The organism is Mesorhizobium sp. M1406 (assembly GCF_040317555.1).
GTDB lineage: Bacteria > Pseudomonadota > Alphaproteobacteria > Rhizobiales > Rhizobiaceae > Mesorhizobium.
The window spans coordinates 1-57,290 of the sequence record NZ_JAMYKW010000021.1; the positions used below are offsets into that span (position 1 = coordinate 1).

Annotated in this window: 49 protein-coding genes (1 of these 49 running past the window's edge); 28 read left to right on the forward strand and 21 right to left on the reverse strand. The window is 62.7% G+C overall.

Annotation, left to right across the window (positions count from 1 at the left end; translation table 11 throughout):
• Positions 1-1,077: S-(hydroxymethyl)glutathione dehydrogenase/class III alcohol dehydrogenase (locus NKH03_RS18600; RefSeq protein ID WP_352969711.1), on the reverse strand; the 1,077-nt coding region annotated here is incomplete at its 3' end.
• A 198-nt stretch (positions 1,078-1,275) separates the two neighbouring features.
• On the opposite strand from NKH03_RS18600, the gene NKH03_RS18605 reads away from it, so the two are divergent.
• Both NKH03_RS18605 and dnaE read left to right on the forward strand, forming a co-directional pair.
• Entirely contained in the window at positions 1,276-3,288 is a 2,013-nt protein-coding gene (locus NKH03_RS18605) for an acetyl-CoA carboxylase biotin carboxylase subunit (RefSeq protein ID WP_352969713.1), read from the forward strand.
• A gap of 128 nt (positions 3,289-3,416) precedes the next feature.
• Entirely contained in the window at positions 3,417-6,944 is a 3,528-nt protein-coding gene (gene dnaE, locus NKH03_RS18610; protein ID WP_352969715.1) for a DNA polymerase III subunit alpha, read from the forward strand.
• Between the two features lie 223 nt (positions 6,945-7,167).
• Here dnaE and NKH03_RS18615 read toward each other — a convergent pair whose 3' ends face one another.
• Positions 7,168-8,049 (reverse strand): DMT family transporter, encoded by an 882-nt coding sequence (locus NKH03_RS18615; RefSeq protein WP_352969717.1) that lies wholly within the window; start codon positions 8,047-8,049, stop codon positions 7,168-7,170.
• A gap of 202 nt (positions 8,050-8,251) precedes the next feature.
• Here NKH03_RS18615 and NKH03_RS18620 point away from each other — a divergent pair, with 202 nt between their 5' ends.
• On the forward strand, positions 8,252-8,758 hold the full coding sequence (locus tag NKH03_RS18620) for a hypothetical protein (protein ID WP_352969718.1): 507 nt from the start codon (positions 8,252-8,254) through the stop codon (positions 8,756-8,758).
• A 24-nt stretch (positions 8,759-8,782) separates the two neighbouring features.
• Here the strand turns inward: NKH03_RS18620 and NKH03_RS18625 are convergent, their stop codons facing one another.
• Positions 8,783-10,111 carry a DNA polymerase IV gene (locus NKH03_RS18625; protein WP_352969720.1) on the reverse strand — a complete coding sequence of 443 codons (1,329 nt, stop codon included), beginning with the start codon at positions 10,109-10,111 and terminating at the stop codon, positions 8,783-8,785.
• A gap of 65 nt (positions 10,112-10,176) precedes the next feature.
• Here NKH03_RS18625 and NKH03_RS18630 point away from each other — a divergent pair, with 65 nt between their 5' ends.
• Positions 10,177-10,752: a GNAT family N-acetyltransferase gene (locus NKH03_RS18630; protein ID WP_352969721.1), complete on the forward strand. Its 576-nt coding sequence runs from the start codon at positions 10,177-10,179 to the stop codon at positions 10,750-10,752.
• A gap of 179 nt (positions 10,753-10,931) precedes the next feature.
• Positions 10,932-12,467: a hypothetical protein gene (locus tag NKH03_RS18635; protein ID WP_352969722.1), complete on the forward strand. Its 1,536-nt coding sequence runs from the start codon at positions 10,932-10,934 to the stop codon at positions 12,465-12,467.
• Positions 12,468-12,478: 11 nt separating this feature from the next.
• Here the strand turns inward: NKH03_RS18635 and NKH03_RS18640 are convergent, their stop codons facing one another.
• Positions 12,479-13,132: a hypothetical protein gene (locus NKH03_RS18640; protein WP_352969724.1), complete on the reverse strand. Its 654-nt coding sequence runs from the start codon at positions 13,130-13,132 to the stop codon at positions 12,479-12,481.
• Positions 13,129-13,428 (reverse strand): DUF3572 domain-containing protein, encoded by a 300-nt coding sequence (locus tag NKH03_RS18645; RefSeq protein ID WP_352873444.1) that lies wholly within the window; start codon positions 13,426-13,428, stop codon positions 13,129-13,131. The genes NKH03_RS18640 and NKH03_RS18645 overlap by 4 nt, the downstream gene beginning before the upstream one ends.
• A 198-nt stretch (positions 13,429-13,626) precedes the next feature.
• Here NKH03_RS18645 and NKH03_RS18650 point away from each other — a divergent pair, with 198 nt between their 5' ends.
• The 8 genes from NKH03_RS18650 to NKH03_RS18685 all read left to right on the forward strand — a co-directional run bounded on the left by NKH03_RS18650 (position 13,627) and on the right by NKH03_RS18685 (position 22,287).
• Entirely contained in the window at positions 13,627-14,043 is a 417-nt protein-coding gene (locus NKH03_RS18650; protein ID WP_280948933.1) for a response regulator, read from the forward strand.
• A gap of 33 nt (positions 14,044-14,076) precedes the next feature.
• Positions 14,077-15,450 (forward strand): PleD family two-component system response regulator, encoded by a 1,374-nt coding sequence (locus NKH03_RS18655; protein ID WP_352873445.1) that lies wholly within the window; start codon positions 14,077-14,079, stop codon positions 15,448-15,450.
• A 588-nt stretch (positions 15,451-16,038) separates the two neighbouring features.
• The gene (locus tag NKH03_RS18660) at positions 16,039-16,773 is read left to right on the forward strand and encodes a FadR/GntR family transcriptional regulator (protein ID WP_352969725.1); all 735 of its coding nucleotides are present in this window, start codon (positions 16,039-16,041) and stop codon (positions 16,771-16,773) included.
• Positions 16,770-17,957, forward strand: coding sequence for a PLP-dependent transferase (locus NKH03_RS18665; RefSeq protein WP_352969727.1), 1,188 nt, complete (start codon positions 16,770-16,772; stop codon positions 17,955-17,957). Before NKH03_RS18660 ends, NKH03_RS18665 begins: the two co-directional genes overlap by 4 nt.
• 29 nt (positions 17,958-17,986) lie before the next feature.
• Positions 17,987-19,264, forward strand: a complete 1,278-nt coding sequence (locus tag NKH03_RS18670) for an ABC transporter substrate-binding protein (RefSeq protein ID WP_352969729.1) — start codon at positions 17,987-17,989, stop codon at positions 19,262-19,264.
• A 179-nt stretch (positions 19,265-19,443) separates the two neighbouring features.
• The gene (locus NKH03_RS18675) at positions 19,444-20,367 is read left to right on the forward strand and encodes a carbohydrate ABC transporter permease (protein ID WP_352873451.1); all 924 of its coding nucleotides are present in this window, start codon (positions 19,444-19,446) and stop codon (positions 20,365-20,367) included.
• Positions 20,367-21,215 carry a carbohydrate ABC transporter permease gene (locus NKH03_RS18680; protein WP_352969731.1) on the forward strand — a complete coding sequence of 283 codons (849 nt, stop codon included), beginning with the start codon at positions 20,367-20,369 and terminating at the stop codon, positions 21,213-21,215. Before NKH03_RS18675 ends, NKH03_RS18680 begins: the two co-directional genes overlap by 1 nt.
• 4 nt (positions 21,216-21,219) lie before the next feature.
• A complete protein-coding gene (locus NKH03_RS18685) occupies positions 21,220-22,287 on the forward strand; it encodes an ABC transporter ATP-binding protein (protein WP_352969733.1) in 1,068 nt (355 codons plus the stop codon).
• 392 nt (positions 22,288-22,679) lie between these two features.
• On the opposite strand, the gene NKH03_RS18690 is transcribed toward NKH03_RS18685, so the two are convergent.
• The 9 genes from NKH03_RS18690 to NKH03_RS18730 form a co-directional block, all read right to left on the reverse strand.
• The gene (locus tag NKH03_RS18690) at positions 22,680-22,889 is read right to left on the reverse strand and encodes a hypothetical protein (protein WP_352873454.1); all 210 of its coding nucleotides are present in this window, start codon (positions 22,887-22,889) and stop codon (positions 22,680-22,682) included.
• Positions 22,890-23,597: 708 nt separating this feature from the next.
• Entirely contained in the window at positions 23,598-23,765 is a 168-nt protein-coding gene (rpmG, locus tag NKH03_RS18695) for a 50S ribosomal protein L33 (protein ID WP_006201775.1), read from the reverse strand.
• A gap of 153 nt (positions 23,766-23,918) precedes the next feature.
• Positions 23,919-24,377, reverse strand: a complete 459-nt coding sequence (locus NKH03_RS18700; protein ID WP_352883246.1) for a YqfO family protein — start codon at positions 24,375-24,377, stop codon at positions 23,919-23,921.
• A gap of 111 nt (positions 24,378-24,488) precedes the next feature.
• Positions 24,489-25,667: an MFS transporter gene (locus NKH03_RS18705; protein WP_352969735.1), complete on the reverse strand. Its 1,179-nt coding sequence runs from the start codon at positions 25,665-25,667 to the stop codon at positions 24,489-24,491.
• Positions 25,668-25,683: 16 nt separating this feature from the next.
• Positions 25,684-26,424, reverse strand: a complete 741-nt coding sequence (locus NKH03_RS18710) for an NUDIX hydrolase (protein WP_352969736.1) — start codon at positions 26,422-26,424, stop codon at positions 25,684-25,686.
• 86 nt (positions 26,425-26,510) lie between these two features.
• Entirely contained in the window at positions 26,511-26,957 is a 447-nt protein-coding gene (locus NKH03_RS18715) for a DUF983 domain-containing protein (protein WP_352969780.1), read from the reverse strand.
• Positions 26,957-29,275, reverse strand: coding sequence for a ribonuclease R (gene rnr, locus NKH03_RS18720; RefSeq protein ID WP_352969737.1), 2,319 nt, complete (start codon positions 29,273-29,275; stop codon positions 26,957-26,959). Before rnr ends, NKH03_RS18715 begins: the two co-directional genes overlap by 1 nt.
• A gap of 6 nt (positions 29,276-29,281) precedes the next feature.
• The gene (topA, locus tag NKH03_RS18725) at positions 29,282-31,918 is read right to left on the reverse strand and encodes a type I DNA topoisomerase (RefSeq protein WP_352870844.1); all 2,637 of its coding nucleotides are present in this window, start codon (positions 31,916-31,918) and stop codon (positions 29,282-29,284) included.
• A 366-nt stretch (positions 31,919-32,284) separates the two neighbouring features.
• The gene (locus NKH03_RS18730) at positions 32,285-32,662 is read right to left on the reverse strand and encodes a COG4315 family predicted lipoprotein (protein WP_352969738.1); all 378 of its coding nucleotides are present in this window, start codon (positions 32,660-32,662) and stop codon (positions 32,285-32,287) included.
• Positions 32,663-32,847: 185 nt separating this feature from the next.
• Between NKH03_RS18730 and NKH03_RS18735 the strand changes: the two genes are divergently transcribed.
• From NKH03_RS18735 to NKH03_RS18760, 6 genes are all read left to right on the forward strand, one after another.
• Positions 32,848-33,594 carry a cytochrome c biogenesis CcdA family protein gene (locus tag NKH03_RS18735; protein ID WP_352969739.1) on the forward strand — a complete coding sequence of 249 codons (747 nt, stop codon included), beginning with the start codon at positions 32,848-32,850 and terminating at the stop codon, positions 33,592-33,594.
• A gap of 146 nt (positions 33,595-33,740) precedes the next feature.
• The gene (gene glmU, locus NKH03_RS18740; protein WP_352969740.1) at positions 33,741-35,099 is read left to right on the forward strand and encodes a bifunctional UDP-N-acetylglucosamine diphosphorylase/glucosamine-1-phosphate N-acetyltransferase GlmU; all 1,359 of its coding nucleotides are present in this window, start codon (positions 33,741-33,743) and stop codon (positions 35,097-35,099) included.
• A gap of 175 nt (positions 35,100-35,274) precedes the next feature.
• Positions 35,275-37,098 carry a glutamine--fructose-6-phosphate transaminase (isomerizing) gene (gene glmS / locus NKH03_RS18745; RefSeq protein ID WP_352969741.1) on the forward strand — a complete coding sequence of 608 codons (1,824 nt, stop codon included), beginning with the start codon at positions 35,275-35,277 and terminating at the stop codon, positions 37,096-37,098.
• A 93-nt stretch (positions 37,099-37,191) separates the two neighbouring features.
• Positions 37,192-37,488 (forward strand): type II toxin-antitoxin system RelE/ParE family toxin, encoded by a 297-nt coding sequence (locus tag NKH03_RS18750; protein WP_352969781.1) that lies wholly within the window; start codon positions 37,192-37,194, stop codon positions 37,486-37,488.
• 37 nt (positions 37,489-37,525) lie between these two features.
• Positions 37,526-37,825 (forward strand): HigA family addiction module antitoxin, encoded by a 300-nt coding sequence (locus tag NKH03_RS18755; RefSeq protein ID WP_352870851.1) that lies wholly within the window; start codon positions 37,526-37,528, stop codon positions 37,823-37,825.
• An 80-nt stretch (positions 37,826-37,905) separates the two neighbouring features.
• On the forward strand, positions 37,906-38,661 hold the full coding sequence (locus NKH03_RS18760; RefSeq protein WP_352969742.1) for a DUF502 domain-containing protein: 756 nt from the start codon (positions 37,906-37,908) through the stop codon (positions 38,659-38,661).
• Here NKH03_RS18760 and recG read toward each other — a convergent pair.
• Positions 38,613-40,721, reverse strand: coding sequence for an ATP-dependent DNA helicase RecG (recG, locus tag NKH03_RS18765; protein WP_352969743.1), 2,109 nt, complete (start codon positions 40,719-40,721; stop codon positions 38,613-38,615). The genes NKH03_RS18760 and recG overlap by 49 nt on opposite strands.
• Before the next feature lie 95 nt (positions 40,722-40,816).
• On the opposite strand from recG, the gene NKH03_RS18770 reads away from it, so the two are divergent.
• Together NKH03_RS18770 and mfd are read left to right on the forward strand one after the other, a co-directional pair.
• Complete coding sequence (locus NKH03_RS18770) at positions 40,817-41,104, forward strand: succinate dehydrogenase assembly factor 2 (RefSeq protein ID WP_352870856.1); 288 nt, start codon at positions 40,817-40,819, stop codon at positions 41,102-41,104.
• Between the two features lie 28 nt (positions 41,105-41,132).
• Positions 41,133-44,633, forward strand: a complete 3,501-nt coding sequence (gene mfd / locus NKH03_RS18775) for a transcription-repair coupling factor (protein WP_352969744.1) — start codon at positions 41,133-41,135, stop codon at positions 44,631-44,633.
• Positions 44,634-44,690: 57 nt separating this feature from the next.
• Here mfd and NKH03_RS18780 read toward each other — a convergent pair whose 3' ends face one another.
• The gene (locus tag NKH03_RS18780) at positions 44,691-44,891 is read right to left on the reverse strand and encodes a hypothetical protein (protein WP_352870913.1); all 201 of its coding nucleotides are present in this window, start codon (positions 44,889-44,891) and stop codon (positions 44,691-44,693) included.
• On the opposite strand from NKH03_RS18780, the gene NKH03_RS18785 reads away from it, so the two are divergent.
• A complete protein-coding gene (locus NKH03_RS18785) occupies positions 44,848-46,221 on the forward strand; it encodes a class II 3-deoxy-7-phosphoheptulonate synthase (protein WP_352877841.1) in 1,374 nt (457 codons plus the stop codon). The genes NKH03_RS18780 and NKH03_RS18785 overlap by 44 nt on opposite strands.
• Before the next feature lie 69 nt (positions 46,222-46,290).
• Here the strand turns inward: NKH03_RS18785 and NKH03_RS18790 are convergent, their stop codons facing one another.
• From NKH03_RS18790 to NKH03_RS18800, 3 genes are all read right to left on the reverse strand, one after another.
• A complete protein-coding gene (locus tag NKH03_RS18790; protein WP_352870860.1) occupies positions 46,291-47,058 on the reverse strand; it encodes an RES family NAD+ phosphorylase in 768 nt (255 codons plus the stop codon).
• The gene (locus NKH03_RS18795; protein ID WP_352969745.1) at positions 47,018-47,392 is read right to left on the reverse strand and encodes an MbcA/ParS/Xre antitoxin family protein; all 375 of its coding nucleotides are present in this window, start codon (positions 47,390-47,392) and stop codon (positions 47,018-47,020) included. Before NKH03_RS18795 ends, NKH03_RS18790 begins: the two co-directional genes overlap by 41 nt.
• Positions 47,393-47,490: 98 nt before the next feature.
• The gene (locus NKH03_RS18800; RefSeq protein ID WP_352877823.1) at positions 47,491-48,561 is read right to left on the reverse strand and encodes a diguanylate cyclase; all 1,071 of its coding nucleotides are present in this window, start codon (positions 48,559-48,561) and stop codon (positions 47,491-47,493) included.
• 410 nt (positions 48,562-48,971) lie between these two features.
• Here NKH03_RS18800 and NKH03_RS18805 point away from each other — a divergent pair, with 410 nt between their 5' ends.
• Positions 48,972-49,388, forward strand: a complete 417-nt coding sequence (locus NKH03_RS18805) for a GFA family protein (protein ID WP_352969746.1) — start codon at positions 48,972-48,974, stop codon at positions 49,386-49,388.
• A gap of 80 nt (positions 49,389-49,468) precedes the next feature.
• Entirely contained in the window at positions 49,469-49,828 is a 360-nt protein-coding gene (locus tag NKH03_RS18810) for a diacylglycerol kinase (protein WP_352969747.1), read from the forward strand.
• Between the two features lie 58 nt (positions 49,829-49,886).
• Here the strand turns inward: NKH03_RS18810 and NKH03_RS18815 are convergent, their stop codons facing one another.
• Together NKH03_RS18815 and NKH03_RS18820 are read right to left on the reverse strand one after the other, a co-directional pair.
• Positions 49,887-50,474, reverse strand: coding sequence for a DedA family protein (locus NKH03_RS18815; protein WP_352969748.1), 588 nt, complete (start codon positions 50,472-50,474; stop codon positions 49,887-49,889).
• Complete coding sequence (locus NKH03_RS18820) at positions 50,471-51,034, reverse strand: DUF1003 domain-containing protein (RefSeq protein ID WP_352969749.1); 564 nt, start codon at positions 51,032-51,034, stop codon at positions 50,471-50,473. The genes NKH03_RS18815 and NKH03_RS18820 overlap by 4 nt, the downstream gene beginning before the upstream one ends.
• A gap of 93 nt (positions 51,035-51,127) precedes the next feature.
• Here NKH03_RS18820 and NKH03_RS18825 point away from each other — a divergent pair, with 93 nt between their 5' ends.
• From NKH03_RS18825 to gltX, 4 genes are all read left to right on the forward strand, one after another.
• Positions 51,128-51,844, forward strand: a complete 717-nt coding sequence (locus tag NKH03_RS18825; RefSeq protein ID WP_352969750.1) for a DNA-3-methyladenine glycosylase I — start codon at positions 51,128-51,130, stop codon at positions 51,842-51,844.
• Positions 51,845-51,930: 86 nt separating this feature from the next.
• Positions 51,931-53,607, forward strand: coding sequence for an NAD+ synthase (locus tag NKH03_RS18830; protein WP_352969751.1), 1,677 nt, complete (start codon positions 51,931-51,933; stop codon positions 53,605-53,607).
• A 449-nt stretch (positions 53,608-54,056) separates the two neighbouring features.
• Positions 54,057-55,862 carry an ABC transporter ATP-binding protein gene (locus NKH03_RS18835; RefSeq protein ID WP_352969753.1) on the forward strand — a complete coding sequence of 602 codons (1,806 nt, stop codon included), beginning with the start codon at positions 54,057-54,059 and terminating at the stop codon, positions 55,860-55,862.
• 180 nt (positions 55,863-56,042) lie between these two features.
• A protein-coding gene (gene gltX, locus NKH03_RS18840; RefSeq protein WP_352969754.1) for a glutamate--tRNA ligase crosses the window boundary here: on the forward strand, positions 56,043-57,290 show its 5' portion. It continues 126 nt past the right edge of the window; the window shows 1,248 of its 1,374 coding nt (coding positions 1-1,248); its start codon is at positions 56,043-56,045; its stop codon lies off the right edge, out of view.

The window sequence follows — 57,290 nt, forward strand, 5'->3', positions numbered from 1 at the left end:
ACCCTTGTTGATGTCCTCGAGCTTCAACGTGTGGGTGATCATCGGGTCGATCTGGATCTTGCCGTCCATGTACCAGTCGACGATCCTCGGCACGTCGGTGCGGCCGCGCGCGCCGCCGAAGGCAGTGCCCATCCAGGTGCGGCCGGTGACCAGCTGGAACGGCCGCGTCGAGATTTCCTGGCCGGCACCGGCAACGCCGATGACGACGGACTTGCCCCAGCCGCGATGCGAGGCTTCGAGCGCCTGGCGCATCACCTTGGTGTTGCCGGTGCAGTCGAACGTGTAGTCGGCGCCGCCGATCTGGTCGGCGCCGCGCTTGGTCATGTTGACGAGATGAGGCACGACATCGCCGTCGATCTCCTTCGGGTTGACGAAATGCGTCATGCCGAATCTCTCGCCCCAGGCCTTCTTGTCGTTGTTCAAATCGACGCCGATGATCATGTCGGCGCCTGCGAGCTTCAGGCCCTGGATGACATTCAAGCCAATGCCTCCGAGACCGAAGACTATCGCCGTCGCGCCGATCTCGACCTTGGCGGTGTTGATGACAGCACCGATGCCGGTGGTGACGCCGCAGCCGATGTAGCAGATCTTGTCGAAGGGCGCGTCCGGGTTGACCTTGGCCAGCGCGATCTCGGGCAGCACGGTGAAGTTGGAGAAGGTCGAACAGCCCATGTAATGAAAGATCTTGTCCTTGCCGATCGAGAAGCGCGACGAGCCGTCGGGCATCAGCCCCTGACCCTGCGTGGCGCGGATCGCCGTGCACAGGTTGGTTTTTCGCGACAGGCAGGACGGGCACTGGCGGCATTCCGGTGTGTAGAGCGGGATGACGTGATCGCCCTTCTTGACCGAGGTGACGCCCTTGCCGACATCGACGACGATGCCGGCACCCTCATGGCCGAGGATCGCCGGAAACAGGCCTTCGGGATCGGCGCCAGACAGCGTGAATTCGTCGGTATGGCAGATGCCGGTCGCCTTGATCTCGACCAGCACCTCGCCCTCGCGCGGACCGTCGAGGTCGACCTCCATGATTTCCAGCGGCTTTCCGGCGGCGACGGCGACTGCGGCGCGGGTTTTCATCAGGCTTCCTCCAATGCGAATTTTTTTCCAAGGTTTCAGGTTTCATCGACACGATCAACTGGAAGCTGGTGCCTGGGCTGGGCCACAGCGATGAATTGGAATCGCAAATCGATTGAAAGGCAGTGATTTGCATGGTCGGCTTGACCCTGCAAGCACAGGCCATAAAAGGAACGGCCGACCCGAGGGATGACATTCCGCATGTTCACCAAGATTCTGATCGCCAATCGTGGCGAGATTGCCTGCCGTGTCATCAGAACGGCGCGCAAGATGGGCATTGCCACGGTCGCCGTCTATTCCGACGCCGATCGCGATGCCGTGCATGTGGAGATGGCCGACGAGGCGGTGCATATCGGGCCTTCGCCCGCGGCTCAGAGCTACTTGGTGCCTGAAAAGATCATCGCCGCCTGCAAGGAGACGGGCGCTCAGGCCGTGCATCCCGGCTACGGGTTCCTGTCCGAGCGGGCGGCCTTCTGTGAGGCGCTGGAAGCTGAAGGCATCGTTTTCATCGGCCCGAAGCCCAAGGCGATCAAGGCGATGGGCGACAAGATCGAATCGAAGAAGTTCGCCAACGCCGCCAAGGTTTCCACCGTGCCGGGCTGGCTCGGCGTCATCGAGAATGCCGACCATGCCGAAAAGATCGCCGGCGAGATCGGCTATCCCGTGATGATCAAGGCTTCGGCCGGCGGCGGCGGCAAGGGCATGCGCATCGCCTGGGACCATTCGGAAGTGCGCAACGGCTTCGACCGGGCGCGCTCGGAAGCCAAGAGTTCGTTCGGTGATGATCGCGTCTTCATCGAGAAATTCGTTGTCGATCCGCGCCATATCGAAATCCAGGTGCTGGCCGACGCGCATGGCAACGCGCTCTATCTCGGCGAGCGCGAATGCTCGATCCAGCGCCGCAACCAGAAGGTCGCCGAAGAGGCGCCGTCGCCGTTCCTCGACGCCAAGACGCGCAAGGCCATGGGTGAGCAGTCCGTGGCGCTGGCCAGGGCCGTCGACTATCAGAGCGCCGGCACGGTCGAGTTCATCGTCGACAAGGACAAGAACTTCTATTTCCTTGAAATGAATACACGATTGCAGGTCGAGCACCCGGTGACGGAGCTCGTCACCGGCATCGATCTGGTCGAGCAGATGATCCGCATAGCGGCCGGCGAAAAGCTCGCCATCAAGCAAGGCGACGTCAAGCTGAATGGCTGGGCGGTGGAAAGCCGGCTCTATGCCGAAGACCCGTACCGCAATTTCCTGCCCTCGATCGGCCGGCTGACGCGCTATCGGCCGCCGGAGGAAGGACAATTCGGCGATGTCGTCATCCGCAACGACACCGGCGTCACCGAAGGCTCGGAAATCTCGATGTTCTACGATCCAATGCTCGCCAAGCTGTGCACATGGGCGCCGACACGTCTGGAAGCCATCGATGCCATGTCGGAAGCGCTCGACAGCTTCGTCGTCGACGGCATCGAACACAACATCCCGTTCCTGGCGGCGCTGATGCAGCATCCGCGCTGGCGGGAAGGGCAGATATCGACCGCTTTCATATCAGAGGAATATCCCGACGGCTTCGCGCCTGTCGTGCCTGATAACGATGAGAAAGCCGTGCTGGCGTCGATCGCGACCGCGGTGGAACTGCTGCGCCGCGACCGGCTCGACCGGCTGGGCGGGCGGTTGGCGCCGCATTCGGGAGCGCTGAAGCGCGACTGGGTGGTGAAGATCGGCGATGACTATCTGTCGGCGTCGATCGTCGAGGGCATGATTTCCATCCCGATGGAAGTCGATCTGTCGATCGAGGGCGGCAAGGCGCTAACCGTCGCATCCGACTGGCGGCCGGGCGACCTGATTTGGCGCGGCACGGTCGGTAAGCGCAAGGTTGCCGCTCAGATCAGGCCGGTTGCCAATGGCTTTCGCATCGCCTGGAAGGGCATGTCGGTGACCGCGCGCGCCATGCTGCCGCGCACCGCCGAGCTTGAAAGGCTGATGCCGGAGCAGGTGGCGCCGGACACGTCGAAACTGCTGCTTTGCCCGATGCCTGGCCTTGTCGTGTCGATTGCCGTTGCCGTAGGCCAGGAAGTGAAGACCGGCGAGACGCTGGCGGTGGTCGAGGCGATGAAGATGGAAAACGTGCTGCGCGCCGAACGCGACCTTGTCGTCTCCAAACTCAACGCCAAGCCGGGCGACAGCCTGGCCGTGGACGCGGTGATCATGGAATTCGCCTGAATCTCAACAGACCTTTTGGCAGGGGGCGGCAAGCCTGTTGTCAGCGGTGGTTTGTGCTGGACTGGTATCGTCGGGTCCCGGACAATACATCTCCACCGACTCAAGTCCTTCGGGCAGCGCGAAAAACCATGGCAGATGACAGACTTCCCCGCGATCCCCTGAAGCGCGAAGCCGCGATAGCGGCAGCGCGGCCGGAGGCGCCGGCACGGCCCTTCGTCCATCTGCGTGTGCATTCGGCCTATTCGCTGCTGGAAGGCGCCTTGCAGATCGGCACGGTGGTCGCCCACGCGGTCAAGGACGGAGCTCCCGCCATTGCCGTCACCGACACCAACAATCTGTTCGGCGCGCTGGAATTCGCACAGAAGGCGGTGAAGGAGGGCATCCAGCCGATCATCGGCTGCCAGACCGCGCTCGCATTTTCCGGCGAAAACAGCGATGGCCAGCGCGACCGCAGGCGGCAAGGCCCTGACATGCGGCCGGTGGTCCTGCTTGCCGCGACCGAGGCCGGCTATTCCAATCTGGTCAGGCTGGTCAGCCGCGTCTACCTCGAAACGCCGCCACGCGAGGCCGTGCACCTGACCACCGAAATGATGCAAGGCTATTGTGACGGGTTGATCTGCCTCAGCGGCGGGCCGCGCGGACCGATCGGCATCGCGCTCAAGGAAGATCGCCGCGATCTGGCCGAGGCACGGCTTTTGACCCTCAAGTCGATGTTCGGCGACCGGCTTTATGTCGAGCTGGACCGGGTTTCGGGTTATGATCGGGTGATCGAGAAATCCTCGATCGATCTTGCCTATGCCCATGAATTGCCGCTGGTCGCCACCAACGAGGCGTTCTTCTCGGCGCGCGACGATTATGACGCGCATGACGCGCTGATCGCCATCGCCGAGGGCTCTGTCGTTGCCGCCGACAATCGCCGCCGGCTGTCGCCGGACAATTTCCTGCGCAGCCAGGCCGATATGGCGCGGCTGTTCGCCGATCTGCCGGAAGCGATCGACAACACCGTCGAGATCGCACTTCGCTGTTCCTACTATCCGAAGAACCGCAATCCGATCCTGCCGCGCTTCACCGGCGGCGATGTCGCCGACAATGACGCCGCCGTGCAGGCGGAAGCCGACGAGCTGGCCCGTCAGGCGCATGAGGGGCTCGATGCGCGGCTGGCCGCGCATGGCCCGACTGCGGGCTACACGGTCGAGCAATATCGCGAGCGGTTGAATTTCGAGCTCGACATCATCACCAAGATGAAGTTTCCCGGCTATTTCCTGATCGTTGCCGACTTCATCAAATGGGCAAAGGCACAGGGCATTCCGGTCGGACCCGGCCGTGGTTCGGGCGCAGGCTCTCTGGTTGCCTATTCGACGACCATCACCGACATCGATCCGTTGCGCTTCTCCCTTCTGTTCGAGCGCTTCCTCAATCCCGACCGCGTGTCGATGCCCGACTTCGACATCGACTTCTGCCAGGATCGCCGCGAGGAAGTCATCCGCTACGTCCAGCAGAAATACGGTCGCGACCAGGTCGGCCAGATCATCACCTTCGGTACCTTGCAGGCTCGCGCCGTGCTGCGCGACGTCGGCCGTGTGCTGCAGATGCCCTATGGCCAAGTCGACAAGCTCTCCAAGATGGTGCCGCAGAACCCGGCCAATCCGGTCAAGCTCGCCGACGCCATCGCCAACGAGCCGCGCTTCGCCGAAGAGGCCGAGAGGGAGCCGATCGTCCAGACGCTGCTCGACATGGCGCAGAAGCTGGAAGGCCTCTACCGGCATGCCTCCACGCACGCCGCCGGCATCGTCATCGGCGACCGGCCGTTGTCGGAGCTGGTGCCGATGTACCGCGATCCGCGCTCGGACATGCCGGTCACCCAGTTCAACATGAAATATGTCGAGCAGGCCGGGCTGGTGAAATTCGACTTTCTCGGCCTGAAGACGCTGACCGTGCTGGAGACGGCGGTGAAGCTGATCCGTCGGCGCGGCATCGAGATCGACCTGGCGACCATTCCGCTCGACGACCCCGAGACCTATGCCATGCTGTCGCGCGGCGAAGTGGTCGGCGTGTTCCAGGTGGAAAGTGCCGGTATGCGCAAGGCGCTGATCGGCATGCGGCCCGACTGCATCGAGGACATCATCGCCCTGGTCGCACTCTACCGGCCGGGGCCGATGGAGAACATACCGACCTACAACGCCCGCAAGCATGGCGAGGAGGAGATGGCGTCGATCCATCCCAAGATCGATCATCTGGTGAAGGAGACGCAAGGCGTCATCGTCTACCAGGAACAGGTGATGCAGATCGCGCAGGAACTTGCCGGCTACTCGCTCGGCGAAGCCGACCTGCTGCGCCGCGCCATGGGCAAGAAGATCCGCGCCGAGATGGACAAGCAGCGCGAGCGCTTCGTCTCGGGCGCGGTCGAGCGCGGCGTCGGCAAGCCGCAAGCCGACTTCATTTTCGACCTGCTGGCGAAGTTCGCCGACTATGGTTTCAACAAGTCGCACGCCGCCGCCTACGCGGTCGTCTCGTATCAGACCGCCTATCTCAAGGCGCATTATCCGGTCGAGTTCCTGGCGGCGTCGATGACGCTCGACATGGGCAACACCGACAAGCTTGCCGATTTCCGTCAGGATGCGCTGCGCCTCGGCATCGAGGTTCTGGCGCCGTCGGTGATATCGAGTTTTCGTCCGTTCGAGGTCGGTGAGAACCGCATCTACTATTCGCTGGCCGCGCTCAAGGGCGTCGGCGACGCGGCGGTGGAGCACATCGTTGCCCAGCGTGGCGAAAAGCCGTTCAAGAACCTCGCCGATTTCTGCGAGCGGGTCGATCCGAAAATCGTCGGCAAGCGCGTCTTCGAAAGCCTGATCATGGCCGGCGCGCTCGACTGCTTCGGTCACGACCGCGCGTCGATGATGGCGGGCGTGGAACGCATGATGGGGCTGGCGTCGCTGGCGCAGCAGAACGCGGTTTCCGGACAGCATGACATTTTCGGAGCCTCACTCGGCGCCCAGTCGCAGGCACTTAATCTGCCGGCGACGGAGCCATGGCTCGCCGCCGACCGGCTGCACCGTGAATTCCAGGTGGTCGGCTTCTATCTCTCGGCGCACCCGCTCGACGAGTACAAGGCGGCCCTGCAGAAGATGCGGGTGCAGACGTGGGCCGAGTTTTCGGCGGCGGTCAAGCGCGGTGCCGCCGCCGGCCGTCTGGCCGGCACGGTAACATCCAAGCAGGAGCGCAAGACGCGTACCGGCAACAAGATGGGCGTTATCGCCTTTTCCGATACGTCCGGCCAATACGAAGCCGTGCTGTTTTCGGAAGGACTGGCGCAGTATCGCGACCTGCTCGAGGCCGGCCGCTCCGTCGTTATCACCGTTGCGGCCGAGGACAGGCCGGAAGGCGTCAATTTGCGCATCAACTCGGTACAATCGCTGGAGGACGAGGCAAGCCGCGTCCAGAAGGCGCTGCGCATTTTCGTGCGCAACGCCTCGCCGATCAACACGCTGGCTGGACAGCTTGCAGTCAGGGGCGAAGGCCAGGTGAGCTTCGTTTTGATCAAGGAAGAAGGCGAGGGGGAGATCGAGATCGAGCTGCCGAACCGCTACCGGATCTCCCCACAGATCGCCTCGGCGATGCGAGCGGTGCCGGGCGTGGTCGAAGTGGAACTGGTGTGACCACCGCACTTTCGGGCTGGCAGTCCGCCGGTCGGTTCCCGCCGCGGACGCCATCACAATCGTCATGAAAGCGGCGGACAAGAAGGGTTGCAAGAGAGTCCGGCAATGACGCGCCTGCGCGACAGGCTGCGCAAGCTCTATCATGGGCGCACGCCGGCCGCTTTGCGGTTCCAAGCGGCCATCTTCTCAAACATACCCGACGAGGAAACTGACCAGCGGGGTGTTACGACGCCGCCACGTCGGCCGGCCTTATCGTCCTTCGCTGTAGGTTGAGCAGGTTGCCGGCCAGGATCAGCAGCGCGCCTCCAGCGGTGAAGGCGTCGATCTGCTCCTGATAGAGCAGCCAGCCGATCAGCGCCGATAGCGGCACGCGCAGGAAATCCATCGGCGAAATGACGGTCGCGTCGGCATAGCCAAGCGCGCGGGCCATGCAGAAATGCGACGACATGCCGGTGAAGGCGATCAGCACGATCCAGGGCCACAGCTCCAGCGGCGGATTGCGCCACGTATAGAGCGCCGGAACGAGGCCGACCACCGACTGGATGATCAGCATCCAGAAGATGATGCGCACGACGCTGTCCGTCCGCGTCAGCGACTTGACCATGACCACGGAGATACCGAAGCAGACCGCGGCACCGAGCACGACGAGGTGTCCCGGATCGACCGAGGAGACACCAGGACGCACGATGATCACCACGCCGATCAGTCCCAGCACGATCGCCGCAAGCTTTGGTCGCGAGAGCCTTTCGCCGAGAAAAGCCACCGCCAGAATAGCCGTCCAGATCGGTGTGGTGAATTCGATCGAGATCAGCACGGCCAGCGGGATCAGCGTCAGCGCGTAGAGCCAGGCCGCCTGGCCGGTATAGTGGATGACGTTGCGGCCGATATGAGCGACGGGGCGCCGCGTGCGCATGGCTGGAAAGCCGCCGCTCATCATCACTAGCGGCAGGAGGATCAAAAAACCGATCACCGAGCGCAGCTCCAGCACCTGGAAGACGTTGAGCTCGGCCGTCGTGGCGCGGCCGGCGACCGACATCGCCAGGAACGAGGCGATCGACAGCGCCATCCAGAACGCGGCCTTTGGAATCGAGGGGGTAGGTACCATGCCGGCTGTGTCGCAGGCCAAGGCTTCTGCCGCAATCGCTAGCCGCTGCATTCTTCTGGGCCAGTCGCAACAGGCTGGATGTTGCAAAACAGTCATGTTGCGGGCGGAACCTCAAACGGCAAGGGGCGTTGAGCCCGGGTAGCCAGCCGTGCCTGCGTTGTGAACTGTCCCACCTTTTTCGAGATCGACAAGGAGAGTTTCGATGAGATTATTCGCGCAATTCGGCCTTGCTGGATGTCTGTTGGTTGCGGCAGGCGCCGCGCATGCCGACGAGGCCAAATTTCTCCAGTCGTTCAGGGGCGATTTCGCCGGCAAGGGTATCGTCAAGGTGACCACGGACGCGCCAACGGTGAATGTGTCTTGTAACTTCAAGTCGAACGCGACGTCGACCTCATTGTCGCTCGACGGCAAGTGCCGCGGACTGATTGTGGTGACGCGCGCCATCAGCGCGGATCTGAAAGCCAGCGGTGCCAAATATAGCGGCACCTATGTCGGTTCTCGTACCGGGCCGGCGCAACTCAACGGCAGCCGCTCCGGCAACGCGATCAATCTCGGCATCCGCTGGGCCAAGGAGGTCAATGGTGACCGAAGGGCACAGATGAGGGTCGAGAAACGCGGCGAGAACGGCATGCGGCTGACTGTCATCGACACCGATCCGAAAACCGGCAAGAGCGTGGTGACGAGCAGGATAGACCTGCAGCGCAGTTGAAACTCAACACAGCGATATGCGGCGTCACTCCTCAAGGGGCTCCGGCGGGTGGGCATCACGGCCCTTGCCGAATGTGTAGCCGGTTTCCACCGCCTTGCGGCCGAACTTGTCGCGCAGGGCATCGATGGCGCCTTCGGCCATGGCGCGCTTGCGCGACTGGACGTCGACCAGATCGGGCGGATCGGCCTTGTCGTCGTCCGAGAGATCGCTGACGCCGATGCCGAGCAGCCGATATTTCGTGCCATCGGTTTCCTTGCGCAGAAGCTCCACTCCGGTCTGAAAGATGCGGTCGGCGAGCCGGGTCGGGTCGCCGAGCTGGCGGTTACGGGTGCGCAGCTTGAAATCCTGGGTCTTCAGCTTCAGCACCACGGTGCGCCCGGCAATGCCGGATTTCTTCAGCCGCGCCGAGACCTTTTCCGAAAGGCCCCTCAGCACCGCGACCAGCTCTTCCAGCGAAGCGATGTCGGTGTCGAAGGTGGTTTCGGCCGATACGCTCTTGGCGTCCTGGTCGGGGTCGACGCGACGGACGTCCTCGCCACGCGAAAGCCGGTAGAGCCGGTCGCCCATCGTGCCGTAGCGGCGCATCAGGTCGCCACGATCCATTTTCTGAAGCTGGCCGATGGTGCGGATGCCGTCGCGCTCCAGCGTGGCGTTGAACGCCTTGCCGACGCCCCAGATCATGGTCACCGGCTGCACCGCCAGGAAGCCGACCGCCTCGGCCTCGCCGATAACCGAGAAGCCGCGCGGCTTGCGGAAGTCGGAGGCTATCTTGGCGAGGAACTTGCAATAGGACAGGCCGGCCGAAACGGTGATGCCGATCTCCTTCTCGACCGCCAACGCAAAGCGTGCCAGCACCACCGCCGGCGGCAGGCCGTGCAGCCGTTCGGTGCCGGCGAGGTCGAGAAATGCCTCGTCGATCGACAGCGGCTCGACCAGCGGCGTCAGGGCCTGCATCATGGCGCGCACCTCGCGGCCGACACGCACGTATTTTTCCATGTTGGGGCTGATGACGACCGCCTCGGGGCAGGCTTCGAGCGCCTTGAACATCGGCATGGCCGAGCGCACGCCCTGGATGCGGGCAATGTAGCAAGCGGTGGAGACAACGCCGCGCTTGCCGCCGCCGATGATCAACGGCTTGTCCTTGAGCGCCGGATTGTCGCGCTTCTCGATCGCCGCGTAGAAGGCATCGCAATCGATATGGGCCAGATGCAGCCGGTAAAGCTCGGGATGACGCGCAAGCCGGGGGCTGCCGCAGCGCTCGCAGCGGCGCGTCTCACTGCGCTGAAATATCAGGCAGTCGCGGCAAAAACCGTGATCGGGATTGTTGACAGGGGCCGCCATCGCTGCGAACATAAAGAGAACAGAAGCAATGGTACGACAGTGCAAGGCCAGCGACAAGGCTGGCCTGGGGAGAACGCATGAGGACGACCATAGCGCCGCTTGCGCCCGAGCTTTGGGCTGAATTCGAGGACCTCTTCGGCAAGCAGGGCGCCTGCTACGGCTGTTGGTGCACGCATTTCCGGCTGGCCTCGGCGGTGCGCCGCGAAAGCAGCCGGGAACGCAACAAAGATCACATCAAGGCGCGCATCGAAGCCGGCCCGCCGCCGGGTCTGCTGGCATTCGAGGACGGTCAGGCGGTCGGCTGGATGCAGATCGGGCCACGCGCCGACGTACCCGAATGGAACAATCAGGGCAGGGGGTCGGCGCCGGTCGATCCCGCCGACGCCGCGGATCCGGTCGTCTGGGCGATCTCCTGCTTCTTCATTCGCAGCAAGGCGCGCGGCAGGGGTATAACGCACCGCCTGGTCGAAGGCGGCATCGATTTCGCCCGCCAGAACGGCGCCCGGCTGGTCGAGGCCTGCCCGATAGACCTGTCTCGCGATTCGCGTTCGATCGGCCTGTTCGTCGGCTCGTCGCGAGTCTTCGAGAAGGCCGGTTTCGAGAGGCTTGTGGAACGCAAGGCGGGTCGGCCACTAATGCGACTGGTGCTTTGATGAGGCGTTCCGCGGGGTGGCTTGGTCGATCTCACCTTGCGGTTGCAGCGGTAATTTCATACCAGACGGACGTTCCTTCTAAAGCGCATGCGCTTTAGGTTGTTTGTTTATGCATGTCATTCTCCCAAAACCGGGGCCCACTTTTGGGTACATGCATTACGCCAAAACGGAGAATTCGCGTGAACCGTGCCCTGCCATTCGTTTTCCTCCTTGCGTTGAGTGCACCTGCTTTCGGTCAGACCGTCGACAGCCAGGGTGCGAAGCAATTGTCCGACGACTTGTCCCGCTATGTCGGCAAGCAGGCGATCGACAAAGGCATTGTGAAGGTTTCGCTCGAAGGCGATGCCTACAAGATCCTGTTTGATTTCAAGGCACTTGCCGGATCGTTTCCGGACCAGAAGCTGGTGAAATTCGACTTCGCGCCCTATGCGCTGATGGTCAAACCGCGCAGCGATGGGTCCTGGGATGTCTCGATGGACTTTTCGCAAAGCGCTTCCTTCGAGTTCAACGGGCCCGAGGGGCTGCAAAGCACGCGGTTTTCGATCAAGGACGGCAAGGGTTCGGGCGTCTACGATCCCAATCTGGCGGCTTTTACCAGCGGCACCAGCTCCTTCGCCGGCATGACGATGGCATCGAAGGATACCAAGCAGCATATGGAAGCCAGCACTGGGGCCGGCACCGCGACTATTGCCGCGAGCAAGTCCGCGACCGGCGGCGTCGATTTCACAAGCTCGCAAAAGGTGTCGAGTTTTGTCGAGGCGATCAATTTCGACGATCCCGAGAGCGGGCTGAAATTCCCGGTCACCATCAGGTCGCCGGAACTGTCGGTTGAAGCCAGCGGCAAGGGCGTGCGGACAAAGCCGTTGCTTGATCTCCTGGCCTTTGCGGTGGCCAATGAGAACGAGGCAACGCTGAAGGCCAACCAGGCGCAACTCAAATCGCTTCTGCGCGCCGCATTGCCGCTTTGGGACCGTGTGGAGGGAACCTACGGCTTCAAGGATTTCGCGGTGGAAAGCCCGGTCGGCAATTTCGGCGCCACCCAGCTCTCCACCGTGTTCGGCACCGACGGTGTCGCCCAGAGCGGTAAAATCACCTATGGCATCAAGGCATCGGGGCTGACCGTGCCGCCGCAGCTTCTGCCGAGTTGGAGCGTCGCGCTGATGCCCACCGATATCGACCTGACCTTCGGCGGCGCCAATATCGATCTCGACAGCATGGCGAAGAAGGCAATCGAAGCCTTTGATCTTAATCAGGATCCGCCGCTGTCGCCTGAATTCGGCGAGCAGCTCAAAGCCGACTTCATGGCCAAGACGCCGAAGGTCGTGCTCGGCCACAGCACCGTGAAGAACAAGGACACGGAGATCGCGCTGGAGGGCGAGATGACGTTCCCCGGCGAAAAGCCCGAAGGAAACGTGACGGTCGATGTCACCGGCTTCGACAAGATGATCGAAGGCCTGCAGGAGGCGGCAAAGTCGGAACCGGAGGTGGCGCAATATGTGCCCGTTGCGCTCATGGCGAAAGGTTTTGGCAAGGCACTGCCCGATGGCCGGCTGGAATGGGTCGTCAACGCCAAGGCCGATGGTTCGGTTACCGTCAACGGCGTCATGCTGAAGCCCGCCGATCCGGCCGTCGACGACAGTGTGGATGATGGTGACGGCGGGGACGATGACAGCGGAGACGACAGCGGCGGGGCAGGCGCGAAACTGAAGCCATGAGGGCCGGGGCTTTAGAGCCCAAGCGCGTTCGTGATCTTCGGGGCGGCTTCACGCCAATCCTGGACGACGATGACGTCGTCCGGTACGGGCGGCAGGAATGCGCGCAGCGAATTGTCGGCCATCAAGTGGAACAGCTCGGCATCGGCGACCGCATCGTGTACCGACGCCAGATTGCGCGGCTGATCGTCGACGAAGACCACCGGCCGGCCGGTCTTGCCGCGAAGCTTGGCCACCGCCGGCCCCTTGGCCATTTCAGTGGTCAGAAGCGGGTAGCTCACTCCGAGGGCATCGAGATGGGCGCGGCGTACGGCTCGGTGTCTATGCGGCATAGCCGTAAGCAAGATGATTTCCGCGCGGTCGCCAAGCCCTGCCAAGGCTTCCGCAGCACCTTCCGTGATGCTCTGCCAGTCGGCCTGCGCGTCGAAGAAGTCACCCAGAAGTGCGGTGACTTCAGGCTGTTCGATCAGGCGGCCGCTCGCCGTTTCGGCGATGTTGCCGGTCAGCTGAAAGGAAGCCAGCGTGAGGTCATAGCCGCGCGCCCTGAGAAAATTCGGAAACGGGCGGATGAATTCGAGCAAGACGTCGTCGACGTCAAGCACCAGCAGCGGACGGTCGTCAGCCACCAGTTGCTCGATCTGGCGCGCGGTTTCAGGATCATCGCTCATATGGAATGCTCGTGGTTGTCGCCACCTAGCGGCAGCGCCCGCAAGGCCTTGCCGACGGCAGCCGGCGGCGTGCCGGTTTCCTCGGCAAAGCGCATCAGCGTCGGCTCGTGGGCGAGAATGAACTGCAGGACACCGGCCAGGAAACCCGGCTCGCTGGCGGCTTTGCGGATCGAATGCGCCTCTATGCCGGTGATTGCCAGAAAGCGGGGCAACAACTCCGGATCGGAGGCGACGAAGCCCAGGGCCTTCACGGCAATGGTTTCCGCCTCTTCGCGCATTGACGCTGCGTTTGCCATCACTACCTTCGGTGTGGAATGAGTCTCTCCCGCAGTAATGGCAAGAGTTGGTTGCGGCAAGCCATTAGAGCGTGGCGCGCCGTTTGGACGCGCGGGGGACGGAGTGGAATTCGCGCTGTTTTCCAGCCGCGGATTTCCGTTTCGTCAATGATATTGCCGTAAAGTGAAGCAGGGTTTGGTGCGTCTGGACTTGGGTGCATGACGGTCGCCTTCGAGCGGAAGGACGACCGGGACGGGATATCGATGCCGAAGAAGGTCATGATCGTCGAGGACAATGAGCTCAACATGAAGCTCTTTCGGGACCTCATCGAGGCAAGCGGTTACGAGACCGTGCGCACCCGCAATGGTCTGGAAGCGCTCGATCTGGCGCGCCAGCACCGGCCGGATCTCATCCTGATGGATATCCAGCTGCCTGAAGTGTCGGGGCTGGAGGTGACCAAATGGCTGAAGGAGGACGACGAGTTGCACGTCATCCCGGTCATCGCGGTGACCGCCTTCGCGATGAAGGGCGACGAGGAGCGCATCCGCCAGGGTGGCTGCGAGGCCTATATTTCGAAGCCGATCTCGGTGCCGCGTTTTATCGAGACCATCAAATCCTATCTGGGTGATGCGTGATGTACCCTTCCAGCCGAGCCGGAGCCTTGTGAAATGACTGCGCGGATCCTCGTCGTCGACGACATCCCTGCCAATGTGCGGCTGCTGGAAGTCCGGCTGCTGGCCGAATATTTCGAGGTGCTGACCGCCACCAACGGGCCGGATGCGATCGAGACCTGCGAGAACGGCAAGGTCGATGTCGTGCTGCTCGACGTGATGATGCCCGACATGGACGGGTTCGAGGTCTGCCGGCGGCTTAAGAGCGATCCGGCGACATCGCACATTCCGGTGGTGATGATCACCGCGCTCGACCAGGTCTCCGACCGCGTGCGCGGGCTCGAGGCCGGTGCCGACGACTTCCTGACCAAGCCGGCCAACGATCTGCAGCTGATGACGCGCGTCAAGAGCCTGGTCCGCCTGAAGTCGTTGACCGACGAGTTGCGGCTGCGCGCCTCGACGACACGCAATATCGGCATCGAAGAGTTGCTCAGCCGCAATTTCGCGTCCGAGGACACGATGCCGAAAGTGCTTTTGATCGACGAGCGCAAATCATCCGTCGAGCGCATCCAAAAGATGCTGCGCGACCGCGCCGATCTCGATATCTCCAGCGATCCGCACGCCGGCTTCTTCCAAGCCGCCGAGACGTCCTATGAATGCGTGATGATCTCGACGGCGTTCGCCGATTTCGATCCGCTCAGGCTCTGTTCGCAATTGCGCTCGCTGGATCGCACCCGCTTCGTGCCGATCATTCTTTTGGCGGAGGAGGGCGAGGAGGAACGCATCATCCGCGGCCTCGAACTCGGCATCAACGACTATCTGATGCGGCCGATCGACCAGCAGGAGCTGACGGCGCGGCTGCGTACCCAGGTGCGCCGCAAACGCTACAACGACCAGCTGCGTGCCAGCGTCACCCAGACCATCGAAATGGCGGTGACCGACGGCCTCACCGGGCTGCACAACCGCCGCTATCTCGACAGTCATCTGCAGACGCTGTTCGATCGCGCCGTGGCACGGCGCCGGCCGCTGTCGGTGATGATCACCGACCTCGACCGTTTCAAGGCGATCAATGACGCGCACGGCCATGATGGTGGCGACGAGGTGTTGCGGGAATTTGCGCGACGGCTGCGCAAGAATGTCAGGGGTATCGACCTTGCCTGCCGTTTTGGCGGCGAGGAGTTCGTCGTGGTGATGCCGGACACCGAGGGTGCGGTGGCCGAGAAGGTGGCCGAACGCATTCGCGCCGAAATTGCCCAGGCGCCTTTTGCCGTCGGTCAGGACGGCAAGACGATCGAAGTCACCGTCAGCGTCGGCGTGTCGTCGGTGCTGAAGGGCGTGGACACGGTGGCGGCGCTGATGAAGCGTGCCGACCTCGCGCTCTACGAAGCCAAGAGCGGCGGCCGCAACCGCGTCGTTGCCAAGGCGGCGTAACCGGTTCAGCCCCAATTATCCAGTCAAGCCGACAGGGTTACCCGTTTACCTTAATCCAAGCGATTCGCGAACCTTGGTTAAGAAACTGTTGATTTTCATAAGCTCTTGAGCAAGTGTGAAGGCCAGGACGAAGCCGGCACGAGGATAGACAACCGGCTCCGATCTCCAGAATACCCCATGATGCTCAGGTCCGCCGCATCTCCTGGGTCCGTGGGGTCGGCCGGCCGGCGCTGGCACATAGTGGCCTCCTCGTACCGCTGCCAAACGCCGACCGGCCCCCTTCTTTCCAAAAGAACAGCAGAGCTCCGTGCCAAAGCACGGAGCTCCGCGTTTTTGCGTGTGAAAATCCGGATATTGTTTCGAGACCGCGACGGTGACAGCCGTTCCGCACGCGCTGCTGGACGCGCTGACCGCTTGGTTCGGACCGCCTGCTGCTGTGGGTTGGAAGGCCGGAGTTGGCTGACTCCTGAAACGGATTGTCGCAACCCGTCAACAGCCTGAAAAAGGAATGGGTCTCCTGACAAGCAATTGACAGGGTCTTTCATCTGTGCAGAAATTGGTTGGACCATTGGACCACTTGGAGTTGATGTGGACCAGAACAGCCTGCCACCCATTCAGACCACGGCGCGCGATGACGCCGTGCTGAAGGCGTTGGTGGGCTTTGTTCGCGCCGAAGCCTTGCAGCCCGGCGAGCGGCTTCCAACCGAGCGTATTCTGGCCGAGCGGCTGAAGGTCAGCCGCAACACTGTGCGCGAGGCGCTGACACGCTGGGAAGGGCTCGGTCTCGTCGAGCGTCGGCAAGGCAGCGGCACCTATCTCAAGGCGGCCGTCTCGCCCGACATGCTGCACATGCCGCTGACGCTGGCGGGCGGCAATGATTTCAGCAGCCTGATGCAGACGCTGGAGATCCGCCGCGCGCTGGAAGCGGAGGCCGCGGCCCTTTGCGCCGAACGCGCCAGCCAGACCGATATCGCCGAGATCGCGCGCAAGCTCGACATCATGGAGCAGGCGTTCCGTACGCGCGAAGGCATGTCGTCGGAAGAGGATTGGGAGTTCCACCAGGCGATCTACCGGGTCTCGGGCAATCCGCTGTTCGAGCAGATCATCGCCGCCATGCACGAATTGTTTCACCGCTTCTGGGAGCATCCGCTCGGCGTGCGCGATTTCGGCCATGCCAGCTTTCCCTATCACCGCACCATCTACGAACGCATCGCCGCCCGCGACCCGCGGGGCGCCCGCGCCGAGGCGCTCAAGCTGATCGCCACCGTCGAGGACGATTTGAAGCGCGGTGCCGCCAAACTCAAACTTTCGAGCCAGACATGAACGAGCATCCATCGGGCTTCGATCACGACTATCTTGCCGAGGCGGCGACAATGCTGGCGCATGACGAGCCGTTCCCCGGGGGTGCCGTGGTGCCGCCGATCTACCAGACCTCGCTGTTCACCTTCGCCAGCTATGCCGAAATGGCCGACACCTTTGCCGGCAAACGAAAGCAGCCGATCTACTCGCGCGGCGACAATCCGACGGTGATGGAGTTCGAGGCGCGTGTGGCCGCGCTCGAGGGTGCCGAGGCAGCGCGCGGCTTTTCCAGCGGCATGGCGGCGATCAGTGCCACGGTGCTTGCCTTTGTCGGTGCGGGTGAGCGCATCGTGGCGGTGCGCAACTGCTATGGCGACGCCTACCGGCTGTTCGAGCGGCTGTTGCCGCGGCTCAACATCAAGGTCGACTATGTCGATGGCTCCGACCCGGATGCGGTGGCGGCGGCACTTCCCGGTGCCAAGCTGCTTTATCTGGAGAGTCCGACCTCGATGATGTTCGAGCTGCAGGACATCGCGCATCTGACGCGGCTGGCCAAGGAGCAGGGCATCGTCACCACCATCGACAATTCCTGGTCGACGCCGGTGTTCCAGAAGCCGATCACGCATGGCGTCGACCTGGTGCTGCACTCGGCGTCGAAATATCTCGGCGGCCACAGCGATACCGTAGCTGGCGTCGTGGCGGGCTCGGCCGCCCATATCAAGCACATCAACGAGCAGACCTACTCCTATCTCGGCGGGAAGCTGTCGCCGTTCGAGGCCTGGCTGCTGCTGCGCGGCCTGCGCACGCTGCCGCTGCGCCTGCCACACCACATGAAGAGCGGCCTGACCATCGCCGAACGGCTGAAGGCGCATGGCAACGTCGAGCGGGTCAACCACCCCTTCTATTCGAACCATCCGGGCAAGGCGACGCTGGCGGGCTATGCCGGATTGTTCTCCTTCGAGGTGACGGACGACATCGACATCCCGGTCTTCGTCGACGCGCTGAAATATTTCCGCATCGGCGTCAGCTGGGGCGGGCATGAAAGCCTGGTCGTACCGGCCAAGGCGTCGCTCGAGCAGACGCCGGGCCTGAATTCGATGGCGCGCTTCGGCGTCAGCCCCCGAACCATCCGCTTCAATGTCGGATTGGAGAGTGTCGAGGACCTATGGGCGGATGTCGCCCAAGCCTTCGAAAAAGCCAGAAAATAACAAGCGGGTTCAAAATGGGAGTCTTGAACATGAAAAAACTGACCGTCACGCTTGCCACCGTTGCGGGGCTGGCGATTTCCGCCGGAGGCGCGCTGGCCGATTCGACCCTGAAAATGGTCGAAGTCATCACCAGCCCGCCGCGCACCGAATTCCTGAAAAAGCAGATCGCCGAGTTCGAAACGGCCAATCCGGGCGTCAAGGTCGAGCTGATCTCGCTGCCCTGGGGCCAGGCCTTCGAGAAATTCCTGACCATGGTGCAGGCCGGCGATACGCCCGACATCGTCGAGATGCCGGAACGCTGGATGGGCCTCTATGCCAACAACGCACAGCTCGAGGATCTCGGCCCCTATATGGCCAAATGGGACGACGCCAAGACGCTCGGCGACCGCGCCAAGCAGTTCGGCTCAACCGTCAACAACACCCAGTTCATGATCCCCTACGGTTACTATGTGAACGCGCTGTTCTGGAACAAGAAATTGTTCAAGGAGGCCGGTCTCGATGGCCCGCCGGCGACGCTCGATGATTTCGTTGCCGATGCCAAGAAGATTTCCGCGATCCCGGGCAAATACGGCTACTGCCTGCGCGGTGGGCCGGGCGCCTTCAACGGCATGCACATGTTCATGAACATCGCCGCCGGCAAGGGTGGCTACTTCAACGAGGACGGCACCTCGACCATCAACGAGGAAGGCTCGGTCAAGGGCCTGCAGATGCTGGCCGACATGTACAAGGACGGCCTGGCGCCGAAGGATGCGGTGAGCTGGGGTTTCAACGAAACGGTCACGGGCTTCTATTCCGGCACCTGCGCCATGCTCAACCAGGATCCGGACGCGCTGCTCGGCATCGCCGACAAGATGAGCGCCGACGACTTCGCTGTGGCGCCGTTGCCGGTCGGGCCGAGCGGCAAGTCCTATCCAACGCTCGGCTATGCCGGCTGGGCGATGTTTGCCAACTCGCAGCACAAGGACGATGCTTGGAAGCTGATGGCGACGCTGCTCTCGCCGAAGGACAATCTGGAATGGGCCAAGGAAGTCGGCGTCGTCCCGATCCACAACGGTGCCGACCAGGATCCCCATTTCAAGACCGAGCAGTTCAAGGGCTGGTTCACGGAACTGAGCGACAGCTCCAAATATGAAATGGTGACCCCGCCGACGCATCTGGAGAACCTCGGCAATTTCGTCGACCAGGTGGCGATCAAGAACTTCCAGGAAGTGCTTCTTGGCCAAAAGACGGCCAAGGAAGTCGCCGATCAATGGGCTGCCTTCCTGACCAAGGAACAGCAGGACTGGCTGGCGAAGAACAAGAAGTAAGCGCCTTTTCTTGCTTCTCCCCGTTCACGGGGAGAAGGTGGCCCGATAGGGCCGGATGAGGGGCGGCGCTATGCCTCACAGGTTCGCGCTGCCCCTCATCTGCCTGCCGGCATCTTCTCCCCGTGAAACGGGGAGAAGGACGCTGTCCCGACGCCGCTCCAGGAGACGATCCGCAGCCAATGACCTATGCCGTGTCCGAAATACGATCCGCCGGCAAGCCGCGTCGCAAGCGGCTATCCCACGCCGCAATCGAGCCGTGGCTCTATCTCAGCCCGGCGATCATCCTGCTGGTCGTGGTGCTTCTGGTGCCGCTGGTCATCGGCATCAGCTACTCCTTCCGCAAATTCTCGGCTTTCAAGTCCGAATATGTCGGGCTTGGGCAGTATCAGGCGATGCTGTCGGATCAGGTGCTGGGGCAGGCGCTGGTCAACACCTTGTGGTGGACCGTCGCCAGCCTGTTCTTCCAGTTCTTCCTCGGGCTCGGCCTGGCGCTGCTGCTCGACAAGCCGTTTCGCGGCCGCAAGGTGGTACAGGCCCTGGTGTTCTTGCCCTGGGCGGTGCCGTCCTTCCTGTCGGGTCTGACCTGGGCCTGGCTGTTCAATCCGATCATTGGGCCGTTGCCGCACTGGCTGTTTGCATTGGGGCTGAAGGCCGAGCCGACCAACGTGCTGTCCGATCCTTCGACGGCCATGTGGGGGCCGATCATCGCCAATGTCTGGTTCGGCATTCCGTTCTTCGCCATCACGCTCCTGGCGGCGCTGAAGTCGATCCCGTCGGAACTGCATGAGGCGGCGGCCATCGACGGCGCTTCGCCCTGGCAGCGCTTCACCAAGGTGACGCTGCCGTTCCTGGCGCCGACCATCGCCATCACTGTCATGTTGCGCACCATCTGGATCGCCACCTTCGCCGACCTGATCTTCGTCATGACCGAGGGCGGACCAGCCGGCTCGACCAACACGGTGCCTGTCTACATCTATGTCAGCGCCTTCAAGTCGCTGGACAAGGGCTATGCCTCGGCGGTGGCCGTGCTGCTGCTCGTCCTGCTCATCGCCTATGCGATCGCGCTGATCGGCATCCGTCGCACGCTGGTGAGGCACGTCTGATGATCGCAGGACGTTCAACCTCGCAGCGCATCTTCGGCAGCATCGGCCTCTACGCGGCAATCGCGGCATACGTAATCTTTGCCCTGTTTCCGATCTACTGGACGCTGAAGATCTCGGTCACGCCGGAGCGGCTTCTCTATTCCGAGGGCATCACCTTCTGGCCGTCGCACATGACGTTGCAGAATTTCGTCACCGTGCTCGAGGCCACTGATTTTCCGCGCTATTTCCTCAACAGCGTCATCGTCTCGGTCTCAACGGCGGCACTGGTGACAATCATCGCCGCGCTTGCCGGTTATGCCATGTCGCGCTTCACCTTTCGCGGCAAGGCAGCACTTGCGCTGATGTTGCTTTTGACCCAGACTTTTCCGCTGGTGATGGTCATTCCACCGATCTACCGCGTGATGGGACAAATCGGGCTGATCAACAGCCTGACCGGGTTGATCATCATCTACACCGCCTTCAACACGGCCTTTGCCACCTTCCTAATGCAGTCCTTCTTCGACGGCATTCCAAAGGACCTGGAAGAGGCAGCGATGATCGATGGCTGCACCCGCGCGCAGGCGATGCGCAAGGTGATCGTGCCGCTGACGCTGCCGGGCATGGGCGCGACGCTCGGCTTCGTCTTCACGGCCGCGTGGAGCGAGCTTCTGTTCGCGCTGATGCTGATTTCCAGTGATGACCAGAAGACCTTCGCGGTCGGCCTGCTCACCTTCATCGGCAAGTTCGCCGTCGACTGGGGACAGATGATGGCGGCATCCATCCTGGCGCTGATCCCGGTCTGCATCTTCTTCGCCTTCCTGCAACGCTATCTCGTCACCGGCCTGACCGCCGGCGCCGTCAAAGGGTAGATCGATGGCCTCTGTTACGCTCGAAAAGGTCCGCAAGGATTATGGCGCCGTCCGTGTCCTGCACGCGGTCGACCTTGAAATCGCCGATGGCGAATTCGTCGTCCTGGTCGGGCCGTCAGGCTGCGGCAAGTCCACGCTTTTGCGCATGATCGCCGGGCTGGAGGAGGCTTCCGGCGGCGAGATCCGCATCGGCGAGCGGCTGGTCAATGACGTCGCGCCGAAAGACCGCGACATCGCCATGGTGTTCCAGTCCTATGCGCTCTATCCGCATATGGACGTGTCGAAGAACATGGGTTTCAGCCTGCTCTTGAAGAAGGCGGAGAAGGCGACGATCGACGCGAGGGTGGACGGCGCGGCCAAGCGGCTCGGGCTCGACACTTTCCTGCAACGCCTGCCGCGGCAGCTCTCCGGCGGCCAGCGCCAGCGCGTCGCCATGGGCCGCGCCATCGTGCGCGATCCCAAGGTCTTCCTGTTCGACGAGCCATTGTCGAACCTCGACGCCAAGCTGCGCGTCCATATGCGCGCCGAGATCAAGGCGCTGCACCAGCAGTTGAAGACCACCTCCGTCTACGTCACGCACGACCAGATCGAGGCGATGACCATGGCCGACCGGATCGTCGTCATGCATGACGGGCTGATCCAGCAGGTCGGCGCGCCGCTCGATCTCTATGACCGGCCGGCCAACATGTTCGTCGCCGGTTTCATCGGTTCACCCGGCATGAATTTTCTGCCGGCGACGGTTCGTAAGGGCGGTGCCTCGGAGGCCGTGCTGGCCGACGGGCAGGCACTGCGCCTGCCCGAAGGCCTGCCGCTGAAGGACGGTGACGCCGTCACCGTCGGCCTGCGGCCCGAGCATATCCGGCTGGCGGATGACGGTGCGCTGAAGGGCGAGGTGGGGGTGGTGGAGCCGCTTGGGCTTTCGACCCAGTTTTACGTCAAGCTGGCCAGCCAGCAGCTTTGCGTCTTTGCCATGGGTCGTGCCGGCGTGAAGCCCGGCGACCTGGTACGGCTGGCGGCCGATCCGGCGTCGCTGCATCTGTTCGATCCGAAAAGCGGTGATCGCATCGGCTGAGGGACCTCAGCCCGGGCTGAGGGCACCTGGGAAGCGATCGACCGGTTGCACAGCGATCTATACAGGCATGAGCCTGCTGAACGGCAAGCCCGCGGATTATGAACGGCCGCGGCCAGGCACAGATGCCGGTTGGGAAATATAAGGGAGCACTACATCTCAATTACCTAAAGTAACGGAACGTCCAACGGACATTTCCGGAACCTAACAGGACCCCTCAGACCTTTGCGCGTAGAGCGCAAGACTTTAGTCCTGCCGTCTTCTAAAAAGAACGGAAGCCATTTCGTCACGAATTAGAGCCGCCGCGCGAGAGGTCAATACCGCCGGCTGCGTCTGCAAGTGGGCGAGTCGATGATGTGTGGTTATGGTGCGATCGCGGAGGGCGGCAGTGGCGTCTAACCGCGAGGGCTTCTTTTGGGCAGCGGCGAACTGTCCATTGGATTCTCGGCAGACTTGGCTGATCGCCGCTCTTTTAGCCACAGGGACTTCTTTCTTCTTGCCAGAATCTCGGCTCGAACGCTGTCTTCGGCGGTCACTCCGCCATGCGTCGCGGCAATCGCGTAGTCGGCTCTGTTGGTTCGATAGTCACCTTTTTGAATGGACATCGTTTCTCTCCCAGTTCGAGGCATTTCCCCCCTTTTAGCATGACGCTGAAACTAACTGCCTATCCATCGTGCGAGTCTACCAATTTGCGATTGTGTTAAAACGATACAGTCCGCAGGCTTGGTGATGGTGCGAGGTGTATGGCGCGCGGCACGTGGAAACGTGCGCGGTGCGCAACCCATGATTTTAGGCGAAGCGCTCCTTCCAGCCTGACCACTTCATCGCACGCACGCACGACAGAAGCCCGCCTTGCGCGGCCCGCCTTGCGCGGCTTTTTCATTGACCCTGTTGAGACCCTTGCCGCAGTCCCGCGGCAGGCGGACTCGAAGCTGGCGCAGGTCCCGTGGAAGGTGCCGAGGGACTATCCGGTTCAGGTTGAGGAGCAGGCTGGGCTGCCTCCTCAGTCAAAGCGTCGTCAGTCCTGGCCTTGATCTCATCGGCCGTCTGCTGGCTTATCAGCCCGTTGCTGGCGGCAATGCCCGCAACCAGGGCAACAAGGGCTGCAATGATTGCAGCTTTCAACTTCTTCGACATCCGTAGGGGCCTTGTTCATGACACCCCTGCCAGCCCACGACCAAGGGTGCCGCAACCATGGTGAACGGTCAATCCTTTTGGCTGGACTCTGTGTGCGGATTTAATGAAATCAATTGGTTACAAACAAAAACGCCGCCCATTGGGCGGCGTTTCGGCATTGCAGAAGGAAACCCAGATTACTTGATCTTGGTTTCCTTGAATTCGACGTGCTTCTTGGCGACCGGGTCGTACTTGCGGAACGACAGCTTGTCCGTCTTGGTGCGGCTGTTCTTGCTGGTCACATAGAAGAAACCGGTATCGGCGGTCGACAGAAGCTTGATCTTGATGTTTGCGGCTTTGGCCATGATATCAGTCCGTTTGTTCGTGGAGTTTTGGCCGCTGGAGCACGGGGAAACACCCGGACGCGGGAAACTTGGCGCGACACATAAAGAACGCGCCTGGAAAGTCAAGCCCGGCAGGCCCTGTGCGATCCGCCTGGGCCTGCTGGTGGGTGGAAATCATGCGGTTTCCGTCGCCGATACCGCAACCTTCTTCCAGTCTCCGGTCGTGTTCCACCAGCGATTCGGATTGGCGCGATCGTCCAGCCCCTTGGAACGGCTGGCCAGGATCGGCTGAATGCGGATCACCGGTTCCTGGTAGCTGTGCGCCTGGAAAATCGCCTCGACGACGCGGGCGGCCATTGCCTGGTCGTCGGGCAGTTCGAAGGAAACCTCGACCGTGCCTGGGCGGCGCCGCAATTCGGTTTCGGCGCCGGCGGCCGCACCTTCAAGCGGCCTGTAGCGTTCGATGCCGTGCGCCGACTGATAGGCATTGCGGTCATATTTGCCCATGGCCAGCGGCGCTATCGCCACCACCGCGTCCATGATGCGGTCGACATCGGCGGCCGGGGCCTGGAAGGTCACAAGCAGAAGCAGTGTCATTCGTAGCGATGTGGTTTCAAAGCCGCTGTCGATCATGGAAATGTCCTCAAGTGTTTTGGCACACCCTTTTAGCCCTGTACTGCTGACACGGTTCTGTCAGCAGCCTGTCACCGCGCCATGCCAAATGCAGGGCTAGCGGCAGTCGCGCTACAGGAGGATCTTGCGGACCAGCCTGACGGCGACCAAGGCAATATAGGCGGCGAAGAACAGGCCGAGCGACCAGCCGAAGCCGGACGGGCCGAATGCATCCATGCCGATGCCGATCGCTTGCGGACCGAGAACCATGCCGACGCCGTAGCACAGCACGAAGGCGGCGTTGGCCGACGCCAGTTCGTGGCCGGAAAGCTGCGAGCCGAGATGGGCAAGGCCGATCGTGTACATGGCAGCGACGACGCCGCCCCAGACGAACAGAAGTGCCGCCATCAGGTGCCAATTCTGCGCGAAGAAGGGCATGAAGACCGTGCCGACAAGGCCAACCATGGCGCAGGCAATCAGCAGATAGCGGCGGTCCGTGACGCGGTCGCTGATCATGCCGATGGGGATCTGCAGCAGCACGTTGCCGAGGCCGATCATGGTCAGGAGCAGGGCCGCGTCGGCTTCGGAATGGCCGATGCGGCTGCCGTAGATCGGGAACAGCGCAAAGCCGCCGGTTTCCACCGCGCCGAACACAAGCACGGCGGCGGTCGCCGACGGCACCAGCCAGATATAGCGCAGGAAATTGCTGGTCTCGCCGTCGGAGGCGATCGACGGGCTCTCGTTGCGCGCCGCCATCACCGGTATGGCGGCCAGCGTCACCAGACAGATGATGACGCCGAACGGTCTGAAGCCGGAACTGCCGAGATGGGCGAACAGCCACGGCCCGGCGGCAAAGCCGAGCGACAGAACCGTGGCGTAGATACCGAGGACAAGGCCGCGCCGATGCGGCGGCGCCGAGGTGCTGATCCAGAATTCAGACAGGATGAACAGCACCGTCAGCGCGATGTGCAGCACGATGCGCAGCGGAAACCACATCCAGAAATCGGGCGCGAAATGGAAGCCGACAAAGGCCAGCGCGCCGGCGGCGATCATGGCAATCATGGTCCAGGCGACGCCAAAGCGCATGGCGAGCGGTGTGGCGAGCGGCGCTCCGGCGATCGAGGCGAGGCCGGCGACGGCCGTGTTGAGGCCAATCATCGAGGCTGAATGGCCGCGTGTTTCGAGGATGACGCTGAGCAGCGGCATGCCGAGGCCGATGGCTATGCCGACGACACTGATCGACGAGATCGCCGCCACCATCGGCAGCCAGTGTACGCGTTCGTCGCCCTGTTGTTGGGTATCGACCGTCATGGGGATGCTGAATACTCTAGAGAAGTTCGCGGGTGAAACGGTTGCGGACAAGCCGGTAGAAGGGCACGGGACCGCCCGGACGCAACAGCGGATCATGGGCGAGGCGCTTTTGCATCTCGTCCAGGATCATTCGGGTGATGTCGGGGATGTCGGCTTCCCTTGCCTTGGCAAGTGGCAGCCAGACCAGCTCTTCGAGTTCGTTGGTCGGGCCGCCACCGGGCAGTTCTACCGCGACATCGTCGCGCCAGGCGCTGAAGAAGCGCGTGTCGAAGCGGCGTACCCGGTTGGGCGGCGTGATGGCGCGCGCGATGAAGCGCAGCATGTCCAGAGAGGGCTGCACGCCGTGTTCGGCAAAACCTTGCCAATCGGCCCTGGCCGTGGCGAAAGCGCCTTTGCGGCCGATCAGCAATCCGGCTTCCTCATAGGTCTCGCGGATGGCCGACAAGGCGATAGCGCGGGCTCGTGCGGCGCTTGTGCGGCCCGGCCCGGCGATCAGCCTGGCTACCTGCTCAGGGTGCAGTGCGGCGGCGACCGGGATGCGGCTGTCGGCCGGGTCGGTGCGGCCGCCGGGAAAGACGAACTTGCCCGGCATGAAGGCGTGGCCGGCATGGCGGCGGCCCATCAGAACCAGCACGTCATCGCCCTTGCGGTCGAGCAGGATCAGGGTTGCCGCGTCGCGCGGGCGAATTGGCTGGTCGCTATGAGCGATCATGCTCCGCTCGATCTTGGCGACTTCCGCCTTGGTCATACCGTCCATGCGCAGGACCTAGCGGAAACTTCTGGCAAGCGAAAGTGGCCTTTCACGGTCGGTATGTTGCGCCAGGCCGCAATCTTGGCCGCGCCTCAGGGTCCGGGATGCGGCTCGATCACGTCGTGCTCGCCGCCGAAGCCGTGCATATAGAAGGCCCATTGCAGTCCGATGACGGCCCCCTTGACCGGTTGCAGCAGCGCGACCGACAGAAGGATGGTCAGCGGCACCCAGATGGCGATGTGCTGCCACGTCGACAAGGTGGACGTCGCCTCCACGCCCATGAAGGCGCCGAGCACGATGTGGCCGACGATGACGATGACGAGATAGGCGGGCAGGTCGTCGGCGCGGTGGTGATGCAGTTCCTCGCCGCAGACACCGCATGTGTCGACGGTCTTGGTGAAAGCGCGAAACAGCTTGCCTTCGCCGCAATGCGGGCAGCGGCCGAGCAGGCCGCGCTTCATCGCCGTCCACAGCGGGCGGGCAGCCCGGCCCGAGTGATGTTCTCCGCCGAAAACCTGTTCTTCCGTGGCTGTTGTCATCATCGTCTCCTGCCGCGCGAACCCGGTCGCGATTGCGACGCGCGGGCGCGGCCCTTGGCCTTGTGAAACGACCGCTTGGAGCCCGGCAAAGGCTTCGGGTCGGTCAACATCTCGAAGCGCATCGCGCCGGCCATCGGCGCCACTTCGACGAGTCGGACCTCGACGCGGTCCGCGAGCTGGTAGCCTTTGCCCGAGCGTTCTCCGAACAGGGAACGGGCGGTTTCGTCGTATATGTAGTAATCGCCGTTCAATGTTGACACCGGGATGAAACCATCCGCGCCGTACTGCGGCAATTGGACAAATAGTCCTGATTTGGTGACGCCGGAGATGCGGGCATCGAAACGGTCGTCGATGCGCTCGGCGAGATAGGCGGCGACCAGACGGTCGACCGTGTCCCGCTCGGCCGCCATTGCGCGGCGTTCCGTGGCTGAGATCAGCACCGCGACATCTTCGAGCCGTGCCGCTTCGTCCTGCGTCAGCGCGCCCGGACCAAGGCCGAGTGCGGCAATAAGTCCGCGATGCACGATCAAATCGGCATAGCGGCGGATCGGCGAGGTGAAATGGGCGTAGCGCCTGAGGTTGAGACCGAAATGACCGATGTTCTTGGGCGAGTATTCGGCCTGGCTCTGCGAGCGCAGCACGACTTCGTTGACCAGGCCTTCATTGTCGGCGCCGCGCACACGCTCGAGGATGCCGTTGAACTGGCTCGGCTGCATCTGCGCGCCGCGGGCCAGCGACAGGCCAAGCGTCTGCAGGAACTCGCGCAGCGATTCCTGTTTGGCGAGCGATGGCGCGTCATGGACGCGGTAGACCAGTTCCTGCTTCTTCGCCTCCGGCGTCTCGGCTGCCGCGACATTGGCCTGGATCATAAATTCTTCGATGAGCTTGTGGGCATCGAGCCGGTCCGGCACGATGACGCGATCGACCGTGCCGTCTGGCTTGAGCAGGATCTTGCGCTCCGGCAGGTCGAGCTCGAGCGGCTGGCGGCCTTCGCGGCCACGCTTGAGGATCGCATAGGCCTCCCACAACGGCTTCAGCACCGTATCGAGGATCGGACCGGTCTTCTCGTCCGGAGCGCCGTCGATCGCCGCCTGAGCCTGGCTGTAGGCGAGCTTTGCCGCCGACTTCATCATGACGCGATGGAAGGAGTGCCTGAGCTTGCGGCCCTCGGCCGAAAAGATCATGCGCACCGCCAGCGCCGGGCGATCCTGGCCCTCGCGCAGCGAGCAGAGATCGTTGGAGATGCGCTCGGGCAGCATCGGCACCACGCGATCCGGGAAATAGACCGAATTGCCGCGCTTCAGCGCCTCGCGGTCGAGCGCCGTGCCATAGCGCACATAGGCCGCGACATCGGCGATCGCGACGGTGGCGACCACGCCGCCGGGGTTCTTCTCGTCGAGATCCGGCGTGGCGAAGACGGCGTCGTCATGGTCCTTGGCGTCGGCCGGATCGATGGTGACCAGCGGCAGGTCGCGCCAGTCCTCGCGGTGAGCAAGCGTCGCCGGCTTGACGGCTTCGGATTCGGCGATGACGTCGGCCGGAAAAATATGCGGAATGTCGTGGGCGTGGATGGCGATCATCGAGACCGCCTTTTCGCTGGTCAGCGAGCCCAGCACGTTGAGCACCTTGGCTCTCGGCAACCCATAGCGGGAGGCCCGCGCGGGCTCGACCTCGACCAGGTCGCCGCCTTTGGCGCCGTTCTGGAATTCCTTGTCGACGATCAGTTCGGGCTGGCGCCGTTCCACCGGTTCGATGCGGAAGGTGCCATCCTGCAGGATGCGAAAGACACCGAGCACGGCATCGGTGCGCTTTTCGAAGATCTTCACCACCCGTCCGGTGTATGCCGGGCCACCCAGGGCGACATTCGTCTCGTCGGCGGGGAAGGTCTTGGCCAGCACGCGGTCGCCAATGCCGGGCGCCGGTCCACCACCACTGCGCGACAGGCGGATGGAAACAATGGGTGGCGGTCCATTGGCTGTGTGTTCGGTGGGACGCGCCAACAGAACGCCATCGGCGTCACGGTCAAAAATATCGAGGACCGTGACGTGGGGCAGGGCACCGACGCGGGCCAACCCTTTGCGCTCCTTGGTCAGGAAACCTTCGTCCTGCAGGTCGCGCAGCAGATCCTTCAGCCAGATGCGGTCGTCGCCGCGCAGCGCGAACGCCTTGGCGATGTCGCGTTTTCCGGCGCGATCGGGATTTTCGGCGATGTAGCGCAGGATTTCGTCACGCGATGGCCGATAGTCGTCCTTGACCTTGGCCCTCGCGTCGGCGGTGCGCGGATCGCCGTGAGTTCTACCGGTGATCTTGCGCGCCACGCCGTCCTACCCTTTTTTCTTCGCTGCCGGCTTTTTGGCCGCCGTTTTCTTGGCCGCCACTTTCTTGGTTGCCGGGGCCTTGGCCGCGGCCGCCTTGCGGAACGGCTTCTTGCCGCCGCCGCCCTTGGCTTCCTTCTCGGCAATCAATGCCAGCGCGTCCTCGATGGTCACCGACTGCGGATCCCTGCCCTTCGGCAGGGTGGCGTTGATCTTGCCGAAATTCACATACGGCCCGTATTTACCGTCGCGTACGACGATCTTGCCGCCGCCATCGGGATGGTCGCCAAGCTCCTTGAGCGCCGCGGCGGTGCCGCCATTGCGGCCGCCCTTGCCCTTCAACTGCTTCTCGGCGATCACCGACACGGCGCGGTTGAGGCCAATCGAGAACACGTCCTCGATGCTGTCGAGATTGGCGTAGGTGCCGTCATGCAGAACGAACGGGCCGTAGCGGCCGAGCCCGGCCGAGATCATCTTGGCCGTTTCCGGATGCTGGCCGACATCGCGCGGCAGCGACAGCAGCGCCAGCGCCTTCTCGTGGTCGATCGATTCTGCCGTCCAGCCCTTGGGCAGGCTGGAGCGTTTGGCTTCCTTGCCGTCGCCGCGCTGCAGATAGGGGCCGAAGCGGCCGCTGCGCAGCGTGATTTCCTCTGACGTGTAGGGATCCTTGCCGATGACCTTGGTGCCGTCTTCGCCGCCGCCATTCTCGCCATTGGGATTGGCGGCGTCGCCGAGCTGGCGGGTGAAGGAGCATTCGGGATAGTTCGAGCAGCCGACGAAGGCGCCGAACTTGCCGAGCTTCAGCGACAGATTGCCGGTGCCGCATTTCGGGCAGATGCGGGGGTTCGAGCCGTCTTCGCGCGCGGGAAACACCAGCGGCGCCAGTTCCTCGTTAAGCGCATCGAGCACGTCGGTGACGCGCAGCTCCTTGATGTCGGTGACGGCGCCCGAAAAATCCTTCCAGAAATCGCGCAGCACATCCTTCCAGGCGAGCTTGCCGTCGGAAATCTCGTCGAGCTTTTCCTCGAGGGACGCGGTGAAGTCGTACTCGACATAGCGCTTGAAGAAGCTTTCGAGGAAGGCCGACAGCAACCGGCCCTTGGCCTGCGGCACCAGCCGTCGCTTGTCGATGGTGACGTAGTCGCGGTCCTCGAGCGTCTTCAGGATCGCCGTATAGGTGGAAGGCCGGCCGATGCCGAGCTCTTCCAGTTTCTTGATCAGCGAAGCCTCGGAATAACGCGGCGGCGGCTCGGTGGTGTGCTGCGTGGCGTTGATCGCCTGGCGGACCAACTGCTCGCCGGCGCGGATCTCGGGCAGGCGGCGGTTTTCCTCGTCTTCCGCGTCGTCTTCCTTCTGGTCGGTGTAGGCGGCAATGAAACCGTCGAAGCGAACGACCGAGCCGATGGCGCGAAGCTCGGCGGTGCGCGATCCGTTGACTGCCTCGATCTCGGCGGTGGTGCGCTCGATCTCGGCCGGCTGCATCTGGCTGGCGATGGCGCGCTTCCAGATCAACTCATAAAGCCGCATCTGGTCGGAATCGAGATATTGCCTGACCGATGCCGGGGTGCGCATGAAATCCGTCGGGCGGATCGCTTCGTGCGCTTCCTGGGCATTCTTGGCCTTGGTCGTGTAAAGGCGCGGCTTTTCCGGCAGGTATTTCGGGCCGAATTCCTTGGCGATGGCATCGCGTGCGGCGTCGATCGCCTCGGGCGCCATCTGCACGCCGTCGGTTCGCATATAGGTGATCAGGCCGGTGGTCTCGCCGCCGATCTCCATGCCTTCATAGAGGCGCTGTGCCACCTGCATGGTGCGGCTGGCCGAGAAGCCGAGGCCCGATGAGGCGGCCTGCTGCAGCGTCGAGGTGGTGAAGGGCGGGCCGGGATTGCGCTTGGTCGGCTTGGCTTCCACCGACACCGCCTTGAAGGTCGCGCCTTCAAGCATCGACTTGATGTCGTCGGCCTGCGCCTTGTTGGAAATGTCGAGCTTTTGCAGCTTCTTGCGGTCGAAGGCGGTCAGCCGCGCTTCGAAATTCTCGTTGCGCGGCGTGCCGAGCAGAGCGGCTATCTGCCAGTATTCCTCGCGGATGAAGCGCTCGATCTCGGATTCGCGGTCGCAGACCAGACGCAGCGCCACCGACTGAACGCGGCCGGCCGAGCGGGCGCCCGGCAGCTTGCGCCAGAGCACCGGCGACAGCGTGAAGCCGACGAGATAATCCAGCGCCCGGCGGGCCAGATAGGCATCGACCAGCGGCGCATCGATCTGGCGCGGATTGGCCATTGCTTCCAGCACCGACGATTTGGTGATGGCGTTGAAGACGACGCGGCTGACCGGCTTGTCCTTCAGCGCGCGCTTCTGCTTCAGCACCTCCAGCACATGCCAGGAGATGGCTTCACCCTCGCGATCCGGATCGGTGGCGAGGATCAGGCCGTCGGCATCCTTGACCGCCTTGGCGATGTCGGCAAGCCGCTTGCCCGAAGCGGTGTCGACCGCCCAGGACATGGCGAAATCCTCGTCCGGACGCACCGAGCCGTCCTTGGCCGGCAAATCGCGGACATGGCCGAACGAGGCCAGAACCTTGTAGTTCTTGCCGAGGTATTTGTTGATTGTCTTTGCCTTGGCCGGCGATTCGACGACGACGACGTCCATGAGGTCTCATATCAGCTGTGGTGCGGCAGAAGAATTCCGCTGCGCGCGACGAAATCTTGTTCTATTTGTCGCTCACATGGCGGCGCTTTTGCATCCGGTCAAGGGGAAGCGCCCAAATTGCGGGGTTCTCCGCAGCAATACACTCTTAGAGTGTATGGCGAAAATCACAGAATTTTGGGAAAGGGAGTTGGTGGTCCCCGAGTCATCGGAAACGACCCGATCTGTTTTCCACCGAGTCGCTGAAATGCTGCCCCGAGCCATAACAGGCGGCTTTAATAGCAAGCTGTGGCGCCGGTCGCCGGCTGAAAGAGGGATGCCCGGCGACCAGCCCTTGTCCCGCCATCGGGCGACTGGGTATCGGGTATCTTAGTCGGGCTTGACGATATGCCAGACCTCGCCGACACCATCTCCGGTCACATCGCCTGGTTTCTTGTCCTTGATGAAGGTATAGACCGGTTTGCCGTCATAGGCCCACATCTTGGTGCCGTCGGTGCGGTCGACAACGCTCCATTCGTCGTCCTGCTTGGCGCCGGCCTCGGCCTTCAACGGCGGCCAATTGGTGGCGCATTTGTCGTAGCAGTTGGTCTTGCCCTTCTCGTCCTTGTCATAGGTATAAAGCGTCATGCCGTTGGCGTCGGTGTAGATCTTGGTGCCATTGACCTCGGCTTCCTTCCACGCGTCGGCGGCGAAGGATGCGGCGGTGCTGAACAAAAGCGCTGCCAGCCCAACGGTTATGGTTCTCATGGAAATCTCCTTGACTGATATCTCGAGACGCGCGGGAAATCGCGGCCTCACCGCATCAACGCCTGCGCGTTGTCGTTTCTTCCCCGGCAAGTGCGTTCGGCAAGGGATGATCTTGCCAACACAATGGTGATTGGTGGACAAGGCTGCGCGCCGCTATATCAGCCGCTGCACTGGAGTTCTTGGAAATGGCATTGGACATTGGCTATGTCAGCGCGGTCGGGGCGGGAGCGATCTCGTTCCTGTCGCCTTGCGTGCTGCCGCTGGTGCCGCCCTATCTCTGCTATATGGCCGGCGTCTCGGTCGACGATTTCCGCGGCAATGCGGGTGCGGCGGCGCGCGAAGGCGCCCGCGGTGCGCTGCTCTATTCCTCGATCGCCTTCGTGCTAGGCTTTTCCACAGTGTTCGTTGCGCTCGGAGCCGGTGCGTCGACCATCGGCCGGCTGTTGCGGGTCTGGCAGGAGCAACTGGCGATGGGTGCCGGTGTGCTGATCATCCTGATGGGCCTGAACTTCCTCGGCATCCTGCGCATCCCGCTGTTGTCGCGCGAGGCGCGCTTCCAGTCGCAGGGCAAGCCGGCAAGCGCGGTCGCCGCCTATGTCATGGGGCTGGCTTTCGCGTTCGGCTGGACACCGTGCATCGGCCCCGTGCTGGGGCCGATCCTAACGCTGGCCGGCGGCCGCGAGACGGTGGGCGAGGGCGCGCTGCTGCTTGCCGCCTATTCGCTTGGCCTCGGCATCCCGTTCCTGATCGCGGCGCTGTTTTCGGGCGCCTTCATGCGCTTCCTCGGCAAATTCCGCGTCCATCTCGGCCGCGTCGAAAAGGCGATCGGCGCGCTGCTGGTCGTCGCCGGCGTGTTTTTCCTCACCGGTGGCGTGCAGACCGTGTCCTACTGGCTGCTGGAGAATTTCCCGGTGCTGGGGCGGTTGGGGTAGGCACCCGACACTAGATCTGCACTCTGGACCCACTGATTAAGAGTCAGCTGCACCACCATCTCACCGGAATTTAACCGCATTGGTGCAGCATGGCGCCACTGCTATCGTGTCTTGATTCCCAACCCTTTCATTCGGTTTGTCCTTTCATGAGCCAGAGATCCTGCCTGTCCGTCATCCTCGCCGCCGGCGAAGGCACGCGCATGAAGAGTGCGTTGCCGAAGGTGCTGCATCTGATTGCCGGGCTGCCGATGGTGGCCCATGTGGTGAAGGCGGCCGAGGCCGCTGGCGCCGGCAGTCAGGCGCTGGTGATTGGCCATGGCGCGGAAGACATGCGCAAGGCCGCGGCAAAATTCGCTCCGGCGGCGGAGACCTTCGTGCAGGAAAACCGCCTTGGCACCGCTCATGCGGTATTGGCCGCGCGCGATGCAATATCAAAGGGTTATGACGATATCCTTGTGATGTTTGGCGACACGCCGCTGATCGACGCTGATGCTCTGACCGTGGCGCGGCTGAAACTGGCGGAGGGTGCTGCCGTCGTCGTGATCGGTTTCCGTCCGCCCAATCCGACCGGCTATGGCAGGCTGATCGAAAAAGACGGCAAGCTGGTCGCAATCCGCGAGGAGAAGGATTGCTCCGAGGAGGAGAAGAAAATCACGTTCTGCAATGCCGGCATGATGGCGGTGGCCGGCGCGCATGCGCTGAAGCTGCTCGACGCGGTCGGCAACAAGAATGCCAAGGGCGAGTACTACCTCACCGACATCGTCGAGATCGCCGGCGCGCGGAGACTCGACGTCGTTGCCACCGAAGCCAGCTTCGAGAGCGCGCTCGGCATCAACAACCGCGCCGAACTGGCGCAAGCCGAGGGCATCTGGCAGGCGCGCCGCCGCCATGAGGCAATGCTGTCGGGCGTGACGCTGATCGCGCCGGAGACCGTGTATTTCTCGCACGACACCGAAATCGGCGCCGACACGATCGTCGAACCCAATGTCTGGTTTGGCCCAGACGTGAAAATCGCCGGCGGCGCCAAGATCCATGCCTTCAGCCACATCGAAGGCGCCACTATTGCAGCGAATTGCGATGTCGGGCCGTATGCGCGGCTGCGGCCGGGCGCCGATCTCAGGCAAAAGGCCAAGGTCGGTAATTTCTGCGAGGTCAAGCAGGCTGTTATCGAGGAGGGCGCCAAGGTCAACCATTTGACCTATATCGGCGATGCACGGGTCGGCGCGGGCGCCAATATCGGTGCCGGCACCATCACCTGCAATTATGACGGCTATTCGAAATTCTTCACCGACATCGGCGAGGGCGCCTTTGTCGGTTCGAATTCCTCACTGGTGGCGCCTGTCACCATCGGCAACGGCGGCTACATTGCTTCAGGCAGCGTCATCACCGAAGACGTACCCGAAGATGCGCTGGCCTTCGGCCGCGCTCGCCAGAAGACGATCCCCGGCAAGGGCAGGGAATTGCGCGAACGCTTTGCTTCGGCCGCTGCGGCGAAGAAAAAGTAACTCGGCCCGCAAAAAGCCGAACGAGTGCAGTAACCGGATTGCAAGAGCGGCCTGTCATGGTGCATCGACAGGAATAAGCGTTCCGTTACACGGGACGAAATGCAATGTGACTTTCGCGGCAGGCCGGCCATCCCTAAATAGCGCTGGTTTTCCATGGGAATCGGGGGCTTTCTGGATGTGCGGCATCGTTGGAATCGTCGGCCACTCGCAGGTTGCGCCGCTCATCGTCGATGCGCTGAAGCGGCTCGAATATCGCGGGTATGACTCGGCCGGCGTTGCCACCATCGACCACGGTGCGCTTGCCCGCCGCCGCGCCGAAGGCAAGCTGGTCAACCTCGAACGCCTGCTGAAAAACGAGCCGCTCGACGGTACGATCGGCATCGGCCACACGCGCTGGGCGACGCATGGCGTGCCCAACGAGACCAATGCGCATCCGCATTTTTCCGATGGCGTCGCCATCGTCCACAACGGCATCATCGAGAATTTCGCCGAATTGCGCGCCGAGCTGATCCGCGACGGCTATTCTTTCTCGTCGCAGACCGACACCGAGGTCGTGGCGCATCTGGTGGCGAGCGAACTCGCCAAGGGGCTGAAGCCGGTTGATGCCGCGCACCAGGCGCTGAAGCGGCTGGAAGGCGCTTTCGCATTGGCCATCATGTTCAAGGGCGATGAAGACCTGATCGTCGGCGCCCGCAACGGCCCGCCGCTGGCTGTTGGCCATGGCGATGGCGAGATGTTCCTGGGGTCAGACGCCATAGCGCTCGCCCCGTTCACCAATTCGATCACCTATCTCGAAGATGGCGACTGGGCGGTGGTGCGCCGCGACGGCGTCACCATCTTCGACATTGACGGCACAAAGGTCGACCGTAAGCGCCAGCAGTCGCTCTCGACCAGCTTCATGGTCGACAAGGGCAATCGGCGCCATTTCATGGAGAAGGAAATCCATGAACAACCCGAGGTGATCTCGCACACGCTGGCGAATTATCTGGATTTTGTTGGTGGCGTTTCCAAGCCGCTCGACCTGCCTTTCGATTTCGCTAATATCGACCGGCTGGCGATTTCGGCTTGCGGTACGGCGTATCTCGCCGGCCTGATCGGCAAATATTGGTTCGAGCGCTATGCGCGGCTGCCGGTCGACATCGATGTCGCCTCCGAATTCCGCTACCGCGAAATGCCGCTGTCGAAAAGCGACGCGGCTTTCTTCATCTCACAGTCGGGCGAGACCGCCGACACGTTGGCCTCGCTGCGCTACTGCCGCAAGGTTGGGATGAAGATCGGCGCGGTCGTCAATGTGCGGGAATCGACCATGGCGCGCGAATCCGACGTCGTGCTGCCGACGCTGGCCGGGCCGGAGATCGGCGTCGCCTCGACCAAGGCGTTTACCTGCCAGCTGTCCGTGCTGGCGTCGCTGGCCGTGCGTGCCGGCGTGGCGCGCGGCACGATTTCGAAGGAGCAGGAAAAGATCTTCGTGCGCGAGCTTTCGGAGGCTCCGCGCTTTGCCAACCAGGTGCTAAAGCTCGATCATCAGATCGAAAAGATCGCGCGCGAGCTCGCGCACTACAAGAACGTGCTCTATCTCGGCCGCGACACCAATTTCCCGCTGGCCATGGAAGGCGCGCTAAAACTCAAGGAAATCTCCTACATCCATGCCGAGGGCTATGCCGCGGGCGAACTGAAGCATGGCCCGATCGCGCTGATCGACGAGAACATGCCGGTCATCGTCATCGCGCCACATGACCGCATTTTCGAAAAAACCGTGTCGAACATGCAGGAAGTGGCGGCACGCGGCGGCAAGATCATCCTGATCACCGACAGCAAGGGTGCGGCACTGACGAGCGTCAAGACGATGGAGACGATCGTGCTGCCCGACGTGCCGGAAATCATCTCGCCGATCATCTACGCATTGCCGATCCAGATGCTGGCCTATTTCACCGCCGTGTTCATGGGCACCGACGTCGACCAGCCGCGCAATCTGGCGAAATCGGTGACGGTGGAATAGCTATCGGCAACTCACCATTTGCCACCGATCAACCGGTGGCAAATTTGTATCGGCCGATGATACATTTGCTTGCGTGCCGGTCTGTATCAATGTATGATACAGACCAGAGGGATCGTTTCGTTCAAAGGCAAGGCGGTCGAAGCGGTTGCCGAAGGGAAGGCGCCAAAAGGCTTTCCGCCAGATTTGGTTGCCCGCGGCGAACGTCGCCTCCGCGCAATTGCCAACGCTGCCCAACTGAATGACCTTCGATCGCCGCCCGGAAATCACCTCGAAGCCCTGAAAGGAAGCCGCGCCGGACAGCATTCAATTCGCATCAACGACCAATGGCGCATCTGCTTCAAATGGACCGCCGCTGGCGCTGAAGACGTGGAGATCGTCGATTACCATTGAGCAGGCATTTGCCCTGAACCCTTGAGGACCCTGAATTATGCTCAAGTTCGCACGTCCAGTTCATCCTGGAGAATTCCTGCGCGAAGAATATCTCGTCCCGCTCGGCATGAGTGCCGGCGCGCTGGCAAAAAATCTCAATCTTCCGCGCACCCGTATCGAGCGCATTGCCAAGGAGGAGATCGGCTTGACCCCCGATACGGCCCTCCGCCTCGCCAGATTTTTCAACACCACACCCGAATTCTGGATGAATTTTCAACAGGCCTATGAGCTTGAAACCGAAGCCAAGAAACTGGCGCCGGAACTCGAGAAAATCGAACCGCTGGACGCGGCGGCATAATCGGCGCTTTAAAAACTTCGCAGTTCCAATACGCCCTCTGGTTCACTATGTTGCGCTGCAACCCGCGTTCCCGGTGAACCATGTCCGACGCTCCCAAGACCTCCGGCATGACCCGGCTGAGGAACTATTTCCTCACAGGCTTCGTCGTCTGTGCGCCACTGGCGATCACCGCCTATATCGCCTGGTCGTTCATCGGCTGGGTCGATTCCTGGGTGAAGCCCTATATTCCGGTGCGCTACAGTCCGGACTCCTACCTGCCGTTTCCGGTTCCGGGGTTCGGGCTGATCGTGGCGCTGATCCTGATCACGCTGATCGGTTTCCTGACGGCCAACATCGTCGGCCGAGCCATCGTCAATTTCGGCGAACGGCTGCTTGGCCGCATGCCGCTGGTGCGCGGCATCTATGGTTCGCTGAAGCAGATTTTCGAGACCGTGCTGTCCAACAAGGGCGACATGTTCCGCCAGGTCGGGCTGGTCGAATATCCGCGCAAGGGTGTTTGGTCGCTGGTTTTCGTCGCCAGCGAGAAGGAGACCGAGATCAACCAGAAGCTCGATCAGGAAGGCGATCCGCTGATTGCGGTGTTCATGCCCTGTACGCCGAACCCGACGACCGGCTTTCTGATGTATGTACCGAAGTCGGACATCGTGCTGCTCGATATGACGATCGAGGACGGCGCCAAGCTGATCGTCTCGGCCGGGCTGGTGGCCCCCGAGGTCAAGCCAATGGTCGTCGTGAATGGCGAGCCGATCGAGGGGATGCTTGCCAATCCATCGGTTGCCGCCTTGGCTCAGCCGGCGCGCAAGAGTCGCACGGCTTCGTCGCGCCCGAACAAGTAAAGCAGCAGGCGCAACGCCTCGCCTCGGTCGGACTGGAGCTCCGGATCGCGCGACAGGATCAGCCTGGCGTCGTCGCGCGCGGCCTCCAGAAGGTCGGCATGCGCCTCGATGCGCGCCACCTGGAAACCCGGCGTGCCAGACTGGCGGGTGCCCAGCAATTCGCCTTCGCCGCGCAGCTTCAGGTCTTCCTCGGCAATCAGAAACCCGTCTTCGGTCTCGCGCATTACCGACAGCCGGCGTTTCGCGGTCTCGCCGAGCGGGTCCTTGTAAAGCAGCACGCAGGAGGAGGGCTTGTCGCTGCGCCCAACACGCCCGCGCAGCTGGTGCAACTGGGCCAGGCCAAAGCGTTCGGCATGTTCGATGACCATGACGGTGGCGTCCGGTACATCGACGCCGACCTCGATGACCGTGGTGGCGATCAGGATGCGTGTTTCGCCCTGCTTGAAGGCGCGCATCGCCTCGTCCTTGTCGGCGCCCTTCATGCGGCCATGGACGAGGCCGATGCGGTCGCCGAACAGCGGCTTCAGCGAGGCAAAACGGTCCTCGGCCGACATCAGCTTGATCTCTTCGGATTCCTCGACCAGCGGACAGATCCAGTAGATCTTCTGGCCGCCGGCAACGGCGTCGACCATGCGCCCGACCAGTTCATCGAGCCGCTCCAGGGGCAGTGTGACGGTGCGAATCGGCTGGCGGCCGGCCGGCTTCTCCGTCAGCTTCGACACGTCCATGTCGCCGAAGGCGGTCAGCACCAACGTGCGCGGGATCGGTGTGGCCGTCATCACCAGCATGTCTGGCGCATCGCCCTTGGCGGTGATGGCAAGGCGCTGGTGGACACCGAAGCGGTGCTGCTCGTCGATGACGGCGAAGACCAGGTCTTGGAAGGTGACCGTCTCCTGGAACAGCGCGTGGGTGCCGACGATGATGTCGATCGCGCCGCTGGCCAGGCCTGACAGTGTGTCGGTGCGCTCTCGGCCCTTTTCACGGCCTGTGAGGATAGCGATGCGGAGCCCGACCTTGGCGGCAAGCGGCGCGATGGTCGCCAGGTGCTGACGCGCCAGGATTTCCGTCGGTGCCATCAAGGCGGCCTGGCCGCCGGCCTCGACGGCACGCGCCATGGCCAGCAGCGCCACGACCGTCTTGCCGGAGCCGACATCGCCCTGCAAAAGCCGCAGCATGCGTTCGGGATCGGCGAGGTCGGCATTGATTTCGGCCAGCGCGAACTCCTGGCTTGATGTCAGCGAGTAGGGCAGTGCGGCGCGCAGTTTCTCGACGATGCTGCCGTCGCCGACCAGGGGACGGCCGGACAGGCGGCGGACTTTTGCCCGCACCAGCGCCAGCGAAACCTGGCCCGCCAGCAACTCGTCATAGGCCAAGCGCCGCCATGCAGCGCCGTCGACAGAGACGTCGATCGGGTCCGCCGGATTGTGGATACGGGCAAGCGCGTCACCAAAGGCCGCAAAGGTGTGCCGGCGCATGAAGGCGCCATCCTGCCATTCGGGAAATTCAGGCACGCGCGCCAGCGCCTGGCCGATTGCCCGGCGCAGCACCTTGCCCGAGAGCCCGGCGGTGAGCGGATAGACCGGTTCGACCAGCGGCAGGTTCTCCGCTTCGCTGGCCAACGCGATATGGTCGGGGTGGACCATGCTTGGGCGGCCATTGAACCATTCCATGCGGCCCGAGACCACGACATGCTCGCCTTCGGGCATCGCCTTTTCGAGATAGGAAGCATGCGCATGGAAGAAGGTCAGCGCGATCTCGCCGGTGTCGTCATGGGCATAGACCCGGTAGGGCACCGACCTGTTGCCGCGCGGCGGCGGCTGGTGGCGGTCGATGCGCACGTCGAGCGTGACGATCTGGCCTTCGGCGGACCCTGCAATACCCGGACGGCTGCGGCGGTCGATGACGGTGTGCGGCAGCACGAACAGAAGGTCGCCCGCGCGGGCGACGCGATCACCCAGATCGGCCGCGACAACCTTTTCGATCAGGGCGCCGACCTTCGGCCCGACGCCGGCAAGCGAGGTGATCGGGACAAACAGCGGATCGAGGATGGTGGGGCGCATGATGATGTCAGCTTATGTCGCGACGGCTACAGCGCAAGGCTGACAGCACCTTCTATCCACGCTATATGCGCCGCAGCAAGTGAGGATGCGGCACAATGACCGGAACGACGAGATCAAGCGAGGGGCTGGACGCCCACCGCCGCAAGCTTCTGTTTCGCTCCTGGCATCGCGGTATGCGCGAGATGGACCTGATCCTTGGCACTTTCGCCGACGCCGAGATCGGCGCCTTGACCGGCGAGGAAATCGACCAATATGAGAAGCTCCTCGACATTCCCGACACCGAATTCCTGCCCATGGTCACCGGCGAACGCCCGGTCCCGGCGGACATCGATTGTGCCGTCCTGCAAAAGATCCTGGCATTCCGCCACTCCCTGACATTTTGAACAACCACATTCAAAACGACGTGATTTCATGAGCCTCATTCCCACCATCGGTCTGCCGAAAGGCCGCGCCGGCCAGCTTATCGTCGACGGCGTCGCCGACGGCTACGAAGCTTTCGCGCTGGTGCAGGCGGCACTCGAGATCGCGCCCGACAAGCCGGTGCTGTTCGTGGCGCGCGACGGCCAGCGCCTGCCGGCGATCATCGAGGCGCTGTCCTTCGCGGCGCCAGGTCTGCCGATTCTCGAACTACCGGCCTGGGATTGTCTGCCCTACGACCGCGTCTCGCCTGGTTCGGACGCCGCCGCCAAGCGCCTCGATGCGCTGACCGCCATGATCGCGCTGGCGAAAAAGCCGCACCGCGCCGTCATCCTCACCACCGCCAATGCACTGCTGCAGCGGATTCCGCCGGCTGAACTGGTCGAGGCACAGACTTTTCACGCCAGGCCCGGTAACCAGATCGACATGAACGCACTGGTGTCGCGGCTGGAAACATCCGGCTTCGAGCGCGTGCCGACGGTGCGCGGCATCGGCGAATTCGCGGTGCGCGGCGGCATTCTCGACCTGTTCGCGCCCGGCTGGACCGAGGCGCTCAGGCTCGACTTCTTCGGTGACACGCTGGAATCGATTCGTGTCTTCGATGCCGCCACCCAGCGCACCACCGGCCAACGCAAGTCGATGGCGCTGCAAGCGATGAGCGAAGTGGCGCTGACGCCGGAAACTATCAGCCGCTTTCGCCGCTCCTATATCGAAGCTTTTGGCGCACCGCAGCGCGACGACGGGCTCTATGCGGCGGTCAGTGAAGGACGACGCTTCGCCGGCATGGAGCACTGGCTGCCGTTCTTCTACGAGCGGTTGGAGACGGTGTTCGACTATCTCACTGATACGCCTGTCGTCTTCGATCATCTGGCGCATGAGGCACTGGCCGAACGCCACACGCTGATCCTCGATCACTACGAAGCGCGTAAGAAGCAAGCCGGCGGTGCGCTGAAGGACGCCGTGCCCTACAAGCCGGTGCCGCCGGACCTGCTCTATCTCTCGCCGGAAAACCTGATCGCCTCGCTCGGGCCGCGCGAAGCGATCGATTTTACGCCGTTCGATGCGCCCGATGCCGGCGCGAAAAAGGTCTTTCACGCCGGTTCGCGGCACGGCCGCAGCTTCGTCGAGGAACGCGCCGACCCGAACGTCAATGTGTTCGATGTCGTCGTCAAACACATCGCCGACGAGCGCGCGGCGCGCCGCCGCGTCGTCATCGCCGGCTGGACCGAAGGATCACTCGACCGGCTTGGCCAGATCCTTGGCGAACACCACCTCGGCAATCTCAAGCAGGTCGCGACGCTGGCGGAAGCCGAAAAGCTCGAGGCGGGGCAGGCGGCTCTTGCCGTGCTACCGCTCGAATCCGGCTTCGAGACCGAAAGACTGGTCGTCGTCGCCGAACAGGATATTCTCGGCGACCGGCTGATCCGGCGCTCGAAGCGCAAGAAGCGCCCCTCGGATTTCATCGCCGAGGCCTCGGCGCTGTCGGCCGGCGACATCGTCGTCCACGCCGACCACGGCATTGGCCGCTTCATCGGCCTGCGTACCATCGAAGCGGTCGGCGCGCCGCATGATTGCCTGGAAATCCATTATGCCGGCGATGACCGGCTGTTCCTGCCGGTCGAAAACATTGAGCTCTTGTCGCGCTACGGTTCCGACACAGCCGAGGCGACGCTGGACAAGCTTGGCGGCGGCGCCTGGCAGTCGCGCAAGGCGCGGCTGAAGAAACGCCTGCTCGACATGGCCGGGCAATTGATCCGTATCGCCGCCGAACGGCAGATGCGCGTCGCACCGGCGCTGGTGCCGGCCGAAGGCCTCTATGGCGAGTTCGCCGCCCGCTTTCCCTATGAGGAGACCGACGACCAGCAGACGGCGATCGACTCCGTGCGCGACGACCTTGGCGCCGGCAAGCCGATGGACCGGCTGATCTGCGGCGATGTCGGCTTCGGCAAGACCGAGGTCGCGTTGCGGGCCGCCTTCATCGCGGCGATGGAAGGATTTCAGGTGGCGGTGGTGGTGCCGACGACACTGTTGTCGCGCCAGCATTTCAAGACGTTTTCGCAGCGTTTCTCAGGCCTGCCGATCCGCGTTGCCCAGGCCTCGCGTCTGGTCGGTGCCAAGGAGCTGGCGGAAACGAAGAAGGGCATTGCCGAGGGCCAGGTCGACATCGTCATCGGCACCCATGCGCTGCTTGGGTCCGCGATCTCGTTCAAGAATCTTGGGCTGCTGATCATCGACGAGGAGCAGCATTTTGGCGTCAAGCACAAGGAACGGCTGAAGGACCTGAAGACCGATGTGCACGTGCTGACGCTGTCGGCGACGCCGATCCCGCGTACGCTGCAACTGGCGCTGACCGGTGTGCGCGAGCTGTCGCTGATCGCTACGCCGCCGGTCGACCGCCTGGCGGTGCGCACCTTCATCTCGCCCTTCGATCCGCTGGTGATCCGCGAGACGCTGCTTCGCGAACGTTATCGCGGCGGGCATTCCTTCTATGTCGTTCCGCGCATCAGTGATCTGGCGGAAATCCATGATTTCCTGAGAGAATCCGTGCCTGAATTGAAAGTTGCGGTGGCCCATGGCCAGATGCCGCCGGGCGAACTCGACGACATCATGAATGCCTTCTACGACGGCCAGTACGACGTGCTGCTGTCGACCACCATCGTCGAATCCGGCCTCGACATCCCGACCGCCAACACGCTGATCATCCATCGCGCCGACATGTTCGGCCTGTCGCAGCTCTACCAATTGCGCGGCCGCGTCGGGCGTTCGAAGGTGCGCGCCTATGCGCTGTTCACGCTGCCGGCCAACCGCAAGCTGACCGACACCGCCGAGCGCCGGCTAAAAGTGCTGCAATCGCTCGACACGCTGGGCGCCGGCTTCCAACTGGCCAGCCACGACCTCGACATCAGAGGCGCGGGCAATCTTCTGGGCGAAGAGCAGTCCGGCCACATCAAGGAGGTCGGCTTCGAACTCTACCAGCAGATGCTGGAAGAAGCCGTCGCCGAGGTGAAGGATTCCGGCGAGGTTCAGGATGGCGGCTGGTCGCCGCAGATCGCCGTCGGCACGGCGGTGATGATCCCGGAAAGCTATGTTCCGGACCTGCAGCTCAGGCTGGCGCTCTATCGCCGTCTCGGCGATCTCGAAAACACCGAGGAGATCGATGCTTTCGGCGGCGAGCTGATCGACCGCTTCGGCCCGCTGCCCGAGGAGGTCAAGCATCTCCTCAAGATCGTCTTCATCAAGGCGCTCTGCCGCAAGGCCAATGTCGAGAAGCTCGACGCAGGACCGAAGGGCGTCGTCATCCATTTCCGCAAGCGTGAATTCTCCAACCCGGTTGGGCTGGTCCGGTTCATCGGCGAGCAGGGTTCTTTGGCCAAGATCCGGCCGGACCACAGCGTCGTGTTCGTGCGCGACTGGCCAACGGCCGAGAAGCGGCTGGCGGGCTCCGCGGTCGTCATGACGCAACTGGCGCGGCTGGTGGAGAAGGCGGCGGCGTAGGGCAGGGGTAGGACACCGCCTCGCCAGGCCGCCATTCGCCACGCGGCCAAATCCGGTCTAGAATAGGAAATCGGCTTCGTGTATGGAGCCGCGATCCCCATATGGGGCGGGTTGGCGGGCGATGGCGCTTGCTTTTGTTGTTTGACGCAATTCCGGACGGAAAACCGTTTCACGCTTTTCCTGGAGTTGCTCGGAAAGAGCGTTGGGTGCAGCGATGACGAAATGGTCGCCGAATTCTTGGAGAGCGATGCCGATCAAGCAGGTTCCTGCCTATCCGGACCTTGCCGCGCTGAAGACCACGGAAGCCCAACTCGCGACCTTTCCGCCGCTGGTTTTTGCAGGTGAGGCACGCAAGCTGAAGAAGCAGCTTGCGGCTGTCGCTGCCGGTGACGCATTCCTTCTCCAGGGTGGCGATTGCGCCGAGAGCTTCGCCGAACATGGCGCGGACAACATCCGTGACTTCTTCCGCGTGTTCCTGCAGATGTCGGTGGTGCTCACCTTCGCCGGCGCGCAGCCGGTGGTCAAGGTCGGCCGCGTTGCTGGCCAGTTCGCCAAGCCGCGCTCGTCAGACAACGAGACCAAGGGCGGGGTGACGCTGCCTAGCTATCGCGGCGACATCATCAACGGCATCGAATTCGACGCCAAGTCGCGCATTCCCGATCCTGCCCGCCAGGAGATGGCGTACCGCCAGTCGGCGGCGACGCTCAACCTTCTGCGCGCCTTCGCGCAGGGCGGCTATGCCAGCCTGGAGAATGTGCATCGCTGGATGCTCGGCTTCGTGTCCGACAGTCCGCAAGGCGAGAAGTATGAATCGCTCGCCAACCGCATCACCGAGACGATGGACTTCATGAAGGCCGTCGGTATCACCTCGGAAACCAACTACGCACTGCGCGAAACCGATTTCTACACCAGCCACGAGGCGTTGCTGCTCGGCTACGAGGAGGCGCTGACCCGCGTCGATTCGACCTCCGGCGACTGGTACGCCACCTCAGGCCATATGATCTGGATCGGCGACCGCACACGCCAGCCCGACCATGCGCATGTCGAATATTGCCGCGGCATCAAGAACCCGCTCGGCCTGAAATGCGGCCCGTCGCTGACGCCGGACGGGTTGCTGGAACTGATCGATCTGCTCAACCCCGACAACGAGCCCGGCCGGCTGACGCTGATCGCGCGCTTCGGTTCCGACAAGGTCGCCGACCATCTGCCGAAGCTGGTCCGCGCGGTGAAGAAGGAAGGCCGCAGCGTGGTGTGGTCTTCGGACCCGATGCACGGCAACACGATAGAGGCGGCCGGCTACAAGACGCGGCCGTTCGACCGCATCCTGAAGGAGGTGCAGACCTTCTTCGAGGTGCATCGCGCCGAAGGCACGCATCCGGGCGGCATCCATGTCGAGATGACCGGCAAGAACGTCACCGAATGCACCGGTGGCGCGCGCGCCATCACTGCCGAAGAGTTGCAGGACCGCTACCACACCCATTGCGATCCGCGCCTCAACGCCGACCAGGCGATCGAACTGGCCTTCCTGGTCTCGGATCTCTTGAAGAAGAGCCACCCGGTGCAGCACAAGCAGGCCGTGAACGGCTGATTTTCGCCGCGGTCCGAATGAATTCATAAAAAGGCGCCGGAGAAATTCGGCGCCTTTTTCGTTTTTGGTTCAGCGGCCGCGTTCCCAGCGCAGGCCAGCGAGACGGGGATCGGCAAAGGCGGTTCTGGAAAATTCGATCCGTTTTTCAGGAAATTCGCAGATCGCCTGCACACCGAACGCGCCCAGGCGGATCCGCCAGGTCCGTGGCTCCATCGGCTTGGCCTTGGCAAAGCCGCGGCAGGTCAGCAGCGCTATGTTGGCACCTTTGGGGTCACGCGCCGAGCGGTAGCGGATCGCCTCCAGCCCGGCCTCGCGGGCGGCATCGGCAAGGGCCTGGCAAGCCGCGTAATCGGTCGGATGTGTCCAGGCAGCCGCGTCGCGATCAAGCGGCTTCCGGGTGAGATCGATCGCCCTGGCGCATTTGATCGCGGCGGCAAAGGCCGTGTATTCGGCGGCGTCGCTCGGCCAGGGTGTTTTGGGCGACTCGGCAAAGAACAGCAGCCGGTAGAAGGCCATTTCGGCAACCGCCGTCATCACGGTCCCGGCCGCGTAGTAGACGCCCTTGGTCCTGCCGGCGCGGCGGAAGCGCGAACCGTGCGGATAGACCGAGCCGTAGCGGAAGGGCGTCGCCAGGAGATAGTGGAGATGGCGGCATTCGAGCGGGATCCGCGGCTTGGTTTCCTCGATCAGGTCTTCCAGTATCGCCTGCTCGTCGAGCGTGTCGACGATTTTCAGCGTCGAGACATGGTGCTGCGCCTCGACCATGCGCCAGTATTTGCCGTCGATGCCGACGGCCTCAGACGAGAGCGCGACGGGAGTCCAGATAGGCGATGACATCGACAAGTCCGGTGATGGTGAGGATTTTTTCAAGCGGAGCGGCGTCGAACGCCGTGTTGGCGTTCTTCAGCCATGCCCGGGCGACAGCCACGTCGCCGCCGACAATGGCGTCGAGCGAGCGGAACAGCCTGACGAACAGCACGGCGAGCTCGAATGGCTTGGTGCCGCGTTCGAGCAGGAATTCGTCCCTGCGCATGCGCGAAACCGTGGCCTCCGAAACGCCTATTACCGAGGCAAGCATCCTGGCGGTGATGTCCAGCAGGTCGGCCGCGCGCAGCGTTGCCTTGGTAAGGACTGCATTCTCGGCTGCCTTGGCAGCGGTTTGAGGTTGCATCGCGGCGCCTTCCGATTTCTGTGGAAAATATAGCCCGCAGAAATTCATATGGAAAGGGGTGGCGCAAAACAATCCGCAGCGACGATCGACGGGGAAGCTCAGTCCTTCTTGTAAAGCAGCCAGCTTTTGCCGGCCCGACCGGCCATCGTCGAGTGCTTGGTGACGCGGTTACGGCCGCTGACCTTCGAGCGATAGAGCGCCCGGTCGGCCTTGGTGTAGAGATCCTCCGGCCCCTCGGCCTCGGACGCCATGCAGATACCCATCGAGACGGTGACGGTGCCGTAATTGGTGCCGGTCTGACTGCTGGTGAACGGCGTCTGCTCGATCAGGGCGCGAATGCGCTCGGCGATCTCGTAGGTGGCATCCTCGCTGGCGCCCTCGACAATCAGCGCGAATTCCTCGCCGCCGGTGCGGGCGACGAACATGTCGCCGCGAATGCCGGTCTGGAAAATGTCGGCGATGATCTGGATGATCTTGTCGCCAACCGGGTGGCCGTAGCGATCGTTGATGTCCTTGAAGCGATCGATGTCGGCAAGGATCAAGGCATTGAACAGGATGCCCCTGTTGCTGTTGTAGATCCTGGTGATTTCTTTGTCGAAGGCGCGGCGATTCCAGATATGGGTCAAGGGATCGGTATCGGCCAGCCGCTTGTACTCCTCGAGCTTCGACTTGACGCTCTCGAGTTCGGCCGTCTTGTCGCTGAGCGTCGAGGCCACCTGCCGGCCGTGATCGATCGTCGAATTGGTGGCAACCGCCATGGCGTTGGCGATCTTCTGCAAAAGGTCCTGGGAGAGAAGGCTGCGGCCGCTGAGGCCACTCGATGTCTCATCGAGGATCCTGCCGTATTTCTCGATGTGGCTGCGCTCGCTCCGCAACAGCGAGGCGACCTCCTCAAGCTCCCTGGCAATGACGTCCCTGGCATGCTCGACGATGCCCGGGCCATGGTTCTGGGCAAAGAAAGTGCGCCCGATCTGGTCCAGTTCATCCTGTGTCGGCCGGTTGCTCAGCGAAACGACGGCGAGGCTGAGTTCGCGATTGGTGCCGCTCAGGGCCTCGTAGAAGATCTCGTAGTTGCGCGGCAGGCCGAGCACGCCCAGTTGGCGCATTGTGGCGATGACACTGGCTGCGATGTCGGTGCTTCGTTCGGTCGGGACAGGTGCCGGCTGCATTTTTGTTTCTTCCCCTCGAATCCCGCCGCGGAATTCGCGGGTCCCCTTTGTCGCCGATCTGGGGAATGCGACCGACACTCCAGAACAACCTGCGAAGGGATGCGTCCCCACCCACGACCTTCGCTTGCCGTGACCATAAATGCGCTGGCGCTAAAGTTTCCTTAATTTGTAAGAAGCGGACACGGTTTTCTCTATTTTGCTGCTGTAGAAGCTTGAATCTTCGCACCAACAATCCGTGATAACGCCAGTTTGGTGGCGTCGAATCCGAAATGCGCGCATTAAGAATGAAACCGAATTTCGAATTCGCCGCGCCAGTACATGTCGCATTTGCTTGCGCGTGGCCGCCGCAAAGCTGGAATCCTGATGGCGATGCTCGTGCCAGGCAGAATTTTTTTCAACAAGGGGTCGACATGAGTGATGGCCATCAAGGGTCCTGTCTGTGCGGAGCGGTCCGCTTCAGAACGCACGGAGCGCTGCGTGGCGTCGTCTATTGTCATTGCTCGCAGTGCCGCAAGCAGAGTGGGCATTTCTACGCCGCGACCAATGTTGCCAACGCCGACATCGTCATCGAAGGCACGGAAAGCATCACCTGGTACGAGGCATCCGCCTTCGCCAGGCGTGGTTTTTGCAAGGCGTGCGGGTCGGTGCTGTTCTGGGAGCCGCGACACCAGGACTACATCTCAGTCATGGCGGGGTCGTTCGACAAGCCGACAGGCCTTGAGGGCGAATGCCATATTTTCGTCGGCGACAAGGGCGACTATTATTCGATCGACGACGGGCTGCCGCAGTTTGAAAAATCGACGCCGTCCATACCGGTCGCCGAATGATTCTTGGAAAAATCGCCTTATTTCGTTGATCTGGCCAGCAATTGCATTATCCCGTGCCGGTGATTCGGAAAGGGTTTGGCATGCAGCGGCTGATCGGCGCTTATTTCAATTCGGTGCGGGCGTTTCGCAAACTCGCCGTCAGCGAGAAGGCTTTCCAGCAGGAGCTGATGCTGCTGGCGCTTGCCTTGCCGCTCGGCTGGTTCGTTTCGATCTCATGGCGCGGCTATGCCTTGTTGATCGGCGCGGTGCTGCTGCTGATCATGGTCGAAGTGCTGAACACCGGCATCGAGGCGGCATGCGACGCCTTCAGCCGCGAGTTCAATGTCGACATCCAACTGGCCAAGGACTGCGGTTCGCTGGCGGTGCTGATTTCGGTGCTCATCGTCGCCGGCGTCTGGGGCATCGCCATCATCGAGCGGATCACGGGCCTACCGATCTAGAGAAGGTGCTCGATATTCAGATGATACCGGCCTGACCTGAATCTCAAGCACATCCAGCTCAGCTCTCCTTGGCACGCTCCCTGCTGGCGACGTGACGGGCGACGAGCCAGGCAAGGATCGCCACTGTCAGGCCGATGCCAAGCCCGATCAGCAGCCGCTCGTGGCGCATCAATGCCTGGCCGATGAAGTGCTCGGCTCCCAGTCCAAAGACATAACCGACCGTGCCGAACAGCACCGCCCAGATCGCCGACGAAATGGCGTTGAGCATGACGAAGCGCGGCGCGGGGATATTGGAAAGCCCGGCCGCGATGCCGCCGACGAGGCGCATGCCGTAGACGTAGCGGTTCGACAGGACGAAAATGTCAGGATGAGAGTTGAGCAGGCGAAAGGCGCGGCGAAAGCCGGGTCGCTTGCGCAATCTGACGACATAGCGATGGTCGGCAAAGCTTCGTCCGAGGATGAAGAAGAAGGTGTCGCCGGCGAAGGCGCCGAGGCCAGCCGCGACAAAGGCGTGCCACGGGACGAAGACCTGCTGGTGCGCGAAAAAGCCACCGAGGATGGCGGCACTTTCACCTTCGGCGACGCAGCCGATAAAGACAGCAAGCAGCCCATATTGTTCGATGAAATGATGGATGGCCTGCGTCATGAGGGCTGGGTCTGGGGGGCAAGCCGTTCGTCGATCCGTTTCAGCTGTTCTGCTATCTGGGCGATCTCGTCGCGTATGCCGATGATCTGGCTGTGGCGCAGCTCGTCCAGCTTTTCGTGTAGCGCCATGATCTCGATCTCGGCCTTGAGGTTGACCTCGTAGTCGTGGGCGGCGTCGATGCGGTCGCGCGCCGCTTGGCGGTTCTGCGACATCATGATCACCGGCGCCTGCAAGGCGGCGATCATCGAGAGGACGAGGTTGAGGAAGATGAAGGGGTAGGGATCGAACGACTCTCGCCCCAGCAGCCACCAATTGGCACCGATCCAGAGGATCAGGAAGGCGATGAAGGACAGGATGAACGTCCACGAGCCGCCGACGCGCGCAATGGCGTCGGCGATACGGTCGCCCGCGCCCTGAAGGCCGGCAAGATGGTCGTTGATGTCCTGCGCTATGGGCTTGCGGTCGACGGTACTCTGCAGCACCCGCCTCTCAAGTTCGCTCAGGCTCTCCGGGTTTCGCCTCAGCCAGCGATTGGCGAGTTCCGGCACGGTCTTGTTCATGGATGTCTCCATACAAAGCAGCGGCTTGGCAGCCTGGTTTCCATATAGGAAGATGCCGGTTCGTCAAAAGCACGACGTGAGGATGCAAGCAGAATGCCCGATTTCGCAAAAATCCGCGCACGTGCCGCAAAACGCAAGGGTGGCGAAGCGGAGCTTTCGTCACTGCTGGGTCCGGCGCCCGACAATGCCGCCGTGGCAGACATCGCGGACGATCGCATTCTGTCTGTTATGGCCGAGCGGGTCTTTGCCGCCGGTTTCGTCTGGCGCGTTGTCGAACAGAAATGGCCTGGCTTCGAAGAGGCGTTTCTGCGCTTCGAGCCAAAGCGGCTGTTGTTCCAGCCCGATGATTTCTGGCACGATCTGGCTTCCGATCAGCGCATTGTGCGCAACCCGCAGAAGATCAAATCCGTTCGCGACAACGCGGCCTTCGTCGAACGCGTGTCGAAGGAGCATGGCGGCTTCGGCGAATTCCTCGCCAACTGGCCGGCCGACGATCAGGTCGGGCTGATGGCCTGGCTCGGCAAGCATGGCAGCCGGCTCGGCGGCAACACCGGCCAGTATTTTCTGCGCTGGCTGGGTTGGGATGCCTTCGTCATATCGAGCGATATGGCGGCGGCATTGCGCGACTCGGGGCTCGACATCGCCGAAAGCCCGACTTCGAAGAGGGACCTCGACAAGATCCAGGCCCAGATCAACCAGTGGGTGGCGCAGACGGGCCTGCCGCGCCGCCATATCTCGCGCATCCTGGCGATGTCGATCGGCCACAACCATTCTCCGCAAGCGTTGCGCGAATATATGGGCGACGACTGATCGCCGGCAGTCCGGCCACAATCGGTCCGAAGTGGTCCAAACGAACGCCATTGCCCGACGAAATTTGCCGCGCTAAGTCAGCAGGCATGACCAAGAACCTCGACATCCTGCGCATCGCGATCGCCCAGCTCAACCCGACCGTCGGCGACGTCGCCGGCAACCTCGCCAAGGCCCGCGAGGCGAGAGCGGATGCCGCCCGCCAAGGCGCCGATCTCGTGCTCTATACCGAGCTTTTCCTCGCCGGCTATCCGCCGGAAGATCTGGTGCTGAAGCCGGCTTTCCTGAAGGCCTGCGAAAAGGCGGCACAGGACTTTGCCGCCGATACCGCCGACGGCGGCCCGGGCGTCATCATCGGCACGCCGCTAAAGCGCAAGAGCGGCACGCACAATTCGATCATCTTCGCCGATGGCGGCAAGATCATCGCCGAGCGCTACAAGCTCGATCTGCCGAACTACGGCGAATTCGACGAGAAGCGCGTCTTCCAGGCCGGGCCCGAGATTCAGGGGCCGGTCAATTTCCGCGGCGTGCGGATCGGGATTCCGATCTGCGAAGACATCTGGGGCGATATCGACATCTGCGAGACGCTGGCTGAAAGCGGGGCGGAAATCCTGCTGGTGCCGAACGGTTCGCCCTACTATCGCGCCAAGATCGATGTCCGCCACCAGGTCGTCATCCGCCAGGTCATCCAATGCGGGCTGCCAATGATCTATGCCAACCAGCTTGGCGGCCAGGACGAGCTGATCTTCGACGGCGCCTCGTTTGCCATAGGTTCTGACAAGACACTGGCCTTCCAGATGAGCCAGTTCGAGGAAGCAGTCGACGTCACCACCTGGAAAAGACAGGGCGAAGGTTGGGCCTGTTCGGAAGGGCCGATGTCGAAAATTCCGGACAGGGAAGAGGCCGACTATCGCGCCTGCATGCTGGGCCTGCGCGACTACGTCAACAAGAACGGTTTCAAGAACGTCGTGCTTGGTCTCTCGGGCGGCATCGATTCGGCGATCTGCGCCGCCCTTGCCGTCGATGCGCTCGGCGAGGAACGCCTGCGCGCGATTATGATGCCCTACCGCTATACCTCGAAGGACTCGCTGAAGGACGCCGAGGACTGCGCCCGTGCGCTCGGCTGCCGCTATGACATCGTGCCGATCTTCGAGCCGGTCGAGGGCTTTCTGCATACGCTGACGCAGATGTTCGAAGGCACCAAGGAAGGCATCACCGAGGAGAATTTGCAGAGCCGCGCGCGCGGCACCATCCTGATGGCGATCTCCAACAAGTTTGGCTCGATGGTGGTCACCACCGGCAACAAGAGCGAGATGTCGGTCGGCTACGCCACGCTCTACGGTGACATGAACGGCGGCTTCAATCCGATCAAGGACCTCTACAAGATGCAGGTCTACGCACTGTCGCGCTGGCGCAACAGCCATGTGCCGCCGGGCGCGCTCGGGCCTTCGGGCGAGGTGATCCCGAAGAACATCATCGACAAGGCGCCGTCGGCGGAGTTGCGCGAGAACCAGACCGACCAGGACTCGCTGCCGCCCTATCCGGTGCTGGACGACATCCTCGAATGCCTGGTCGAGAACGAGATGGGCGTCGACGACATCGTTGCGCGCGGCCATGACCGGGCGACGGTGACGCGTATCGAGCACTTGCTCTACATCGCCGAATACAAGCGCAGGCAGGCGGCTCCGGGCGTGAAGATCACTAGAAAGAACTTCGGCCGCGACCGCCGCTACCCCATCACCAACCGGTTCAGGGATCGCGGCTAGACACTGAGAACCCGCGGCGGCATCGGTAGCTGGCTCGTCCAAGCCCTTATCGACCAGATGAAGCGGCACGCGGCGATGACTTGCTGCCATTGTTGCAAAATGATCGCACTGGTTGGACCAGATACACTTTTGGCGTGCGCTGATCTTGGCGATGCATCTGGGCGTCTCTATAAGGACCTCTCCGCGATTCATTTGCGGGAGGTCCGAATGGCAGTATTTCAAATGGTAATGCGAGGCCGCGAAGCCTAGGTCTCATCTGGCGTTCCGCGAGGGTTTTGCCCTCGCACCGACGCCGGATCGAGCGCAGGCTTATGCCGATGCCGGTCGCCGCCCGACTACGGGCGAGACGCCAAATATGCCGCTCCGCCTGGGCACTCGTTGGCCCCTTGCGCGGCTTCTTCAATTTTCGACCTTACTGGGATCGGGCTCGTTCGCGCCCGAATGACATCATGGCTCGTTTTCGAATCGATTTGCGCGCGAGCGCCTTTCGCAACGTCCTTGGCTTCACGCTCACCCATTGGTGGCGCCAGCCGTGGCGGCTTTCGCTCATCATGGGCGGCTTCCTGCTGTCGACACTGGCCGACGTCCTGACGCCGCTCTATTCCGGCCGGCTGGTCGACGCCGTCGCCAGCAGCGCCGGTGCGGACGCCATTGCCTGGAATGCCGCGATGACGGCGTTTTCGATGCTGATGGCCCTGGCATTGACCGGCGTTGTTTTGCGCAACCTTGCCTTCATGGGCATCGTCGAATTGACGCTGAAGATGATGGCGGATATCGCCGCCGACGCCTTCCATCGCGTCCAGCGCTTTTCCACCGACTGGCATGCCAACAGCTTTGCCGGCTCGACCGTGCGCAAGGTGACGCGCGGCATGTGGGCGCTCGACCTGCTCAACGACACGATCCTCATCGCGCTGCTGCCGTCCGTCGTCATGCTGGTCGGCTCGACGCTGCTGCTCGGCTGGTTCTGGCCGTTGATGGGCGCGGTGGTTGCCGCCGGTTCGGTGCTATTCATCATGGTGACCGCGATGCTGTCGCTTGGCTATGTCGCCCCGGCGGCAAGGCTCGCCAACACATGGGACACGCGCCTCGGCGGCTCGCTGGCCGACGCGGTCAGCTGCAACGCCGTGGTCAAGGGCTTTGGCGCCGAGGAGCGCGAGGAGCGCCGCCTCGCCAGGGTCGTCGCCAAATGGCGTGCGCGCACGCGGCGCACCTGGGTGCGCGGCACCATCAACGGCACCACGCAAGGGGCGCTGCTGCTGGTCATGCGGGCCGCGGTGATCGGCCTGGCGCTGATGCTGTGGTCGTGGGGGCAGGCGAGCGCCGGTGACGTCGCCTTCGTGCTGACCTCGTTCTTCGTGCTGCAGGGCTATCTCAGGGATATCGGCACGCACATCCGCAATCTGCAGCGCTCGATCAACGACATGGAGGAACTGGTCGATTTCCAGTCCGAACCGCTCGGCATCGAGGACCGGCGCGGCGCAAAGCCGATCCGGATCACTGAAGGACGGATCGGCTTCGATAACGTCACCTTTCACTATGGCAGTCACCGATCGGCGCTCTATCGCGACTTTTCGGTCGATATCGCGCCTGGTGAACGTGTCGGGCTGGTCCGCCATTCGGGTTCGGGCAAGACGACCTTCGTCAAGCTGATCCAGCGGCTCTATGACGTGAATGCGGGAAAGATCCTGGTCGACGGCCAGGATATCTCGCAGGTGGCGCAAGCGTCGCTGCGCGGGCAGATCGCCATCGTCCAGCAGGAACCGATCCTGTTCCACCGGTCGCTGGCCGAGAACATCGCCTATAGCAGGCCGAGCGCGACGCAGGATGAGATCGAGCATGCCGCAAAGCTGGCGAGCGCGCATGATTTCATCACCAACCTGCCGAAGGGCTACGGCACTCTGGTCGGCGAACGCGGTGTGAAACTGTCGGGCGGCGAGCGTCAGCGCGTGGCGATCGCGCGTGCCTTCCTTGCCGATGCACGCATCCTGATCCTGGACGAGGCGACATCGAGTCTCGATTCGGAATCGGAAGTGCTGATCCAGCAGGCGATGGAGCGGCTGATGGTCGGCCGCACCACGTTGGTTATCGCGCACCGGCTTTCGACGGTGCGGGCGCTCGACAGGCTCTTGGTCTTCGATCGCGGCAGGATCGTAGAGGAAGGCTCGCATGACGAGCTGATCCGGCTGAAAGGCGGCATCTATCGCCGCCTGTTCGAGCGCCAGGCGCTGGAACTGACCAAGGGTCTGGTGATCTGACCCTGAGATGGCCTCCGGCTTCGGCCGGAGGCCACCTCTAACCGCCGGCCGGCCGCCGGGTATGCGCCGCCTGAGGCGCGCCGCCCCCGGTCTTTTCATTATGTGCGCCATGTTCTATGTCTGCCGGGCAGCGCGGGGGCGCGTCTTGTCAACCGCAAAAGCATCCGGTACGCCCCGCTCATGACAGTTACCGTTCGTTTCGCCCCGTCGCCAACCGGCCGCATCCATATCGGCAATGCGCGCACCGCCTTGTTCAACTGGCTGTTTGCGATGAACAACAAGGGCCGCTTCATCCAGCGCTTCGACGACACCGATATTGCGCGCTCGAAGCAGGAATTTTCAGACGCCATCCTCTACGACCTGCATTGGCTGGGCATTTTCCCGGACGCCACCGAGTATCAGTCGCGGCGTTTCGAGATCTACGACGCGGCGGTCGAGAGGTTGAAGACGGCAGGCGTTCTCTATGCCTGCTATGAAACGCCGGAGGAACTTGATCTCCGCCGCAAGGTGCGCCGAACGCGCGGCCTGCCGCCAGTCTATGGCCGCGAGGCGCTGGCCCTGACGCACGAGCAGATCGCCGAATACCAGGCCGATGGCCGCCGGCCGCACTGGCGTTTTCTCCTCCCCAATTTCTCGGGCGATCCGCAACAGCCGGAACGCACCGAAATCCAATGGAACGATCTGGTGCGCGGCGAGGAAACCGTCGACCTCGCCTCGCTTTCCGATCCAGTGCTGGTGCGCGAGGACGGTACTTACCTCTATACACTCCCCTCCGTGGTCGACGACATCGAGATGGGCGTCAGCCATGTCATCCGCGGCGACGACCACGTCACCAATACGGGCGTGCAGATCGCGCTGTTCCAGGCACTGGCTGCCGCGCCGCCGGTGTTCGGCCACCACAATCTCTTGACCACGTCCTCGGGCGAGGGGTTGTCGAAGCGCACCGGCGCGCTCTCCATCGAAAGCCTGCGCGAGGACGGCATCGAGCCGATGGCCGTCGCCTCATTGGCCGTGCTGGTCGGCACCTCGGAGAATGTCGCGGCGGTGCCGACGATGGGCGAACTCGCCGAACGCTTCGATCCGGCGGCGACATCGAAATCCGCGGCCAAATTCGATCCGGACGAGCTGTTCGTGCTCAACCGGACACTGCTGCACCACATGCCGTTCGCCGAGGCGCAAGACCGGCTGATCGTGCTCGGTGTCTCGGGCGAGCAGGCCGAACCGTTCTGGCTGGCGGTGCGCGGCAATCTCGACAGGCTGGCCGATGCGGTCAATTGGTGGCGTATCCTGCGCGAGGGACCGCAGGAGAAGCCGGAGTTTTCCGATGACGACCGCGATTTTCTTCAACAGGCCTTCGACCTGCTGCCGGAGGAACCCTGGACCGCGACGATCTGGAAGGACTGGACGGGCAAGATCAAGGAAGCGACC

Bases quoted from the DNA above. Each gene is read 5' to 3' on its own strand.
- NKH03_RS18770 (WP_352870856.1), top strand. From the start codon at position 40,817: ATGACCGGAACGACGAGATCAAGCGAGGGGCTGGACGCCCACCGCCGC.
- NKH03_RS18820 (WP_352969749.1), bottom strand. From the start codon at position 51,034: ATGAACAAGACCGTGCCGGAACTCGCCAATCGCTGGCTGAGGCGAAAC.
- NKH03_RS18810 (WP_352969747.1), top strand. From the start codon at position 49,469: ATGCAGCGGCTGATCGGCGCTTATTTCAATTCGGTGCGGGCGTTTCGC.
- NKH03_RS18645 (WP_352873444.1), bottom strand. From the start codon at position 13,428: ATGGCAAACGCAGCGTCAATGCGCGAAGAGGCGGAAACCATTGCCGTG.
- NKH03_RS18830 (WP_352969751.1), top strand. From the start codon at position 51,931: ATGACCAAGAACCTCGACATCCTGCGCATCGCGATCGCCCAGCTCAAC.
- NKH03_RS18630 (WP_352969721.1), top strand. From the start codon at position 10,177: ATGAGGACGACCATAGCGCCGCTTGCGCCCGAGCTTTGGGCTGAATTC.
- rpmG (WP_006201775.1), bottom strand. From the start codon at position 23,765: ATGGCCAAAGCCGCAAACATCAAGATCAAGCTTCTGTCGACCGCCGAT.
- NKH03_RS18650 (WP_280948933.1), top strand. From the start codon at position 13,627: ATGACGGTCGCCTTCGAGCGGAAGGACGACCGGGACGGGATATCGATG.
- NKH03_RS18680 (WP_352969731.1), top strand. From the start codon at position 20,367: ATGATCGCAGGACGTTCAACCTCGCAGCGCATCTTCGGCAGCATCGGC.
- NKH03_RS18640 (WP_352969724.1), bottom strand. From the start codon at position 13,132: ATGAGCGATGATCCTGAAACCGCGCGCCAGATCGAGCAACTGGTGGCT.
- NKH03_RS18620 (WP_352969718.1), top strand. From the start codon at position 8,252: ATGAGATTATTCGCGCAATTCGGCCTTGCTGGATGTCTGTTGGTTGCG.
- NKH03_RS18815 (WP_352969748.1), bottom strand. From the start codon at position 50,474: ATGACGCAGGCCATCCATCATTTCATCGAACAATATGGGCTGCTTGCT.
- mfd (WP_352969744.1), top strand. From the start codon at position 41,133: ATGAGCCTCATTCCCACCATCGGTCTGCCGAAAGGCCGCGCCGGCCAG.
- NKH03_RS18670 (WP_352969729.1), top strand. From the start codon at position 17,987: ATGAAAAAACTGACCGTCACGCTTGCCACCGTTGCGGGGCTGGCGATT.
- NKH03_RS18760 (WP_352969742.1), top strand. From the start codon at position 37,906: ATGTCCGACGCTCCCAAGACCTCCGGCATGACCCGGCTGAGGAACTAT.
- NKH03_RS18715 (WP_352969780.1), bottom strand. From the start codon at position 26,957: ATGACAACAGCCACGGAAGAACAGGTTTTCGGCGGAGAACATCACTCG.
- NKH03_RS18750 (WP_352969781.1), top strand. From the start codon at position 37,192: ATGATACAGACCAGAGGGATCGTTTCGTTCAAAGGCAAGGCGGTCGAA.
- NKH03_RS18735 (WP_352969739.1), top strand. From the start codon at position 32,848: ATGGCATTGGACATTGGCTATGTCAGCGCGGTCGGGGCGGGAGCGATC.
- NKH03_RS18690 (WP_352873454.1), bottom strand. From the start codon at position 22,889: ATGTCCATTCAAAAAGGTGACTATCGAACCAACAGAGCCGACTACGCG.
- NKH03_RS18790 (WP_352870860.1), bottom strand. From the start codon at position 47,058: ATGTCATCGCCTATCTGGACTCCCGTCGCGCTCTCGTCTGAGGCCGTC.
- NKH03_RS18705 (WP_352969735.1), bottom strand. From the start codon at position 25,667: ATGACGGTCGATACCCAACAACAGGGCGACGAACGCGTACACTGGCTG.
- NKH03_RS18755 (WP_352870851.1), top strand. From the start codon at position 37,526: ATGCTCAAGTTCGCACGTCCAGTTCATCCTGGAGAATTCCTGCGCGAA.
- dnaE (WP_352969715.1), top strand. From the start codon at position 3,417: ATGGCAGATGACAGACTTCCCCGCGATCCCCTGAAGCGCGAAGCCGCG.
- glmU (WP_352969740.1), top strand. From the start codon at position 33,741: ATGAGCCAGAGATCCTGCCTGTCCGTCATCCTCGCCGCCGGCGAAGGC.
- NKH03_RS18625 (WP_352969720.1), bottom strand. From the start codon at position 10,111: ATGTTCGCAGCGATGGCGGCCCCTGTCAACAATCCCGATCACGGTTTT.
- NKH03_RS18700 (WP_352883246.1), bottom strand. From the start codon at position 24,377: ATGATCGACAGCGGCTTTGAAACCACATCGCTACGAATGACACTGCTT.
- NKH03_RS18710 (WP_352969736.1), bottom strand. From the start codon at position 26,424: ATGGACGGTATGACCAAGGCGGAAGTCGCCAAGATCGAGCGGAGCATG.
- NKH03_RS18785 (WP_352877841.1), top strand. From the start codon at position 44,848: ATGACGAAATGGTCGCCGAATTCTTGGAGAGCGATGCCGATCAAGCAG.
- NKH03_RS18615 (WP_352969717.1), bottom strand. From the start codon at position 8,049: ATGGTACCTACCCCCTCGATTCCAAAGGCCGCGTTCTGGATGGCGCTG.
- NKH03_RS18835 (WP_352969753.1), top strand. From the start codon at position 54,057: ATGGCTCGTTTTCGAATCGATTTGCGCGCGAGCGCCTTTCGCAACGTC.
- NKH03_RS18665 (WP_352969727.1), top strand. From the start codon at position 16,770: ATGAACGAGCATCCATCGGGCTTCGATCACGACTATCTTGCCGAGGCG.
- NKH03_RS18605 (WP_352969713.1), top strand. From the start codon at position 1,276: ATGTTCACCAAGATTCTGATCGCCAATCGTGGCGAGATTGCCTGCCGT.
- NKH03_RS18655 (WP_352873445.1), top strand. From the start codon at position 14,077: ATGACTGCGCGGATCCTCGTCGTCGACGACATCCCTGCCAATGTGCGG.
- glmS (WP_352969741.1), top strand. From the start codon at position 35,275: ATGTGCGGCATCGTTGGAATCGTCGGCCACTCGCAGGTTGCGCCGCTC.
- NKH03_RS18685 (WP_352969733.1), top strand. From the start codon at position 21,220: ATGGCCTCTGTTACGCTCGAAAAGGTCCGCAAGGATTATGGCGCCGTC.
- NKH03_RS18805 (WP_352969746.1), top strand. From the start codon at position 48,972: ATGAGTGATGGCCATCAAGGGTCCTGTCTGTGCGGAGCGGTCCGCTTC.
- NKH03_RS18795 (WP_352969745.1), bottom strand. From the start codon at position 47,392: ATGCAACCTCAAACCGCTGCCAAGGCAGCCGAGAATGCAGTCCTTACC.
- NKH03_RS18800 (WP_352877823.1), bottom strand. From the start codon at position 48,561: ATGCAGCCGGCACCTGTCCCGACCGAACGAAGCACCGACATCGCAGCC.
- recG (WP_352969743.1), bottom strand. From the start codon at position 40,721: ATGCGCCCCACCATCCTCGATCCGCTGTTTGTCCCGATCACCTCGCTT.
- NKH03_RS18730 (WP_352969738.1), bottom strand. From the start codon at position 32,662: ATGAGAACCATAACCGTTGGGCTGGCAGCGCTTTTGTTCAGCACCGCC.
- NKH03_RS18675 (WP_352873451.1), top strand. From the start codon at position 19,444: ATGACCTATGCCGTGTCCGAAATACGATCCGCCGGCAAGCCGCGTCGC.
- NKH03_RS18825 (WP_352969750.1), top strand. From the start codon at position 51,128: ATGCCCGATTTCGCAAAAATCCGCGCACGTGCCGCAAAACGCAAGGGT.
- topA (WP_352870844.1), bottom strand. From the start codon at position 31,918: ATGGACGTCGTCGTCGTCGAATCGCCGGCCAAGGCAAAGACAATCAAC.